Raw genomic sequence first — 55070 nt, 5'->3', positions numbered from 1 at the left:
CCACGCCGTTCGTCGATCTGGAACCCGACGACGTGCGGCACGTCCTCGACGTCGACCTCGTCGGCCCGTTCCTGTGCGGGCAGCGCGCGGCGCGCCGCATGATCCGGCAGGGCGACGGCGGCCGCATCGTCAACGTGACGTCGGTGCACGAGCACCAGCCGCGGGTGGGTGCCGCCCCGTACTGCGCCGCGAAGGGCGGGCTCGGTCTGCTGACGCAGGTGATGGCCCTGGAACTCGCGGAGCACGGCATCACCGTCAACGCGGTCGCCCCCGGCGAGATCGCCACTCCGATGACCGGGCAGGAGGACACGGACGTCCGCGGCGAGCGGCGTCCGGGCATCCCTCTCGGCCGGCCCGGCGACGCCCGGGAGATCGCCGCCGTCATCGCCTTCCTCGCCGGCCCCGACGCCTCGTACGTCACCGGCGCGTCCTGGGTGGCGGACGGCGGCATGGTACGGATGGGGCCCCAGGCGGGATCGCATCTGCACAGCGACGACTGGCGCCGCCCCTGAGCCGTCCGCCCGTCGGCGGCCCGCGACGGGCGGGCCCGCCGGCGGCCGGGCGGCCGTGCCGCTGTCAGACGTCGTGTCCCTGGGACCGGAGCCATCGGTGGACGGCTTCCTTGTCGGCGACGGTGATCGTGGCCGGGCCGTCCCGTGTGGGGCCCTCGTCCTCGTTGAAGGCGGTGTCGGTGACGCGTGCCGTGACCCAGTGGGCGAGTTCCCGGGCGGCGTCCCCGGACAGCTGCCCGTCGCGCCATTCCTGTTCGGTGTCCCGCGCCGTCCGGGGCTCGTGCCGGGCGGCCTCGGCCAGCCATGCGGGTATCAGGCGCTCGGCGGTCCGCCGGTCGGAGTCCGGACCGGACTGCGAGGGGGAGGAATCGGTCATGGGGGACGAGTCACCGGATACGGCGAAGCCATGCGGCCGGCCGGACCGGCCGCATGGCCCGGCGGTGGACCACGGAAGCGGTCACTCGTTCTCGAAGACGGCCTTCTGCACCTCGTTGGGGCCGTCGAACCTGCCGGCGTCGGCGTGCGACAGCTTCTCGACGAGCCGGTTGTCGGCTCCGTTGCCCTTCGCCAGTGCCACGAGGTCGTCGCGGTCGGCCGGGTAGCTGGCGCCCTTGAGCGCCTTCTGTACGTCGACGGGGCTGATGCTCGCCATGGCAGCCTCCCTGCTGGGGGTGGGGGATGAGGCTCGGAGCCGGTCGAGTACCCGGCGCCCCGAAGCCGAACACGCGCGCCGGCCAGGACCCAGGAGCCCTGCCGTGCGTGCGCCGAGCGGCGCCCGTGGGCATCGCGGACACCGTCCGTCAGGCCGGACCCTGTACACGGCGCGCGTAGGAGCGGGCGGCACGGGCGCGGTCGCCGCAGCGCGTGGAGCACCAGTGGCGCCGGCCGTGGGTGCGCAGCAGGAACCGGTCGCAGGGAGCGGAGCCGCAGGCGGCGAGGAGATCGGCGTCGGGCCCGGTGAGCAGGTCGGCGGCGTCGGCGGCGAGTGTCGCGAGCGCGTGGTTGACGGCCTGGTCGGTGGGGTGCGCCTGGGCCCGGCGTAGCCCCTGGGTCTCGTCCCAGGTGAGCAGGGGCGCGGCGGGCACCGCCGTGAGCGCCTCGTTGACGGCCCGCAGAGACTCCTGCGGCGGGGCGGTGCCCTCGACACGGGCGGTGAACAGCGCCCGCGCGTGGCCGCGGAGCGTGCGCATCCGCAGCGCGCACATCTCGTAGAGCCGCACCTCCTCGGCGATCAGGTCGTGGGCCAGGAGCCAGTGCCTGGCGGAAGCGGGGGCGGCGAGCAGGTCGTAGCTCTGGCCGGCGGGCAGCGTCGAGGCCGTGTCGGCGAAGTCCAGCGAGAGGTGCCGGTCGGCACCCGGGGCCGGGGGCAGTGCGGTCCGCGCGTCGTCGGGAGCCACGGTCTCTTCCATTCCCTCATGGTATCGCTTGCGCTTTTCCGTGACACCCGCCTAGCCTGACCTCACGGAAAATACTGTTTCCATCCGTGAGGAACGAGGAACACGCATGTCCCAGCACGGCACCGAGCAGATCCAGGTCCGCACGTTCGGCGGGCCCACCGCCCTCTTCGAGTACGGCGGCCTGCGCTTTCTGACCGACCCGACCTTCGACGGTCCCGGCGACTACGCGAATCCCGGCCGCCCGACCCTCACCAAGACCGCGCCCGCCGGCGCCACGCCCGCCGACCTCGGCCCCGTCGACGTGGTCCTGCTGTCACACGACGAGCACGCGGACAACCTCGACATCTCCGGCAGGGCCCTGCTCGCCGATGTCCCGCTCACCCTCACCACCCCCGGCGGCGCACAGCGTCTCGGGGAGGGGGCCAGGGGGCTGGCCGACTGGGAGTCCGTCGAGCTGGACCGCCCGGGCGGCGGCACGGTCACCGTCACGGGGGTCCCCGCCGTCCACGGTCCCGGCCCGCGCGAGGAGGTCGAGCCCTTCACCGGCCAGGTCGTCGGCTTCGTCCTGACCGGCCAGGGCCTTCCCACCGTCTACGTCAGCGGCGACAACGCCTCCCTCGACGCGGTCGAGGAGACAGCCGGGCGTTACGCGCCGGTCGACACCGCGGTCCTCTTCGCCGGGGCGCCCCGCTTCCCCGTGCTCTTCGACGGCGAGCCGCTCGTCCTGGACAGCGCCCAGGCCGCCGAGGCCACCCGGATCCTCGGCGCACGCCGTGTCGTCCCCGTCCACCACGACAGCTGGTCCCACTTCACGGAGGGCCGCGACGAACTGGAGGCCGCCTTCACCGCGGCCGGTCTCTCCGACCGCCTGGACCGGGACTGGACGCGGCGCGCCTGATCCTCCGGGACCGCGCGCGGCGGACACGGCCGGCGGGCACGTCCCCGGCGAGGGCCGTGGCATCCGGGTCGATCCGGTGCCGCCGTGCGGGTGAAGACCGCGTCGGGGGGCGTAGGCGGGCTCCGGACGGTGGTAGTCGCTGATATCGAGTCAGCCGGTCCGTCCGCGGGGGTGAAGCCCCGTCGATGAGGAGCAGAGAACATGGCTCAGCGCGTTCGCGACGTCATGACCGCCAACCCCTGGGCGGTCGGACCGGACACCCCGGCCCACCAGGTCGCCACCATCATGCGGGACGAGAGCGTCAAGGCGGTGGTGGTGACCGACGACGGGAGGCTGCGCGGCCTGGTCACCGACCGGGACCTGACGGTGCGCATCCTGGCGGACGGCGGGGACGTCTCCGCGCGGACGGTCGTGGAGGCGTGCGGCGCGGAGCTGGCGTCCGTCGCTCCCGAGGACGACGTCGACCGGGCCCTGACGCTGATGTACGCGAAGGAGCTGCGCCATCTGCCCGTCATCGACAACGGGCGGACGGTCGGCATCATCGCCCTGCGCGACCTCGGCGTCGAGGCGGGTCCGGGGTTCGGCCTCGACGCTCCCGGGGTCGCCGACTCGATGGCGTGACGCCGTCCGCCCGGCACCGTGCGGGCGCGGCGCCCGTCAGCTCTGGGGGCCGCTGCCGAGCAGCCGCCCCGGGCGGCCGGCTCCCGGCTCGGAGTGGCCCGTCATCATCGCGACGAGCGCGTCCGCGCCGTCCCGTGCCGTCCCTTCAAGGAACTCGGCGCGGATCTGCCGCGCGGACACCCGGCCCGACGTCAGGCACCAGTCCCACCAGCGCTCCAGCCGCGGCACGTCCAGCTTCTCGGCGGCCACGAGCGCGGGCCAGCCGCAGGCCCGGGCCTGTGCGCTGACCTTCGCACCCCCTTCGACCGGATCGATCACCAGGGCCGGGACACCGGCGCGCAGGGCGAGCACCAGCCCGTGCAGCCGGTCGGTGACCACCAGGTCGAGCCGGGCCAGCACGGAATCCAGCTGGGCGGGGGTGGCGCACAGCCGCCAGTCGTGGATGTCGAGCCGCGTGTCCAGTTCGAGGCGGGCGCAGTCCTTGCCGAGGAGCCAGCGTGTGGTCAGCGCGGCGACCGCGTCGTGCCGGCGCCGCTGCGCGTATTCCTGTTGCCCGTGCGTCAGGATCACCCCGACGACGGGCCGCGCCCCGGCGTCGGGGGCCCGGGCCGACAGGTCCCGTACGGAGTCCAGCGCGGGGCCGTCGCGCGGCAGGAGCCGGTGGAACCCGGTGACCGCCGCACTTTCGGGGTCGATCACGGAGGTGCCGACGGCCGTGCGCAGGCAGTGCGCGAACCGCCGGTGCAGGTCGGCCACCTGGGGGCCGTGCAGAGGGCCGCAGACGAAGACGAGCTCCGTGTACCGGTACGGGCGGACGGCGTCGAGGTGCAGCGCGTCCGGGCGGAAGCCGGGGCTCCATACGGTGTCGTGGTCGATCCCCGCCGCGTCCAGGACCTCCTCGACACGGCGCAGCGCCAGCACGTCACCGGCGGTCGCCTCGCCGTCGGCGAAGCTGAACCAGCCGGTCAGCACGACCCTGCGGCGCACCACGCGCGCGTGCTCCCGCGCGGGGCCGGCGGGTTCCCGCTCCGCCGTGCCGTCGGGCTCGTCACCGGGGTGCGGGGTCACCGCGTGTCCCCGCGCCCGTGCCTGGTCCGTTCGTGGCGGACACGCCGGGACACGACCATCGGGTCCACCGCGGCCACCAGGGCCAGGACCGCGCAGACCGCGGCGAGAACGGTCAGCGGTCCGCTGCCGGGCGTGTCACCGGGGCCGGAGCGCGCCGCCCACACCGCGAGGACGACGGCCGCCGCGGCGAACAGCGGCAGGAAGGTTCCGGACAGCAGCATGCGCAGACGCAGCGGGCTGCGCGCGTCGCGCGGTTCGGTCCCGGCTCTCCTCCCGGTTCCCGGCGAGCCGGGAACCGGCGGCCCGGTGGTGCGGGAGCGCGGCCGGGCCGCGGGCTCCACGGGACGGCGGGCCCGCGCTGAGCGGTTCTCCTGCATCCCGGACCTCCTCCGTACCGTCCCTGCCGTCCCTGCCGTCCGTGCCGCCCGCCGTGTCCCCGCGGTCCGCCCGTCCGGGGCCGCTCCGCGGGACGGGTGCTCCGTGGGACGGGTGCTCCGTGGGACCGGTGCTCCGTGGGACGGCTGCTCCGTGGGCGCCGGGCGGCGGCGCGTCAGCGCTCCTCGTAGTCCTCCGGCCTGACGCCGGCCTCCTCCATCGCCTCGCGCATGGTGCGGCCCGACGAGCCGGCGGCGGCGTCGTGCTCGCCGGCCCCGCTCCGCGACGGCTTGCCGACCACGTCGTCCGTCGTATCCGTCTTCGCCCGGTTCTCCTCGGGGACGGTCATCACGGTCATCCTTCCTCGCACTGTGGTTCGCTGCGCGACGGCGAGTACCCGACGGCTGCGTCGGCGACACCGCGCCAGTCACACCTTCCAGTACCCGCGGCCGTCCCGCGAGCGGGGGCGGCCGCGCACCGGCCGCCGTACGTCACTCCACGCGTGCCCGCGCCCCCTCCCGGGTGCGCCCGGCGGCGACGGCCCGTCGCGGATGCCGGCGCACGTACTCCCCCTCCAGCTCGGCCGTCCGCCGGTTGTGCGCCTCCAGCGCGTCCGGCGACCCGTGCAGGAAGGTGTCGTGGCGGCTGTGGTGCACGCTCTCCAGTTCCCGGAGCAGATTCTGCTCGTCCAGCGCCGAGGCGTCCGTCGCCTTGGCGGCGCCGTGGTCGTTGCCCTGGTCAGACACGCGGTTCTCCGATCTCCGGTGTGGGGGACGCGGTGCGCTCCGGTGCGGCGGGACGCGTCGCGCCATGGTGTGCCGTCCGGGTATCCCGGTGTGCGGGTGCTGAACACGCGACCACCCGGCCGAGGACGCGTCACGCCTGGCGGAGGCATGATTGAGGCGGGTCACGGTGGACACCCGTAGTGCCCCCAGCACCCGTACGGGCGAGTCGTCCGTGTCGCAGCCGGACGACCGGGTACCGGTGCTGCCGAGGACAGCGGGCGGCACCAGCAGGCCCGTACGGACAGCGACGCGGCCGCCGGCCGGGGACGGAGCAACGGTGACGCAGAGCGCGGACGATCCCGTTCGCAACGGGCGCGGCCCGGTATCGGAACTGCGCGTGGCGGGAGAACCGGCATCACGCGAGGCGGGAGGGGCCGCGTCGAGAGCCCGTCGCCCCGACCCCTGCGAGGAACTGCCGCCGGACCGCAACCAGGCCATCCTGGAGGCCACCAAGCAGGTGGCGACCCTCCTCAAGGGGCGGGGGCACGACTTCGCGCTCGCCGGCAGTGTCGCCGTCTACGCCCACGGCGGCACGGGCAACCTCCAGCACGACGCCGACTTCTGCGTCCGGCCCGAGGACGCCGAGGCGGTGGCCGCCACCCTGGAGGAGGCCGGCCTGACCGTGTACGCGCCGCCCGAGGACTGGCTCCTCAAGGCCACGTGCCTGGGGCAGGACATCGACCTGATCTTCCGGCTGGCCCACGAACCGGTCACCGGCGAACTGCTCGACCGCGCCGAGGTGCTGACCGTCGACTCGGTGCTCATGCCCGTGCTCGCCCCGACCGATCTGGTACGGAGCCTGCTCGCCGCCTTCTCCGAGCACCACTGCGACTTCGGCACCGTCCTGCCCATCGCCCGCCAGCTGCGGGAGAAGATCGACTGGGAGGCCGTTCGCGACGAGTGCGGTGCCGCGCCCATGCCGGCCGCCTTCCTCTACCTGCTGGAGCGGCTGGAGGTCATCGCACCCCGAGGAGGAACCCGATGAACGACCATGCCGGACACCCCCCGGCCGGCGCCGCGCCACCGGCCCACGGTGCGCACACCGCGAACACCGCGAACACCGAGTACCGGATCGCGCATCTGCGGGAGCGGCTCGCCGCGGAGGAGCTGGGCGAACTCGGTATGCGCGTCGAGCCGCGCGGTTCGTCGGTGGCGGTCATCGGGACCGTCCCCACGACGCACTGCCGCGAGGAGCTCGTGCGGACCGTGGACGAGGAACTGGCGGGGCTGGCCGTCCACTACGACGTCGTCGTGGCCGACGCGACAGCCCCCGACCACCCCGAGGAGGTGGCGTGATCCGGGTAGCGGCAGTCGGAGACATCCATATGGGCCTGGACAGTCAGGGGGTGCTCAGGCCGGCCCTCGAAACCCTGCCGGACTGTGCCGACCTGCTGCTCCTGGCCGGTGACCTCACGCGGCACGGGACGCCCGAGGAGGCCGGCGTGGTCGCCCGGGAGATGGCGGACCTGCCCGTGCCCGTCGTCGCGGTGCTCGGCAACCACGATCACCACGACGAGAAACCGGACGAGGTCACGGCCGTCCTGAGGGACGCCGGCGTACGCGTGCTGGAGGGCGAGGGCACGGTCGTCGACATCGGCGGCGAGCGGGTCGGCGTCGCCGGTACGAAGGGGTTCGGCGGCGGATTCGTCGGACGCAGCGGCAGCGAGTTCGGTGAGCCCCTGATGAAGGAGTTCATCCGGTACACCCGTCGCTGCGCCGACGGACTGCGGACGTCGCTCGACGAGCTGGCGGCACAGGGGTGCGGGGTGCGGGTCGCCCTCACCCACTTCTCCCCCGTCCCGGACACGCTGGCCGGGGAACCGCTGGAGATCTACCCGTTCCTGGGCAGCTATCTGCTGGCCGAGGCCGTCGACACGGCGGGCGCGGACCTGGCCGTCCACGGCCACGCGCACGCAGGTACGGAGCACGGCATGACCAGCGGCGGCGTCCCGGTCCGCAATGTCGCGCAGCCGGTGATCCGCCGGGCCTTCACCGTGTACCACCTGCAGCGCCGCGAGACGGCGGGTGCCGCGGCCACCGCCTCCGAGGCCGCGGCGGGCTGAGGCCCTGCCCGGAGCCCGGCGGCCTCGCAGGTCAGCCGATGTACCGGCGGGCGGTGGACGTACGCCGGGCCTCCTCCAGGGCGAGCAGCCGCGTCTCGATCACGGCGGGCACGGGATCGCGCTGGGCGAGCACCCAGGGAAGTCCGGCGAGCGCGTGGGCGAAGGCCCGTACGGACGCCGCGTCACGGGGCACGGTGCGGGCCAGGTGGAGGGTGCGGCGCAGGGCCGACGGCCAGGGGCGGCGCAGCCAGGTGAACCACAGGGTGTTGCGGACGCCGAGGACGCGCCGCTCGGTGCTGTCCCGGACCGGCGAGGCGGCGTGGTGGACGGTCAGTTCCGGTACGTACGCCAGCCAGTGGCCCGCGCGCAGCAGGTCGGTGGCGAGCAGTTCCTCCTCCCCGCCGAGCCACAGTCCCGGGTGGAAGCCGCCCGCCGCGCGGAAGGCGTCGGCCCGGATCACGGTCGCCGCCGCGAGGAACGAGCCGAGCGCGGGACCGGGCAGCCAGTCGGGCCCGGCGAGGGGCGAGTCGCGGAGCTCGGCGACGACGGGGTCCTCCTCCCCCGAGGGTTCGACCAGGATGCGGGCCGTCACCGCCGCGAGGGCGGGGTGGGCGTCGAGGAGGTCCGCCGCCCGGGTGAGGGCGCCGGGCTCCCACCAGGTGTCGTCGTCGCAGAAGGCGATGTAGGGGGTGTCCGCGTGGCGCACCGCCAGGTTGCGGCCGACCGCTCCGAGGTTCCGCCCCGGCCGCAGCAGCCGTACCTCGGGGAAGTCGCGGGCGACGGCCTCGGCCGTGCCGTCGCTGGACGCGTTGTCGGTGACGATCACCGGCGGCCGTTCGGGGAGCCGGCGCAGGGTCTCCAGGGTGCGCGTCAGCTCGGGGCGGCGGTCCCGGGTGATGACGACGACGGTGGTGCGCGGGTCGGGGCACCGGGCGGTATCGGTCATGGGGCTCGTCCTGATCCTGCTCGTCGGGGTTCGGCGTGCGGTGCCGCGGAGGCCGGCCGCGGTGTGCGGGCGTTCACGGGGCGGAGCGGTCCAGCAGGCGGGCCGCGTGCTCGACCGGTGCGGGCAGGGGCCGGCGTGCCCTCAGGGCCGCGGGGAGCCTGGCGATCGTGCCTCGCAGGGCGTCCGCGGCACCGGGTTCCCTCCGGGCGGTGGCCGCGGCGAGCCGGGCGGTGCCGCCGAGCGCCACCGGGAGCGGCCGCCTGAGCCACGCGGTGAGCAGGGCGTTGCGCCGCTGCACCGCCGTGCGGCCCGGCCGCCCGCCCGGCTCAGGGTCGTGGCGGGCGGTCACCGACGGTTCGTACGTCACTCCCCAGCCGCGCGCCGCCAGGTCGTAGGCGAGCAGCGTCTCCTCGCCGCCGAAGAACAGCACCCGGTGGTACCCCCCGGCGTCGACGAAGGCGGTGCGGCGGGCCACCGCGGCGCAGGCGAGGAAGCCCAGGACGGGGCGGCCGGGCAGATCCGGGGCGGGCGGCAGCGGGGACGAGGCGAGGACGGAGTTGAGGGGGTCCTCGACGGCGTCGGGGCCGACCAGGGTGCGCGCGGCGAGCATGCCGAGGCGGGGGTGGGCGTCGAAGAGGTCCGCCGCGGTGTCGAGGGAGCCCGGTTCCCACCAGGAGTCGTCGTCGCTGAAGGCGACGTACGGGGTCGTGGCGCGGCTGACCGCGAGGTTGCGTCCCAGGGCCCCGGTGTTGCGTCCGGTGCTCACCAGCACGGCTTTCGCCGAGTGGGCGCGGACCGCGGCGGCGGTGCCGTCCGTGGAACCGTTGTCGACCACGACGACCGGGGGCCGCTCCGGGAGGGCGGCCAGCCGGTCCAGGGTGCGCAGCAGGCTGTCGCGGCGGTCGCGGGTGATGACCGCGACGGTGACGCGCGGGGACGCGGGGCCCGAGCCGGGGCCCTGCCCCTTCACGTGCCTGCCTTCAGGAGCTTGTGGACCGCGCTCGCGGCGTCCTGCGCCGTGACCTCGTTCAGGCAGGGGTGCTCGCGCACGGGGCAGTGGTGGGCGCGGGATTCCGCGCAGGCGCTGTGCTGATCGCCGAGGATCACGCCCGGCACGCCGTACGGGTTCCAGTGGTCCGCCGGAACGACCGGGGAGAACAGGGAGACGACCGGGGTGCCGGTCGCGGCGGCGAGCTGGGCGGGCCCGGTGTTCCCGGCGACCAGGACGTCGGCACCGCGCAGGACACCCGCGAGCATCCGCAGGTCGGTGCGGCCGCCGAGGTCGACGCCCGTGTCCCCGCTGACATGCCGGGTCAGGGCCCTCTCGTCCGGGCCGCCGGTGACGACGACGCGGTGCCCCGCGTCGGCGAGCACACTGACGGTCTCCGCGAATCGGTCGGGGTCCCAGGTCCGGGACGGGGCACCCGCCCCGGGGTGTACGGCGATGTAGGGGCCGTTGCCGGTGAGGGTGGCGGTGTCGGGGGCGGGCAGGACGCGCAGCAGGCCGGTGTCGCCGGGGCCGGGCAGGAAGCCCATGGCCCCGGCCGTGTCGAGCCCCGCCCGCGCCTCGTGCCGGCCGGGCTGGCGCCGGTGGCGTACGTCGAGGAGGCTGCCCGCCGGGGCGTGGCTGTCGCCGCCGATGCGCGGGACGTGGGCCATCCGCAGGACGAGTGCGGCCGGCAGTGGGCTGCTGTGCGCGGCGGTGAGGACGAGTGCGACGTCGTACGCCGCCTGCCGCAGCCGGTCCACCAGGCCGTCGAGGTCCGCCTCGTGGACGGCGGGCGCCCCCGGGCCCTCCCAGGGGGCCCGCCACACCACGACGTCGTCCACATGGGGCAGCATCCGGGCGGCCGGTGCGCCCCGGGGGCCGCAGAGCAGGGTGACGTGGGTGGACCCGGTGGCGACGGCCCGTACGGCGGGTCCGGCCAGCAGGACACCGCCGATGCCGTCGAGGCGTACGACGAGCGCTTTCACGCGGACCACTCCCCCCGCTCGTGGCCGGCCGCCCGCGAGGAGCGGGGCGGGCGGGCGTCCGTGAAGTGGGCGATGGTGCGTTTGAGGCCCTCCTCCCAGGGGACCTTCGGCGCCCATCCGAACAGTTCGCGGGCGAAGGCCGTGTCCGGCAGGGGCGCGCCGCACTCGTCGGGGCCGTCGGCGGGGCGGCTCGCCGGTTCGGGGTCCGAGAACTCGAGGCGTGAGGCCGAGCCGGTCAGCTCGATCACCCGGCGGGCGATGTCGATCTCGGGTACGGCCGTCTCGTCGTCACCGATGTCGACCGGCCGTACCGACCTGCCGGCGGCGACCAGGAGCACGCCGTCGACCATGTCGTCGACGTAGCACAGTGAGTGCACGCGGCCGCCCTCGCCGGTGAGGGTCAGCGGTTCTCCGGCCAGGGCCCGCTCGATGAACGTGGCGACGGGGCCGCCGTCGCCCGCCCGCATCCGGGGGCCGTGGGTGGGGAAGACCCGCACGATCCCGGCGTCGGTGCCCTTGTCGCTCGCGTACGCGGTGGTCAGCGCCTCCGAGAAGCGGACGGACTCGTCGTGGGCGCTGTGCGGATCGGCCGGGTCGGCGGCCGGGAGGTCCGCGGGCCGGGGGCGGGGCGGGCGGGAGCCGTGGGCGCGGCCCGGGGAGGCGAGCAGGAAGCGTGCGCCGTCGCGGTCGGCGACGGTCAGGACGTGCCGGGTGCCCCGGCCGGCGGCGTCCAGTGTCCGCAGGGGGTGCGGCGGGCCGTCGGCGGGCGGCTCGGCGGCGGCGAGGTGGAGGACGAGGTCGTAGGGGCCCGCGAGGGCGTCCGGCGTGCCGGGGTCGGAGAGGTCGAGCAGGAGGAGCCGGAAACCGGGGCGGTCGGCCAGCCGGGCGACGTTGTCCCGGGTCCGGGAGCCCGGGGCGTCCACGCAGTCCACCTCGACGTCCAGATCGAGCAGGCGTTCGCATATGTGGGAGCCGAGGAAGGCGGTGCCCGCGGTGACCAGGGCGCGGTCCCACGGGGGGCGGGGGCGTGGGGGCGGCGACGTGAGGGGCGTCGTCGGTGTCATGGGAAACACCCTTCCTTCCGCCGGTCGGTGCGGTCTCATACTCCGACGGGCGGGGTGAGTGCGCCACGTGGGTGGCGCGGTGGAGGGGACCGGGCGGAGGCCCCGCAGAGGCCGGGACGCGCCGTCTGTGAGGAAGTGCACGCCTGTGAGGAAGTGCACGTCAGGGGTGGCGGGGACTGTGGGGGTTTCTCTGCCACGATGGTCGGCGCCGTCCTCCGGGAGGGGGCCACACCAGCGTGGGCCCGAGCGCGTGAGCGCCCTCACGGCGGCACGGCGTCCTCGAGATCTGGTGGAGTGACCGCGCAGCGCAGCCGGTTTCCGCGCCCGCCGACTCCTTCGCCTCCGTCCCCCGGGACCCGTCTGCGAGTGCGCCTGTGCCTTCCTCACCTGACACCTCCGTGCCCAAGCCCCCGTCCGCCGACGAGGCCCGCTCCCCCTGGCGGTCGCTGAAGTACCGCAGCATGCGCTGGTGGTCCGTCGCCAACTTCATGTCCAACGCCGGGACGTGGATGCAGCTCACCGTGCAGAACCTGCTGGTGCTGCAGATCACCGGGTCCGCCGCCGCGACCGGCCTGTCCATGTCGGTCCAGGCCGCGCCCGCGCTGCTGATGAGCCTCGTGGGCGGTGCGGCCGTCGACCGCTGGCCCCGCAAGCTCACCGCGGCCGTCAGCCAGGCCCTCCTCGGCGGCGTCGCCTTCGTCACGGCCACGCTCGTCGCGCTCGGCAGGCTGGACCTGACCGCGCTGATGGCGCTGGCGGCCGTCACCGGGCTCATCGCCACGGTCGACGGCCCCGCCTGCGCCCTGCTCGGCAACGACCTGGTCCGTACCGAGGACGTCCCGTCGGCCATCGGCGTGGGCTCGCTGGTGCACAGCGCCGGCCGGCTCGTCGGCGCCGGACTGGCCGGTGTGACCGTCGCGTTCCTCGGCACGGCCTCCGCGTACGCGGCCAACGGGCTGTCCTTCCTGTTCGTGGCCTCGGTCATCCCCTTCCTGCGGCCCGCGTACCCGGCGGGGCACGGTGCCGGGTCCGCCGGGGCGGCGGCTCCCGGCCGGCGCGGCGACCGGCCGGCCGCGCCGGACATGACCGTGCGGCAGGGGCTGGCCTTCTTCCTGCGGCGGCCCCGGCTGGTCGCGCTGGCCGGCGTCACCGGGATCAGCGCGGTGTTCGGCCGCAACTACGGCCTCACCCTGGCCGTCCTGGTCACCGGGCCGCTCGCCGGGGGCGCCGGGGCGTTCGGGACGGTGTCGACCGTCCTCGCCGTCGGAGGCATCCTCGGCGCGGTGCTCGGCGCCCGGCTGCGCAGGCCGTCCGTACGGCTGGTGGGCACCCTGGCGGCCGTCGGCGCCCTGCTCCAGGTCGTCGCGGGCCTCTCGCCCTCGCTCGCCGTGCTGCTGGTCCTGGTCCTGCCCATGGCCGTGGTGGAGTCCGTCTCCGACACCGCGGGGACGACGGTGCTGCAGACCGACCCGCCCGCCCATCTGCGCGGCCGTGTCCTCGGTGTCTGGGGCAGCATCAGCACCGCCTGGGGACTCGGCGGGCCGCCGGCCCTCGGCCTGCTCATGGAGACGGCCGGGGCGCGCGGCGCGCTGGTGGCCGGCGGGCTGATCATCGCCGGGTCGATCGGCGCCGGTCACCTGCTGCGGCGACGCCGGACCGCGGTGCCGGTGGTGCTGCGGACGGAGGAGACGGGTATCACGGCGCGCCCCGGTCTCAGCACGGCCGCCTGAGCCTGACAAGGGACGCCTCCTTCCCCGGCCGCGGGTCCCGGCCCGCCGGGAGCGGGAGCGCCCGCACGGCGTCGAGGACCTCGTCCACGGTGATGCGCAGCAGCCGGGCGTCCGGCGTCCGGCCGTGGGCGTCCCCGGGACGCGGCGAGCCGTCGCCCGCCGGATGCCACAGCACGCGGTGCCGCGCGTGGGCGGGCGGCCCCCACAGGCGGGGGGCGACGGGGCCGAACAGGACGACGGACTGTGTGCCCAGGGCGGTCGCCAGATGAGCGAGCCCGGTGTCCCCCACCACCACGCAGCGGGCCCCGGCGACGAGCGCGGCCAGATCGCCGAAGGGGACGTCACCGGCGCCGCCCAGCACCGCCGAAGGCGGCAGACCGGCCCGGCCCGCCACGAACCGGGCGAGGTCCTCCTCCCCGGCCCCCGCGGTGACGACGACGCGGTGGCCCGCGCGGTGCAGCTCCCCGGCCACGGCGGCGTACCGCTCCCGGGGCCAGCACCGTGCGGGGGCGTCGGCGCCGGGGTGCACGACGATCGCGCCGGGCGCCGGGGAGGGGGCACCCGGGGGCGGGATGCGCAGGTCATCCGGGTCCGCGTCGAGGCCGTACCAGACGAGCAGCCGGCACCACCGCTCCCGTTCGTGCTCGTCGTCCCGCCAGATGGGGCCGGGGATGCCGGGCGTGCCCGGGTGGGCGTAGGCGAGGAGCACGCGGGGGCGCAGGCGCTGGAGCAGCAGGTGGCTGGGCGGGCCGTTGCCGTGCAGGTCCACCGCCAGGTCGGGCGCCGGGCCGGTCCAGGGCAGCGCGGCGGGGACGGCCCGTGCGGGAGCGGAGGCCTGGAGCAGCCGGTCCACCAGGCCGGTCGCGGCGGCGGCGCTCGCCAGCCGTGCGGGGGCGGCGAGCACCAGTTCGTGCCCCGGCAGGTGCCGGCGCAGGGCCCGCAGGGCGGGCACGGCGGTCAGCAGGTCGCCCAGCCCGAGCGCGCGCAGCGCCAGGACCCGGGGACGGGTCGCGCGGGGGGCGGCCGCGGGGGCGGGTTCCTCATGGCCGGGGCTCGGATGCGCGTGCACGCGGGTGTCTCCCTTCCGAAGTCCGGTGGGACGGGGTCAGGTGGGAACGTGGGTCCGGTGGGACGGGGACCTGGTCCCGGCGGCCTGGCTCGGTCTCAGGGCCGGCGGCGGCCGACGGGGACGGCGGCGCGTGCGGCCCTGCGGGCCAGCAGGGTGGTGGAACGGCCGTCGAGGTAGGGCAGGACGACGGCCTGGCCGCCCCAGGCGCGCAGCACCTCGGCCTCCGGCAGGTCCTGCACGGAGTAGTCGCCGCCCTTGACCCAGACGTCGGGCCTCAGGCGTTTCAGCAGTTCCTCCGGCGTGTCCTCCTCGAAGGCCACGACGGCGTCCACGCTGCCGAGGGCGGCGAGGACGCGGGCGCGGTCGGCCTCGTGGTTGAGGGGCCGCCCCGGGCCCTTGCGGCGGGTGAGGGACGCGTCGGAGTTGAGGCAGACGATGAGGCAGTCACCGATGCGCCGGGCGCTCTCCAGCAGGCCGACGTGGCCCGCGTGCAGCAGGTCGAAGCAGCCGCCGGTGGCCACGACCGTGCCGCCCCGGGCCCGGACCCGCTCGGCGAGGGCGAACGCGTCGGTGTCGGCGGTGTCCGCGGCGGCGGGTTCGGGGGCCGTGCGCCACAGCGCCTGGTTGCCGGCGCCGCCCGCCGCCACGAAAGCGGCGGCCTCGGCGGCGGCCCGCTGGAGGGCCTCCTCGGGCAGCGCCCCGTCGGCGAGCGCGGCGGCCGTCGTGGCGGCGAAGCAGTCGCCCGCGCCGCACGGATCCCCCTGGGCCCGGTAGGGCGCCGGGACCAGCATCGGCGTTCCCGTGCCGGGTCTGGCGAGCAGCACTCCGCGTTCCCCGAGGGTCACGGCGACGCCCGCGACCCGCCAGCGCTCCACGAGACGGGTGGCCCGTTCGGCGTAGGCGCGCAGGGACTCGCCGTCGCCGGGGCAGAGGGCCCGGGCCTCGGCCGCGTTCGGGGTGACGAGCCGTGCCTCGGGCACGGGGGCGTCGCCCCTGGGGTGGGGGTCCCACACCAGCGGTGTGCGGCGGGCGGCCTCCGTGAGATGGGGGCGCACGGCGTTCGCGGTGTGCCGTCCGTAGTCGGCGACGAGGACGGCGCGTGCCTGCGCCAGGGCCTCGCGAACGGCGTCGTCCGGTTCGCCGGGTTCGCCGCCGCCCCGGTCGATGCGGACGACGGGGCGGCCGCCCGCGAGCACGCGGGTCTTGACGGGGAGGGTGCCGTCGAGGGGGATCTCCACGAGCCGGACCCGGCCGCGCAGGTCCCGGCGCACGGCCTCGCTCGCGGGGTCGTCGCCGAGCGCGGTCACCAGGGTCACGTCGCGGCCGGTCCGTGCGGCGAGCGCGGCGGCGAGTCCCGCCCCGCCGGGGTGCCGCCGGTCGCCCGTGACGTCGACGACGGGCGCGGCGGCGTCCGGCGAGAGCCTGGTCGCGACGCCCTCGATGTCCTCGTCGAGCAGGACGTCCCCGACGACGACGAGGGGGTTCGGCCCGGTCATGACGCCCTCCCGTGGGCGGCGATCGCGCGGGTGGCCGCGGTCGCGCGGACGGGCTCGGCGGGGGCCAGGGCCGCGTCGAAGCACTCGCAGAGGAGGTGGACGGCCACCAGGTGGGTCTCCTGGACGGTCGCGGTGCTGTCGGCGTCGATGCACAGCGCGTCGTCGGCAACCTCGGCCAGCGGGTTGGGTCCCGGCCCGGTCATCGCCCAGACGCGCAGCCCGGCGCGGCGGCCGGTGACGGCGGCGGTGATCAGGTTGGCGCTGCGCCCGGAGGTGGAGAGCAGCACGAGGACGTCGCCGGGGCGGCCGTGCGCGGACACCTGCCGGGCGAAGACGTGGTCGAAGCCGTAGTCGTTGCCGATGGCGGTGACGCTGGAGGTCTCGGCGTGCAGGGAGATGGCGGAGTAGGCGGGCCGTTCCCGGCGGTAGCGTCCGACCAGTTCGGCGGTGAGGTGCTGGGCCTGGGCGGCGCTGCCTCCGTTGCCCGCGGCCAGCAGCCGGCCGCCGGACGGCAGGACCGCGGCGAGGCGGTCGCCCCACTCCGCGATCTGTTCGAGGCCGGCTCGGCGCAGGCGGCCGAGGGCCACTTCCAGTGACCGGCAGTGCAGGTGCGCGGCGTCGAGTGCAGGGGTTGTGGTCATGTGGATCGGGCGTACCGCGTCCGGGGGGACGTCGGCGGGACCCGCACCTCCTTCGGACATCGTTGCTCCCGCGGTCGGTCGGTCGGGCCGTGCGGCCGCCACGCCGCTCGGGCGTTCGTACCGCCGCTCGGCCGGTCGGTCAGGGGGCGCGCCGCGGCCCGTGCGCGCCTGGGCGCGAAGGGGCCGGGGTGCGAGGGGGCCGGCTCAGACCACCCCCGTCACGGCCTGCTGGGCGTCGACGACCTCTTCGTAGACCGCCTCGGTGGCCGCCGCGACCCGCCCCCAGCCGTACCGGCGCAGGACCCGGCGCCGGCCGGCCTCGCCGCACGCCTCACGCGCGGCCGGGTCGGCGAGGAGTTCGCCGACCGCTCGGGCGAGGGCCTCGGGGTCGCGGGGCGGCACCAGCCGTCCGGTGGCCGGGTCGGCGACGGTGTCGAGCTGTCCGCCGACCGCGCTGGCGACGACCGGGCGGCCGCAGGCCATCGCCTCAAGCGGGACGATGCCGAAGGGTTCGTAGTCGGCGGGGCAGACCACCACGTCGGCGCCGCGCAGCAGGGCCGGGACCTCGGTGCTGGGCAGTCCGCCGGTGAAGCGGACCCGGCCGGCGACGCCCGCCTCGCGGGCGACGCCGCGCAGCCTGCGGACCTCCGGGTCGTCGTCGAGCCGGCCGGCCGGGGGGCCGCCGACGATCACGAGTTCCGTGTCGGGCAGCCGGGCCAGTGCGGCGATGGACACCGCGGCGCCCTTGCGCGGGACCACCCGGCCCAGCTGGAGGAGCCGGTACCGGCAGGGCCCCCGTCCGGCGGCCGGTCCCCTGGGCACGAAGAGGTCGGTGTCGACCCCGCACGGCACGACGCTGGTCCTGGCTTCGGGCACGCCCATCCGGCCCAGTTCGGCGATCTCGTCCCGGCAGGTGGCGATGACCCGGTCGCAGCCGAGGCCCACCTCCGTCTCCAGGGCGATGCGCCGGGGCGGACTGGTGTCGGCGAACTGCTGGTGGCGTCGCTTCACGGTGCCGAGCGCGTGGTACGTGTGCAGCAGGGGCAGCCCCAGTTCGCGCACCGCGCGCAGGGAGGCGAGGCCCGACATCCAGAAGTGCGAGTGGACCAGATCGGGGGGCCGGGTCCGCCAGACGCGGGCCAGGTGACGGCCGAACTCGGGCATGTACGGCAGGAGTTCGTCCTTCGGTATCTGTTCGGGCGGTCCCGCGGGCACATGGTGGACCAGCACTCCCTCGCGCAGGAGCACCCGGTCGGGCAGGTCGCTCGCGTCCCGGCGGGTGAAGACGGTCACCTGGTGACCCCGGTCGGCCAGCGCGCCCGCGAGGGCGGCGACGTGGACGTTCTGTCCGCCCGCGTCCACTCCTCCCAGGGTGGCGAGCGGACTCGCGTGCTCCGAGACGAGAGCGACCGACAGCGAGCCGGGGCCGACGGGGCCGGGGGTGAGCGGCCCGCTCAGGAAGGGGCCGGGGGTCGGGTTCATGAGCGCGCCTCCGTCATCACGCGCTCCCAGTCGTCGAGGAAGCGCTTGAGTCCGTACCGTTCGAGAGCCGCCTGGCGGGCGCGGGCGCCGTCCTCGGCGGCCGCGTCCGGTTCCTCCAGATAGCGCCGCGCGGCCCGTGCCAGGACGTCGGGCCGGGTGGACAGGGTGCCCGTGCCCGGGGGGACGGCCTCGACGGCCTCGGTGGTGGCGAGGGCCACGACCGGCATGCCCAGGTGCATGGCCTCCAGCAGCGAGAGCCCGAGGGACGTCCAGCGCACGGGGTGCAGATAGCAGCGCCGGTCCGCCAGGGCGGCGTGCAGTTCGCGCTGCGGGAGGTCCGCGGAGCGGCACCGGTCGTCGGGGATGCCCAGGTGCGCGGCGAGGCCTTCGGTGCGCATGCCGAAGACGTCGAGCGGGGCCGCCTCGGACAGGGCGGGCAGCAGGTCCGTTCCGGTGTGACGGCCGCGCCGCACGGGGTCGTTGACGACGACGGCGGCGCGGGGCAGCCGGCCGGTGTACAGGTGTCCCGGGTCGACGATGCCGTGCTCGATCACCTCGGTGCGGGTGGTGCCGCAGTCCCAGAACAGCCGGTTGAAGTGGGTGACGTGGACGAGCGTCAGGTCGTCGCGGTCGGCGAACGGGTGACGCGTGCCGGGCACGTCGCCGTCCGGTGCGTTGTGTTCGAGGTAGACGGCGGGGACGTCCCTGCCGGGCCTGCGTCCGCCGAGCCAGCGCTCGGCGAGGTCCTGTTCGTGCGGGCGCTGGAGGACCACCAGGTCCACGGGCGTCTCGCGCAGCCCCTCGGGCGTCACCTCCCGCACGGAGGCCGGCCAGGAGAAGGTACGGGCCCGGCCGAGGCCGTCCGGGTCCCTGGACGGTGTCACCGGGACGAGGTAGGTGTGGGGGCCCTGGACGAAGGCCGTGGTCCAGGAGCCGTGCACATGCCACAGCAGGATGTTCATACGGTCGCTCCTCGTTCCGTCTCGCGGCCGCCGCCGCTCCCGTGCGGCGGCCCGGTGCGGTCGCCGGCGAGTGCGGCCACCGCGGCGAGCACCTCGGCGTCGCCCACCCCGTCGAGGCAGGGGTGGCCGGGGACGGGACAGTGGCGGGCCCTGCTCCGCGCGCACGCCTCCCGCTGATCCCCGAGCAGGACGTGCGGGACGCCGTACGGACGCCAGCGTTCGGCCGGTACGACCGGTGCGAACAGGCAGGCGACGGGGGTGCCGACGGCTGCGGCGAGATGGGCGGGGCCGGTGTTGCCGACGACCGCCACCCGCGCCCGGGCCAGCACGCCCGCCAGGCGCGGCAGGTCGGTGGCGCCGCCGAGGTCCAGTGCGTGGGTGCCCGCCACCCGGGCGGTCAGCTCCCGTTCCGCGCGGCCTCCGGTGACGACGACCCGGTGGCCCCCGGCGGCGAGCGCGGCGGCGGCGCGCCGGGCCCGTGCGGGGCTCCAGGCCCGTGCCGGTACGGCGGCTCCGGGGTGGAGCACCACGTACGGCTCGTGGCCGCTGAGGTGGGTGGTGTCGGGCGGGGCGGCGACGCGCAGCGCCCCGTCGTCGGCGGGGGGCAGCGGGAATCCGGCGTCGCGGGCCAGGTCGAGCGCCGCCTCCGCCTCGTGCCGGTGGGGCAGCCGGTGGTGCCGCAGGTCGAGCAGGGCGCCGGGGTAGTCCTCGCTGTCGGCGGCGATCCGGCCGATCCCGGCCAGCTTCAGCAGAAGCGCGGCCGGCAGCGGGCTCTGGTGGTACGAGACGAGGACGAGGGCGCGGTCGAAGCGCCGGGCCGACATCTCCTCGAGCAGGTGCCGTGTCGCGGGCCGCGACACCTCGGCCGGTTCGAGGCCCACCCAGGGGGCGTCGTACTCCAGCACCTCGTCCACGCCGGGCAGCAGCCGTCCCGCCTGCACGCCCTGGGGTCCGCAGAGCAGCGCGGTGTACGAGGAGCCCGCCGCCACCGCGCGCAGGGCGGGGCCGGCCAGCAGGACGTCACCGGCGCTGTCCAGGCGGACGACGAGGGTGCGGGGAAGCGTACGGGGGCCGGTCATCGCGACCACTCCGTCATGGGGCGCGCCCGATGCCCGGGCCCGGGCGGGCGGGCGTCGTCGCCGGGCCGGACGGCCGGGAGCGGGTCCGGGGCAAGCAGGAGGCGTACGGCTTCCAGGAGGCCGTCGGCGACGGCGGGGGCGGCGGCGGTCTCCTCGCGGCGGGTGACGGGGGTCGGTACCAGCACGCCGCGGGCGCCCGCGGCGCGGGCGGCCTCCATGTCGGCGCCGATGTCGCCGATGACGGCGGCGCGTTCGGCGGGGAGGCCGAGCCGTTCGCAGGCGGCGAGGACCAGACCGGGGGCGGGCTTGCGGCACGGGCAGCCGTCGGCGGGGCCGTGCGGGCAGACGGCCCAGACGGCGAACGGGCCGAGCAGTTCCTCCACCCGGTGGCGGACGGCCTCCACCTGGCGGCGGGTCAGCAGGCCGCGGGCGACGCCGGACTGGTTGCTGACCACGCCCACCGGTATCCCGCGGCGGCGTACGGCGTCCACGGCCTCGCGGGCCGTCGGCATGAGCCGGACCCGCCCGGGGTCGCCGTTGTAGGGCACGTCGGTGACCAGCGTGCCGTCACGGTCGAAGAGAACCGCGGCCGGGAGGGCATGACGCGCGGCGGCCGGCGGGCGCGGAGGCGCGGGACCGTCGAGGAGCCAGGGCCCGGACTCCGGCCGTACGGGGGCCTGTCGGGGGTGCGGCTTCGCGTGACCCGTCATGAACCGACCCGTTCCTCGGCGGCGGGCCTCGCCGCTCGCGGCGGTCCCCCGGTCTCCGGCGGCAGGTACCGGGCCGTGCCCCGGTGGACGAACTGCCCGCGCAGCCAGTGCCAGGTGGCGGCCGGCGGGATGAGCACGCTGGTCGCCGCCATGGTGGCGACCTCGTCCGGGGTGCGCGGTCCGGGGCTGATGCGGGCCAGGGCGAACTCGGCGGTGCCGCTCAGCCAGGCGGCGGCGCAGGCCGCCGCGGCCCGGGGCCTGCGCAGCAGCGCGCAGGTCAGGGCGGCCGCGGCCGCGCCGGTCACCGCGAGGTGGCGGGGCAGGCGTCCGCGCGGGGCCGCGGCCCTGCTCCACCAGTCGCGGCCGTGCCGCCGGGTCATCAGGACGTCGTCGGCGTTGCCGGCCTGGAGCCGTACGGAGGTCCAGCGTCCGGCCGGGCGGACCGGGTGGGTCGTGGAGCGGTTGCCGGACACCACCGTCCAGCGGGCGCCGAGGACGCGCAGCGCGAGGTCCGCGTCCTCGCGGAAGGCCCGCCGGAAGCGTTCATCGAAGCCGTCGACGCTCTCGAGGGCCCGGCGGCGGTAGGCCATGTCGGCGGTGATCCACCGGGCGGTGGCGAGCCCTGCGGTGTTGCGCTCCCAGTCGGTGGGGCGCCGGTCCACGGGCAGCGGCACGTCGATCCGGGCGGTGACGGCACCGGTCCGCGCGGTGGCCGCGGCGAGGTCGAGGGCGAGGTCGTCGGCCCAGGTGGGGCCGGGGACCACGTCGTCGTCGAGGAAGACGATCCAGGGCACCCGGCCCACGGCCCGCCATCCGGTGTTGCGCGCGGCGGCCGGGCCGCGGGCGTCCGCGCGCACCACGTCGGTGACGGCGCGCAGCCGCTCCGGGACGGCGGCGTCGAGGGGGGCGCCGGTGCCGTCCGGGCGGTCGTCGACGAGGACGATCCGCAGCGGCATCGGGCCCTCGGCCCGGGAGAGGGCGCGCAGGCAGACGCCCAGGCTGGGGCGGCCGAGTGTCGGGATCACCACCGCGTACGTGCCGTCGGTGTGTCCGGTGTCCCGGGGGTCCGGTCCGGCGGCCTTCGGGTCCGGCGGGTGCGCGGTCATCGGACCTCCCCCTCCCGGCCGGTGCGGAAGAGGTCCTGGCGGCGGATCGCGTACGGTCCGACGGCGAGGAGGTCGACGGGCGAGGAGCCGAAGCACTCCAGCGCGTCGCGCGGGTCGTCCACCATGGGCCTGCCCGCGGTGTTCAGGCTCGTGTTGACCACGACGGGCAGTCCGGTGAGCCGTTCGAACTCGCCGAGCATCCGGGCGACGAGAGGCTCCCGCGCGGGGTCGACGGTCTGGATCCGGGCGGTGCCGTCGACGTGGACGACGGCCGGGATGCGCTCGCGCCAGCCGGGCGCCACGTCGTGGACGAAGAGCATGTACGGGCTCGGCATCGGCCCGTCGAAGATGTCCGGGGCGCGGTCGGCGAGCACCATCGGGGCGACCGGCCGGAACTGTTCGCGGCCCTTGACGTCGTTGAGCCGTTCCAGGTTGCCGGCGTGCCCGGGGTGGGCGAGCAGCGAGCGGTGCCCGAGGGCGCGGGGCCCGTACTCGGAGCGGCCCTGGAACCAGGCGACGATGCCGTTGTCGGCGAGGGTCCGGGCCACGGTCGCGGCGATGTCCGCCGGGCGTTCGAACGGCACGGCGGCCGTCTTCAGCCAGGCTCCCAGTTCCGCGTCCGACCAGTCCCGGCCGAGGTCGGCGCCGGTCAACGGCTCGGGTTCGTCGCCCGCGCCGGCCGCCAGCAGCAGGGCGCTGCCCAGCGCGGTCCCGGCGTCACCGGCGGCCGGCTGCACCCAGACCCGGGAGAAGGGTCCCTCGCGGGCGATGCGGGAGTTGGCGACGCAGTTGAGGGCCACTCCCCCGGCGAGGGTGAGCACCCGGTCGTGGGTGCGGCCGTGCAGCCAGCGGGCCAGGTCGAGCAGCGTCTCCTCCAGGACGGCCTGGGCGCTCGCGGCGGTGTCGGCGTGGTCCTGGGTCCAGGGCTCGTCCGGGCCCCGGGGGGCGCAGAGTTCGTGCCAGGGCACGGCGGTGGCGCGGAACCCTCCGTCACCGGTGGGATACACGTGGCGGCGGAGTTCGGCGAGCATACGCGGGGTGCCGTGGGAGGCGAGGGCCATCACCTTGAACTCGTCGCTGGAGCGCAGGAATCCGAGGTGCTCGGTCAGCTCCTCGTAGACGAGCCCGAGCGAGTGCGGCAACTCCTGTGCGTACAGGGGCTCCAGGCGGTCGCCGACGCGGCGGGCGGCGAGGTGCGAGGCGCGTTCCCCGCGGCCGTCGAGCACGAGCACGGAGGAGTTCCCGGCGTCGGGTGCGGCGAACGCGCTCGACGCGGCATGGGACATGTGGTGCGGCACGAAGCGGACGATGCCGGGGTCGAGACCCGGCAGCGCGGACGCGAGGAAGCCGGGGGCCTCGCGGGCGTACGTCTGCCGCAGGTGGTCCCAGGGGTCGTCGAGCCCCATGGACTCGGCCGGCCTGGCGAGTTCGGGATCGTAGGAGTAGGCGACGGCGTCGAGGTCCTGGGGGCGCAGTCCCGCGTGGGTCAGGCACCAGGCCGCGGCCCGCTCCGGCAGTTCCCAGGCGGAGAACGGCACCGGGCGCTTTCCGTGCTTGCGGCGGGAGAAGCGCTCCTCCTCCGCGGCGGCGACGGTGTGGCCGTCGATCACGAGCGCGGCGGCGGGATCGTGGAAGAGGGCGTTGATTCCGAGAATGCGCATGGGTCGAGGCCTTTCGGCGGTTCGGGCCGACGGGGGTCCGGGGCGGGCAGGGGCGTCACCGGGGAGGCGCGGCCCGTGTGCCCGGCCGGCGGTCCACGGGCGGTGGTTCCCGGCGGGCGGTCAGCGTCAGCGGGTGCTCCCGGTCAGCGGTTCCCGCTCCGGTGGACCGCGGTCAGCGGTGCGTGCTCCGGGTCGGCGTCCGCGTCCGCCCTGAACCAGTCGATGGTGCGGCGCAGCCCCTCCTCGGCGGCCACCTGCGGCTCCCATCCGAGCTTGTCGCGGGCCAGGGAGATGTCCGGGCAGCGCACCGCGGGGTCGTCGGTCGGCCGTTCGATGAAGCGGATCTCGGAACGTGAGCCCGTCAGGCGGATGACGAGGCGGGCCAGCTCCAGCATGGTGATCTCGGTGGGGTTGCCGATGTTGACGGGGCCACGCATGCCGTGCACGGCCGCCGCGAGGATCCCCCGTACGGTGTCGTCGACGTAGCACAGGGACCGTGTCTGGTTTCCGTCGCCGGTGACGGTGAGGGGCTCGCCGTCCAGTGCCTGGCGCACGAACGTCGGAACGGCGCGGCCGTCGTGGCCGCGCATCCCCGGCCCGTACGTGTTGAACAGCCGCACGATGCCGGTGTCGGTGCCCTGCGCCTCGGCGTGGGCGGTGGTCAGCGCCTCGCCGAACCGCTTGGCCTCGTCGTAGACGCTGCGCGGGCCGACCGGGTTGACGTTGCCCCAGTATCGCTCGTCCTGGGGGTTCTGCTGCGGGTCGCCGTAGACCTCGGAGGTGGAGGCGAGCAGGAAGCGGGCTCCGCAGGCGTGGGCGAGTTCGAGGGCGTTGCGGGTGCCGAGGCTGCCGGTCTCCATCGTATGCAGGGGCATCCGCAGATAGTCGGCGGGCGACGCGGGGGACGCGAAGTGCAGGACGAGGTCGGGAGGCCGTTCGACGGGCAGTTCCTCGGAGACGTCCGCCTCGACCAGGGTGAAGCCGGGGCGGCCCCGCAGGGTGGAGACGTTGCTGTGCCGGCCGGTGCTGAAGTCGTCGACACAGGTGACGGCCGTGCCCGACTCGAGCAGCGCGGCGCACAGATGCGAACCGACGAAACCCGCTCCGCCGGTGACGACGGCGTGTTCCCAGTTCTGGCGGTTCTGCGGAGAAACGGTGCTCATGATCGGTCTCCTCTGTGCGCGGCGGCGCCTCGAGCCCGCGTCCTCGGCTGTGGACTCCGACGGGACCGGTGATGGCCCGGTCCCGGTCAGCGTCCGCCGTTCGGGCGTCCACGGCTCGGTGGTGTAGGGCATCCGGGTGACTCACGCTGAGCGATGGCCATATCGCCCCATTTGTTGCTGTGTGTCCCTGGTTTCCCAGCTGCCCGCACCTCATGCACAGAGAAGCGAACGACTACTTTGTGTAGCTATGTGCACCAATGCCTGATTCACCCCTGCCAGGAGAGGGTGGGCTGATACGAGCGCGGGGTGGAGCCGCGCGGGAGACGTGGGCGCGGTGCGCGAGGGCGCACCGGGCGGTGCGCAGTCAGCCGAGGAGGGGGTCCGGCGCGTTCTCCGCCTTCAGGCGGTCGAGGAGCCCCCCGTGGTGGAGTGCCGAGACGGGGGCGAGCAGGTCGGGGTGGCGCAGCAGCGCCGCCGCACGCCGGTCGTGCTCGTCGGGGGTGAGCAGGCGCCGGAAGTCGAAGGGCGCGCCCGCCGTGTGCTCGCAGTCGGCGAGCGCCGCCACCGCCGCGCCGGCCAGCGCGGGATCGGTGAGCAGACAGGCCGCCCAGCTGACGACGACCTCGTCGACCCAGGTGCGCCACGCCTGGACATCCCAGTCGTCACCGTCCGTGCCGGGCGGCGGCCCGTCGGTACCCGTGATCCAGTACAGCCGGGCCGATCCGCCGGGTCCCACCAGGCCGACGAGCGAGGCGTCGACGACCGTGGGGTAGCGCAGCCACGCCGCGACCGTCACGGCCTGCCGGGCCTGGACCTCGCAGAGGGTCGCGTCGAGCACGCCGCCGCCCGCCGGGTAGGCGCGGGTCAGCCACTGTGCGGTCGCCGCTATGAGCGGGGAGAGGTCTGCGAGCACTGGACCGTCCGGGGATGGATTGCTGGGGGCTCGGACGGGCACCGTAGCCCGCGCCTTTCCCCGGGCGACATGACGCAGGCCACTGAAGGGCAGTGGCATCGGCCACACCCGCGCCACCGCCACCCGCGACGCCACCCGCCGCGCCCGCCGTCCGGGCGCCTGGCCGCCCGCGCCCCGCGTCCCCTCGCCCTCGGCCTCGGCCGCCACCCTTCCGCCGCCACCCGCGTCCACTGTCGGCGGACCCCGGCGACGGGGTCCGCCGCGGACCGGGTCAGGCGGGCTCGTCGGTGGCGGCGCGCGCCTTCGGGACACGGGGCGTGGCCGGGGAGGCGGCGAGCCACTGGGCGACCGTACGGGCGATGGGCTGGCCCGTCTCGATCTCCACGAAGCCGAACTGGCCGGACTGGTTGCACTCGAGGAACCACCAGACGCCCTCGGCGTCCTCCGCGAAGTCGAAGGCGCCGTAGGTGAGTTCGGCGAGCCGGAGGTAGGCGTGCACCCCCTCGGCGACCCGGGGCGGGGTGTCGACGGGGCGCCAGGGCTCGGCGGACGTGGCGAAGCGGACGTCCACCTCGTCGGGGTCCGCGTCCGGGGCGACGACCTTGCGGGCGGCGAAGAGGCGGTCGCCGACGACGGTCAGGCGGATGTCGGCGCGCTTGGCGACGCGGCGCTGCAGCAGGGTGGGGCCGAAGGCGACGTCGGCGAAGTCGGTGCCCGGTGCGACCCGGCTGGTCGGCACCACCCGTGCGTACTCGTGCGGATGCGAGCCGGAGACGGGCTTGACCACCAGGTCTGTGAAGCGCCTGGCGAAGTCGCGGGCGGCCTGGGGGAAGGTCGTGATGAGCGTGGCCGGCACGGGCAGCCCGGCGCGCTGGGCGAGGTGAAGCTGCCAGGGCTTGTGGCGGGCCGGACGCGCGGCGTCCGGGTGGTTCATCCAGCGCGCGCCCGTGCCGCGCAGCATGCCGTAGAACGCCTGCGAGGCCTCCTCGGTCAGCCAGGCGGACGGCTCCGGGACCCGCGTGGCGGGCATGCCCGGCCTGCGCACCCAGACGGACCGCAGTCCGCTGATGCTGACGAGCCGGCCTCCGGCGGACAGATGGCCCCGGAAGACGTCGTGCACGTACTCGCCGGAGAGGGCGACCCCGCCGGGCAGGTCGGCGGGGTCGAGCCGGACCATCGGAACACCGGCATCGTTCAGGTGCGCCACGACCATGTCCGTCGTCACGTCCTGTTCGCAAGTGAGGATCAGAACCGTCATCGTCACGGATCCGCGTTCAGTCGTCGAAGTGGGTCTTCGAGCCCGCGGTGGAGGTCGTGGCCCCCAACTCCCGCAACAGGGCGTAGTCATGGGCGGCGAGGCGACCACCCGGGAGGACGTTCAACTGCAGACCGGAGTCATAGGCGTACGGAGCGCTGACCTCCAACTGCTCCATGGGGCGAGCATAGTTGAGCGCGAACAGTCGCATCGGTTCTCCTCGTTCGGGGCCGCCCGGACGGGCGGGCGGTGACGCTCCGGCATCACCATCCCCCATCGGACGACTTGGCTTCCACGGAGTTATACGAATCGAACGACTGGATGGTTGCCTCACGCTGCGTGATCACGGGAAGTTCGGCCATTCGCCCTTTCCGACGCCTGCCGGAGGGTGTCCGGGCGGTGACGGACAGGTGGCCGAAACGCCGGGGACGGCGTCTCGGCCGACACCCTGTCCCGCCTGTGACGTCACGTCAGGCGTGACGCGGCTGTCCGGATCCCGCCGGGTCGGCGGTGCGCCGGCGGGCGGGTCCCTCATGGCGCACGGCAGCTCCGGCGAGTGACGGGGCCGGCGGCCCGTCCCCCGGGACCCTCATCCCCCGGAGTTCTCCCGCACGATCAGCCGGTGGCCGACGACGTGCTCCGCCGACGAGGTGCCCACGTCCGGGCGCTCGATGCGGTCGAGCAGCAGATCGACGGCGGCACGGGCCGCCGTCGCGATCTTCGTCTTCATCGGCGCCTGGAACAACTACCTGTGGCCGTTCGTCTCCACCTCCGACCCGGCCCTGATGACGCTGCCCGTCGGCATCACCTCCGTGAAGAACGCCTACGGCCTCCAGTACGCGCAGACCATGGCCTCCGCCGTCCTGGCCGCACTGCCCCTGGTCGTCGTCTTCCTGTTCTTCCAGCGGCAGATCGTCAAGTCCGTGGCCACCACGGGGCTGGGAGGCCAGTAGCGGGGGCGGGTTGTCAGTGGCTCCGGGCATGATCGGGGCCGCGGGCCGGCCGGGCACCGCACGACGAAAGAGGTTCGGATGGCCGAGGTACTGCTCTTCCACCACGTTCAGGGGCGCACCCGGGGGATCGTGGAGTTCGCCGACGCGCTCGGCCGGGCCAGCCACACGGTGCACACCCCCGACCTCTACGAGGGGCATGTCTTCGACAGTCTGGAGGAGGGAGCGGCGTACGCGGGCAGGACCGGGTTCGGGACGATCACCGAGCGCGGTGAGGCCGCCGCGCGGGAGCTGGACGGCGGGCTCGTCCTCGTCGGGTTCTCGCTCGGTGTCCTGCCGGCGCAGAAACTCGCCCAGACCCGGCCGGGCGTGCGGGGCGCCGTGCTGATCTCGGGGTGCCTGCCGGTGACGGAGTTCGGCGTGACCTGGCCCGCTTCGGTCCCGGCGCAGATCCACGGCATGGACGGCGACGAGGTCTTCGTCGGCGACGGCGATCTCGAAGCGGCCCGTGCGCTCGTCGCCTCCGCTCCCGCCGCCGAGCTGTTCCTCTACCCGGGCAGGGGTCATCTGTTCGCCGATGCCGCGCTGCCCGGCCACGACCCGGACGCCACCGCGCTCCTCACCCGGCGCGTCCTCGGCTTCCTCGACGGACTGGGCTGAGCGCCGCCGGACCGGGCCCGCCCCCGCGGACGTGCGGGGCGGGCCCGGACGGGTGCCGGTGCGTCAGGCCCGGCGCAGGGTGATGTCCCCGCTCGACGTCTTGACGTCCAGGCTCACTTCCACGCCCGAGGCTCCCGCGCGGGCACCCTCGACGAGCTCGCCCCGGCGGTCGCCGCTGTTGGTGCTCAGGCTCGGGCGGACGCCGACACCCTCCTCGACGCCGATGGTGACGTCCCCTGACGACGTGGTGGCACTGACCGTGCCGCCGCAGGCCGTGGCGATGCGCACGTCCCCGGAGTTCGTCTTCACCAGGACGTCGCCCTCCGCGACGCCGAACCGCAGATCGCCGCTGGACGACGTCCCGGCGACCCTCCCCGCGACATGGTCCACCCGCACGGCCCCGGAGCTGGTGACGAACGTGACGCATCCGCCGACCTTGCCCAGCACGGCGTCCCCGGAAGAGAGGTCGAGCCGTACGTCACCGGTGACCTGGTCGGCCTTCACGCCGCCGGACTCGCTGTCGGCGGTCAGCGCGGCGACGGGACCGTGCACCTCCAGGTCGGCGGCGTCGGAGTCGAACTCCACCGCCGAGCCCGGCGGGAGCACGACCTCCACCCGGACCCTCGGCTTCGACAGAACGCTGCCCCGGTCGGTCGTCACGGTGAGCACCCCGCCCTCGAACGCCACCGCCGTGTTCTCGGCGGCCTTGCGGTCACCGGAGCGCCACGACGCCGCGGGCGCCACCCGGACCCCGACGCCCGGGCCCTGACCGGCCCGGACGGAGCAGTGACCGCCGGGGACACGGACCTGGGCGGTGGCCGGGCCGTTCGCCGTGAATTCGTACATCACACCATTACCTCACGTGAGAGCGGGGGAACGGATCCGCGTCGGTGGGAAGTGCGGCACCGTCCGTTCCCGGTCCTGCGCGCACCACGGTGTCGTAGAGGCCGATCATGGTTCCGACCAGCGGGAGCCAGGTCCGGCTGACGCTTTCCTTGGCGCTGCCCACGAGGTCGTTCCACTGCTCGTCGGGCCGGTGCGCGCCGGCCGGTGAGGCAGCGGCTGCGGCCGTGCCCGGCCCGCCGGGACCGGGGGGCGGGGCGGGGAGGTGGTACATCCACAAGCGGGCCAGCGCGGTCCTCGCGCAGGACCGTACGGCGTCGAACCTGGCGCTCGGCAGCGGCAGTCGGGCGGCCGGAGGGTGTACCGCGCCGGACGGGCCCGCGGGTGACGGACACTCACCCGGGCCCTTCACCGCCGCCGGGGGCAGCGGCGGACGTCCGGTCACCATGGCACCTCGTCGCCGACCACCGTCGGGGATGTCATCGACATCGCCCCAGGCTAGGGCGGCGGTGAGGGAGCCGGACACCCCGACGCACCCCTGCCCGACCCGGGCCGGACGGCTGTGGCCCCCGGCGGCGTAGGGGTGCCCTCGTAATCCTCGGGCTCCCGGCGGACGTACGGCACCGTGCACGGTCAGCTCTCGCGCGACGCGCAACGGAATCTCCCTCGTCGCCGAAGCGGCTGCGGACGTGAGGACGTGACGTCCGGTACGCCGATGAATGTACCCGGTACGCGATCACGGAACGTCGGTTACCGGCCGCGGGCGGAACACCGCCGCGAGGGCTCGCGCATGGGTGCGCCGCGCCCCTCCCGGGGGCGGCTCGTCGAAGTGCCGTAGGGGGCCCGGGGTGGGGTCATGCGGGCTGCCCACAGGCGTCAAAGACGGTCAAAGGCGCAGGTCCAAGGCGTAGGGGTGGTGCCAGCCCCCCCGGGGCCGCGAGGGTCAGCACCAGGGCGGACCGGGTAGCCAGCAGGCTGCCACGCGGGCACCCGGATCCGCAGACTCGGCAGTATGACGATCCATACGATCCCCACGGACACCCGTCCCGTGACCGAGGCCGCCCCCGTACGGCCGCGCACCGTCGAGAGCGGCGCTGCCCGCACCGGTGGCGCGGGCAGCGACTTCGCCCGGCTCGCCCAACGCGTCAACGGCGCGGGCCTGCTGCGCCGCCGGCCCGGCTACTACACGTTGCGCTTCGGTCTGGTGACGGCACTCCTGGCCGCGGGCGGGGTCGCGTTCTTCATGGTCGGTGACAGCTGGTGGCAGCTGGCGGTCGCCGCGTTCCTCGCCGTGGTCTTCGGCCAGATCGCGCTCGCGACCCACGACATCGCCCACCGCCAGGTCTTCCGGCGCCGCCGGCCGAGCGACATCGTCGGCCGGCTGGTCGGCAACCTGGGCATCGGCATGAGCTACGGCTGGTGGATGAACAAGCACACCCGCCACCACGCCAACCCCAACCATGAGGAGCTGGACCCCGACGTCGCCCCCGACCTCCTGGTCTGGTCGAGCGAGCAGGCCCGCAACGCCCGCGGCGTGGCACGGTTCCTGGGCCGTCGCCAGGCCTACCTGTTCTTCCCGCTGCTGACGCTGGAGGGCTTCAACCTCCATGTCTCCAGCGTGCGGGCGCTGCGTTCCCCGTCGACGAAGAACCGGGTCCTCGAGGGCACGCTCCTGTTCACCCACATCGCGGTCTACCTCGCCGCGCTCTTCCTGGTGCTCTCCCCCGGCAAGGCGGTGGCGTTCCTCTTCCTGCACCAGGCGCTGTTCGGCGTGTACCTCGGTTCGACGTTCGCCCCGAACCACAAGGGCATGCCCACGCTCACCGGGGACGAGCGCCCCGACTTCCTGCGGCGTCAGGTCCTCACCTCCCGCAACGTGCGCGGCGGTCCGCTGACCGACATCATGCTCGGCGGCCTCAACTACCAGATCGAGCATCATCTGTTCCCCAGCATGCCCACCGCCCATCTGCGGCGCGCCCAGGTCGTCGTCCGTGGCTACTGCGCCGAGATCGGCGTCCCGTACCACGAGACCGGCCTGATCCAGTCCTACCGGGAGGCGCTCACCCACATGCACCGGGTCGGGGCGCCCCTCCGGCAGCGGCGGCCGTAGGCACACCCCTACCTCGGACGGGACCGGGAACATAGGGGTCGGCGCGCCTTCTGCGGTCACGGGAACGCGATTAGCGTGGTCGGCGGTTCAGCAACCCCGCCGTCCGTCGTCCGAGTCAGGGAGTTCCCGTGTCCGAGGCCGAGCAGACCCACGAGATGGCCACCGGCGCCACGCAGGCCGTGGCGGCCACCGGCGCCGGGGTGGTGGAGGTCGAGGAGGAACTGCTGGTCGAGGAGGTCTCCATCGACGGCATGTGCGGGGTCTACTGACCGGGGCTCACCCCGATCGGCAGGCCCCTTCGGCCTGTCCGCCGCGCGCGACACGTGCCGACGGCCGTTCACCCGCCGAGGTCTCGCCCGGTGCGCACCCGTCGAGGGCCGTCCGTGTCCCGGCCGTCCGTCACGGGTCTGTCCTTGGCCGGGTCCGTCACCGGGCCGTCCGTGTCCGGGCCGTCCGTCTCCGGTCCGACCGTCCGTCCGTCCGTCTCCGAGAGGAACCGTCGTGTTCGACCCCGGGCGGCCCTACCGCTGTTCGCCCCAGGTGGCGTTGCGCCCCGAGCCCTTCGGCGCGCTGGTCTACCACTTCGGCACGCGGCAGCTGTCCTTCCTGAAGACCACCGAACTCTTCCACGTCGTACGCACGCTGGAGCAGCACGAGGACGTGCATGCCGCGGTGGCGGGCGCGGGTGTGCCGCCGGGCCGGCGCGAGACGTACCTCCGGGCCCTGGCCGGGCTGGCCGGCGCAGGGACCATCGAACCCCGTTGAGCCGGCTCCCGGCGCACTCGGAGAGGACCGCATGAAACTCGTCGAGCACATGTCGCGAGGACTGGACGCGCCGATCTGCCTGACGTGGGAACTCACCTACGCCTGCAACCTCTCCTGCGTGCACTGCCTGTCCTCCTCGGGCCGGCGCGACCCCCGTGAGCTGGACACGGCCGAATGCCGGGCGGTCATCGACGAGTTGCGGCGCATGCAGGTGTTCTACGTGAACATCGGCGGCGGTGAGCCCACCGTCCGTCCGGATTTCTGGGAACTCGTCGACTACGCGACGGACCACCAGGTCGGCGTGAAGTTCTCCACGAACGGCGTCCGGATCACCGAGGACCGGGCCCGCCGGCTCGCCGCGAGCGACTACGTCGACGTGCAGATCTCCCTGGACGGCGCCACCGCCGAGGTCAACGACGCGGTGCGCGGCGCGGGTTCGTACGTCACGGCGACCACGGCGATGCGGCGGCTGGCCGACGCCGGGTTCTCCGGCTTCAAGATCAGCGTGGTGGTGACCCGGCAGAACGCCGGTCAGCTCGACGACTTCGCGGCCCTGGCCGACGAGTTCGGGGCGCAGCTGCGGCTGACGCGGCTGCGCCCCTCGGGACGCGGCGCCGACGTGTGGGACAGCCTGCATCCCGGCGCCGACCAGCAACGGGCGCTCTACGACTGGCTCGTGGCGCACGGCGACTCCGTACTGACCGGCGACTCCTTCTTCCACCTCAACGCGCTGGGTCCGGCCGCGCTGCCGGGACTGAACCTGTGCGGGGCGGGCCGGGTGGTGTGCCTGATCGACCCGGTGGGCGACGTGTACGCCTGTCCCTTCGCGATCCACGAGGAGTTCCTGGCGGGCAACGTCCGTTCCCCGGGCGGGTTCTCCGAGGTGTGGCGCTCGTCACCGCTCTTCGCCGAGCTGCGCGGGCCGCAGAGCGCCGGGGCGTGCGCCTCGTGCTCGGCGTACGACGCGTGCCGGGGCGGGTGCATGGCGGCGAAGTTCTTCACCGGGCTCCCGCTGGACGGCCCGGACCCCGAATGCGTGCGCGGGCAGGGCGAGTTCGCGCTGGCCGCGGTGGCGCCCGGTGCGGTGCCCCGGCCCGGTGCGGACCACTCGCACCGCTCCCGGCCGGTGTCCGCGCCGGTGCCGGTGGCGATCGGCTGGGGCCCGCCCGCCGAGGTACCCGTGGACCGGGCGTGCGACGCGAACCCGCTCAGCGGTTTCCGGCCGCCGCGCCCGGCGGGCGGCCTGTCATGACGCTCGCCGGGCCCCCGGCCCTCACCGAGCCTCTGGCCCTCGCGGGCCGCACCGCCGCGAGCCGGGTGATGTTCGGGCCGCACGAGACCAACCTGGGTGCCGGGCGCGCGCTGTCGCCCCGGCACGTCGCCTACTACGAGCGCCGCGCGGCCGGCGGCGCCGGACTGATCGTCACGGAGACGGCGAGCGTCGACGACTCGGACTGGCCCTACGAGCGCGCGCCGCTGGCGGCGGCGTGCCCGGCGGGCTGGCGGGCCGTCGTCGAGGCGTGCAGGCCGCACGGCGCGCTCGTGGTGGCCGGGCTGGGGCACTCGGGGTCGCAGGGGTCGTCGGCGTACGCCCGGTCCGCGCTGTGGGCGCCGTCCCGGGTCGCGGACGTGGTGACCCGGGAGATGCCGATGGAGATGGAGTCCCCGGAGATCGAGCGGCTGGTGGACGGCTTCGCGGCGGCGGCCGGGGCGGCCACGGCGGCGGACCTGGACGGGGTCGAGGTCGACGCGGGCCAGTTCAGCCTGCTCCGGCAGTTCCTGTCCGGGCTGACGAACCTGCGGGACGACGCCTTCGGCGAGGACCGGGTACGGCTGCTGCGCACGGTGCTGGACGCGGTGCGCGGCGCGCTCGGCGACGGCCGGGTGCTCGGTCTGCGGCTGTGCTGCGACGAGTTGGCGCCCTGGGCGGGGATCACCCCCGAGCGGGCCCTGGAGGTGGCGGCCGGTCTCGCGGGGCGCGTGGACTACCTGGTGGTGGTGCGCGGTTCGGCGATGAACACCTCGGCCACCAGGCCGGACCTGCACACCGAACCCGGTTTCAACATCGGCCTGTGCCGGTCGGTCCGTACGGCTGTGGCCGGTGCCACGCGTGTGGTGCTGCAGGGTTCGGTGGTGGACCCGGGGCAGGCGGAGTGGGCGCTGGACGACGGTGTCGCGGACCTGGTGGAGATGACGCGGGCGCAGATCGCCGATCCCCGGCTGGTCGCGCTGTGGCGGGCCGGCGAGGGGGCGCGCGTCCGCCCGTGCGTGCTGTGCAACCAGAAGTGCCGGGTGCGGGACAGCCGCAACCCGGTCGTGAGCTGCGTCGCTGAGCCGCGCAGTGGCCATGAGACACAGGACCCGCCGGTCGAGGGCACCGACCCGGTCCCGCTGGACGCGCTGGTCGTCGGCGGCGGTCCCGCCGGGATGGAGGCCGCCCGGGTGCTGGCCGGGCGTGGCCACCGGGTCGAGGTGGCGGAGCGCGCCGGCCGGCTCGGCGGCATGCTGCGGACGGCCTCGGCGGTGGGCGGCAGGTCGGCTCTGGCCGGGCTGGCCGACTGGTGGGAGGCGGAGCTGCTGCGCCTCGGAGTGACGGTGACGACGGGCAGCGAGATCACGGCGCGGGATTTGGACTCCGCCCGGGCGGCCGGCCGTACGGTCCTGCTGGCCACCGGGTCCGTCCCCGGCCCGCGCCGCTACTCGGCCGCCGCGGCGAAGGAGGCGGCGCCGGTCGTCGACGTGACGGATCTGCTGGTCCGCGGGGCGGACGAGGTACTGCCGGCGGGGCCGGTGGCCGTCCTCGACCCGGTGGGCGACGCGGTCGGTGCGGGGGTCGCCGAGCAGCTGGCGGCGAGTGGCCGGAAGACCAGCATCGTGACGCAGGACCAGGTGGTCGGCACCCAGCTGGCGCTGACCGGCGACCTCGCGGACGCCAACGCCCGGCTGCAGCGCGCCGGGGTGACGGCGGTGAAGCGTGCCGTGCCGCGCGCGGTCGGGCCCGGTGAACTGGTCGTGGAGGACGTGATGACCGGCCGGCGGCACGGCATCGCGTGCGCGGCCGTCGTCCACTGCGGTCACCGGCTCGCCGACGAGACGCTGTTCCTGGCCCGTCCCGGCACCGCGCGGGCCGGGGACTGCGTGGCGCCCCGGACGGTGCACGAGGCCGTGCTGGAGGGGCGGCGGGCCGCCCTGGTGCTCGCCGCCGAGGCCAAGCGGGCGGAGTGGAACACGTCATGACGTACCGTCACCTCTTCTCGCCGCTGCGCGTCGGCCCCCTTGTGCTCGCCAACCGCGTGGTGTTCTCCGCCCATCTGACGAATTACGCCGAGGACGGTCTGCCCACCGGACGGCACGCGGCCTACTACGCGGCACGCGCGGCCGGTGGCGCCGGCCTGGTCATCACCGAGGAGCACTCGACGCACCCCACGGACTGGCCGTACGAGAAGCTGATCCACGGCTTCCGTCCCGCCGTGGTGCCCGGGTACCGGCGCATCACCGAGGCGGTGCACGCGCACGGGGTGCCGGTGCTGGCCCAGCTGAACCACAACGGCGGCCAGGCGTCGGGCATGTACTCGCGCCGGCCGGTGTGGGCCCCCTCGCCGGTTCCGGACCCGCTGTTCCGGGAGGTCCCGAAGGCGGTCGACCTCGCGGAGATCGCCGAGATCGTCGCCGGGTACGCCACCGTCGCCGGGCACTGCGCCGAGGGCGGCTTCGACGGCGTGGAGCTGCAGTGCTCGCACTCGTCCCTGGTCCGGGGCTTCCTCTCCCCCGCCACCAATCTGCGCACCGACGCCTACGGAGGTTCGCTGGAGAACCGGGCGCGCCTGCTGCGGGAGATCATCGACGCGGTCCGCGAGACCCTCGGACCCGGCCGGGCGCTGGGTGTGCGGCTGTGCGGCGACGAGCTGATCGAGGACGGCACCACCATCGACGAGGCCGTCGAGGTGGCCCGGATGGTGGAGGCGACCGGGAAGGTCGACTACATCAACACCTCGATCGGCGTGGCCACCTCGACCCTGTACATGATCGAGGCGTCGATGGCGGTGCGCCCCGGGTACGCGCTGTTCATCTCCAACGCGATCCGCCGGGCGGTGCGGCTGCCGGTGGTCGGCGTGGGACGGATCAAGGACCCGGTCCAGGCCGAGCGGGCGCTGGCCGAGGGCCACTGCGACCTGGTGGGTGTGGTGCGCGGGCAGATCGCCGACCCCGACTTCCTCGCCAAGGCCCGGGCCGGGCGGACGTCGGACATCCGCACCTGCCTGTCGTGCAACCAGGAGTGCGTCGGCCGGATGGGCCTGGGGCACCGGCTGGGCTGCGTCGAGAACCCGCGCGCCGGTCACGAGTCGGTGCCGCTGCCGCCACCCCGTCTCGGCACCCGCCGGGTGCTGGTGGCAGGTGGCGGGCCGGCCGGTCTGCAGGCCGCCGCGACGGCGGCTCGGCGCGGTCACCGCGTGACGCTGTACGAGCGTGCCGGGGCGACCGGGGGCCAGGTGACGGCGGCGGCGAGCGCGCCCGGACGCGCCGAGTTCTCGGACCTGGTGCGCAATCTGCTGGCGGAGTGCCGGCGCCTCGGCGTCGAGGTCCGCACCGGTGTCGAGGCGACCGGTGAGCTGCTGCGGGCCGAGCGCCCGGACGCGGTGGTCCTGGCGACGGGGGCGCGCCCCCAGCCGCCGCACTGGGCCGGTGGTCTCGCGCGCGTGGTGGACGTACGCGACGTGCTCGAGGGCCGGGCCCGTCCCACCGGTGACGTCCTGGTCGTGGACGAGCTGGGGTTCCACCAGGCCACCTCGGTGGCGGAGTTGCTGGCCGACCGGGGCTGCCGGGTGCGGATCTGCACGCCCGGCATGGTCGTCGGCCAGGACCTGGGGATCACCCTCGACATGGAGACGTTCCTCGCCCGGGCGGCCGCGAAGGGCATCACGTTCGCCACGGACCAGGTCGTCGTCGGCGCCGGAACCGAGGAGGACGGTGAGGTCGTGGTCGTGGAACTGCTCACGCACACCACGGGCGTCATGACCGGTGCCCGCCACGACTGGGTGGTGTGCGCCGTGCACCAGACGCCCGAGGACGGCCTGTGGCAGGCGCTGAAGGGAGCGCCCTTCGAGGTGCACCGGGTCGGTGACTGCCTGGCTCCGCGCCGCGCGCACGCCGCGGTCATCGAGGGCGACCGTGTGGCGGCGGCCCTGTGAGCGGCCCGACGCCGTCCACGCGGGACGCGGTCGCGGTGGTGGTGGTGCGCGGCGGAGAACTGCCCCTGGGCGCCGACGAGGCCGTCGCCGAGGCGGGGGCCGCCGCGCTCCTGGTCGGCGAGGGCGTCGAGGAGGCCTGCGCGCGGCTCAGCACGGCCCGTACGGTGTGGGCCGCCGAGTCGACGCTCCCGGACCCGGGAGTGCTGGCCGAGGCGCTCGCGCCCGTACTGGCCGACGTGCGCTCGGTGCTCCTGCCGGCCTCGCCGGACGGCAGGGACCTCGCGCCCCGGCTCGCCGCGGCGCTGGACCGGCCGCTGCTGGACGGAGCCGTCACGGTGACCCGGTGCGGCGCGGAGGTGCTGCGCCAGGACGGCCGCCTGCTGGTCGAACTGGCCGTCGACGGGCCCTTCGTGGCGACCCTGCTGCCCGGCGTACGCGGGGTGGAGCCGCTGGACGGTGTGCCGGAGATCCGGGAACTCGGTCCCGGCTGGCGGCCCCCGCCTGCCAGGGCGCGGACGTCGGAGGTGGCGGATCCCGCGCCGGGAGCCGCCGAGCTGGCGGAGGCGTCCCGGGTGCTCGGAGCCGGTGCCGGTCTCGGCGGCGCCGGCGGTGTCGCCCTGCTGGCCCGCGTCGGCCGGGCCCTGGGGGCCGCGGTCGGCGCGACGCGGGTCGTCACCGACCAGGGATGGCTGGGCCACGACCGGCAGATCGGGACCACCGGCGTGGCCGTCGATCCCGACCTCTACGTCGCGTTCGGTGTCTCCGGCGCGGCCCAGCACACCGGAGGCCTGGGCAGGCCCCGGCACGTGGTGAGCGTGAACACGGACCCGCACTGCCCGATGACCGCGATGGCCGACCTGGGCATCGTGGCCGACGCCCCGGCCGTCCTGGCCGAACTCGCCCGGCGGCTGGAGGCCGACGATGACTGAACCGATGTTCGACGTGGTCGTCGTCGGGGCGGGGCCCGCCGGGTCGGCCGCCGCCCTGGCCGCCGCGCGGGCCGGACGGTCCGTGGCCCTGCTGGAGCGCGGACCCCACCCCGGGTCGAAGAACGTGTACGGCGGTGTCGTGTACGGCAGGGTCCTGGACGAACTGGTGCCGGGATGGTGGGAGGACATGCCCGTGCAGCGGTGGGTCACCCGCCGCTCGACGATGGTGATGACCGAGGAGCAGGCGGTCACCGTGGACGTCCGCTCCCAGGCCTGGGGCCGCCCCCCGTACAACGGTGCCACCGCCCTGCGGGCCGATCTGGACGCGTGGCTGGCCGGGCTCGCCGAGGAGGCGGGCGCCGTCCTCGTCACGTCCACCGTCGCCACGGGCCTGCTGCGGGACGCGCGGGGCGCGGTGACCGGGGTCCGCACGGACCGCCCCGACGGGGACCTCACCGCCCGTGTGGTGATCGCCTGCGACGGCGTCAACTCCTTCCTCGCCAAGGAGGCCGGGCTGTTCTCGGGCCGGGACACGGCACGGCACACCTCGCTCGGGGTGAAGGAGACGCTGGCGCTGCCCCGCGAGGTGATCGAGGAGCGGTTCGCGCTGCGCGGCCGGGACGGCCTGGACCTGGAGATCCTCGGCTGCACCCGCGGCATCCCCGGCGGCGGCTTCCTGTACACCAACCTCGACTCGCTCAGTGTCGGCGTGGTCGTCGGCCTGAAGGGACTCGCGGACTCCGGTGTCCGCCCCGAGGAACTGCTCGCCGGTCTCAAGGCGCACCCGGCGGTCGAACCCCTGGTGCGCGGCGCGGAGCTGAAGGAGTACTCGGCGCACCTGCTGCCCGAGGGCGGTCACGACACCATGCCGGAACTCGTCGGCGACGGGATCCTGGTGGCCGGGGACGCGGCGGCGATGTGCCTGGCGGCCGGGGTGTGGCTGGAGGGCGTCAACTTCGCGCTGGGCGCCGGGATGTACGCGGGCCGGGCCGCCGCCGCCGCGGTCGGCCGCGGTGACACCTCCCGCAAGGGGCTGGCCCCGTACCGGCGGATGCTGGAGGACTCGTTCGTCCTCGCGGACCACCGCAAGCTGCGCCGGGTCCCCGGCCTGGTGTTCTCCGAGCGGACGCAGCGCCGTTACCCGGGACTGCTGTGCGATCTGGCCGAGGGCTTCTTCCAGGTGGACAACCCCAGGCCCAAACCGGGGCTCGGCCGCCTGCTGCGCCGTACCGCCTCCGCGCACGGGGTGCGGCTGCGCCACCTGATGTCCGACGCGCTGACGGGATGGAGATCGTTCGGATGAGTGCCGAGTACCGCGACATCGCCTTCGAGGACCGGATGGCCACGGTGGACTTCCGGCTCTCCGAACGGGCCCACATCAGCGTGGACACGGCGGTGTGCCGTTCCTGCACCACCCGTGCGTGCGTCCACGCCTGCCCGGCGAAGCTGTTCGTGCCGACGTCGGACGGCGGCATCCTGTTCAACTACGAGCAGTGCTTCGAGTGCGGCACCTGCTACCAGGTGTGCGACGCCGAGGGCGCGATCACCTGGACCTACCCCGACGGCGGGCACGGCGTCGTCTTCCGTCGCGGGTGAGCGGCGTGCTGGTGGCGGCGGCGCTGCGCCGCACCGATCCCCGGGCGGCGGTGGACCCGCTGACGGGCGCCGTGACGCGCGACGGCCGCGCGGCCACGGCGAGCGCGGCCGATCTGTGCGCGCTGGAACACGCGCTGAGGCTGGCCGGGGCGCTGGGCGGGTGCTGTGTCGCCGTCACGGTCGGCCCGGCGGACTGCGACGTCCTGCTGCGCGAGGCGCTGGCAGCGGGCGCGCACGAGGTGGTGCGCGCCGAGGGCCCCGACCACGACGCCGCGGCCACCGCCCGCACCCTGCACGAGGCGCTGACGCGGCGTCACGGGCCGCCGGACCTGGTGGTGTGCGGGGACCGTTCGGCCGACCGCGGGACCGGGTCCACGCCCGCCTTCCTGGCGGCCCGGCTCGGCGCGTCGCAGGCCCTGGGACTGCTGGAGCTGGAGGCCGCAGACGGCGGTGTGCGGGCGCTGCGCAGGCTCGACGGGGGACGGCGCGAGCGGCTGTGCGTCCCGCTGCCCGCCGTCTGCTCCGTCGAGGCGACGGACGTACGGCTGCGACGGGCGGCGCTGCCCGCCGTGCTCGCCGCGCGCACCGCCGCCGTCCCGGTGGTGACGGTGGATCCGCCCACCTCCTCCGAGCGGGTCCGCACGGTCTCCGTACGGCCCTACCGTCCGCGCCCCAAGGCTCTGCCCGGGCCGGGCCCCGGCACGCCGCGCGAGCGGATGCTCGCGCTGAGCGGGGCGTTCGTGCCGCGGACGCCGCCGCGGGTGGTGACCTCGGCGGACCCGGCCGAGGCCGTCGATGAACTCCTCGCCTTCCTGCGCTCGGGCGGCTATCTGCCGAAAGAGGCTCCGTGAGCCCTCGTGTGGCGGTGGTGACCGGTGCGGCCCGCGGCATCGGGGCGGCGGTCGTCGGCCGGCTGGCGCACGAGGGCTGGCGGGTGGTCGCGGTCGACGTCTGCGCGGATCTGCCCGAGGCGGGCTATCCGCTGGGCACCCGGGAGCAGTTGGCGGCGCTCGCCGCCGCGTGGCCCGGCGCGGTCCTGGACGTCGTGGCCGACGTACGGGACGCCGGCGCGCTGTCGGCCGCCGTCGCCCTCGCGGAACGGGAGTTCGGCGGCCTGGACGCGGCGGTTGCCGCCGCCGCGGTGATCGCCGGAGGGCGCCCCCTGTGGGAGAGCGGCGACGACGAGTGGGAGGCGCTGTTCGGCATCGGCGTACGTGGCGTGGCGAACCTCGCCCGCGCCGGGGTCCCCGCGCTGCTGCGCCGGCCGCGGCCCCGGTCCGGCCGGTTCGTCGCGCTGGCGTCGGCCGCGGCCCACCGGGGACTGTGGCGGCTGGCCGGGTACGGCGCCGCCAAACACGCCGTGGTGGGCCTGGTCCGGGGGCTGGCCGCCGATCTGCGGGACACCGGGATCACGGCGACCGCCGTCTCGCCGGGCTCGACCCGCACCGGCATGCTCGACGCGAGCGCGGCGCTCTACGGGCTCACGGACGTCGAGGAGTTCGCCCGGCACCAGCCGGTGGGGCGGCTGCTGCGCCCCGAGGAGGTCGCCGCCGCGGTGTGCTGGCTGTGCGGCGAGGAGTCGTCCGCGCTGACCGGGACGGTGGTGCACGCGGACGGGGGGTTCACCGCGTGACAAGCGTGAACGGGGTCAACGGCGTGAGCGGCATGAGCGCCTGCGCGCGGGGACAGGAGGGCGCGCGTCCCGTGCCGGGACGGACGGAGGCGCGCGCCGAGGCGACGCGACAGAGAGAAGGCCACGCCCAATGAACGTGCTCCGAGTGACCGCCGACCCCGGCCTGCACCGTCTCGAGGGCGGACGGCTGCTGCTCGGCGGCTCGCCGTTCCGGGTGCTGCGGCTGTCCGAGGCGGGGGCCCGGCTGCTCGACGACTGGCTGGCGGGCAAGCCCGTCGACGGGCAGCCGGCCCACCGGCGGCTCGCCGCCCGGCTCGTCCACGCGGGCGTCGTGCACCCCGTCCACGACACCTGCCGGTTCACCGCCCGGGACGTCACGGTGGTGGTACCGGTCCGCGACCACGAGGACGCCCTCGCCCGGCTGCTGCCCGCCCTGGACGGGGTCGCCGAGGTCGTCGTCGTCGACGACGGTTCGGCGCGCCCGCTGCCGGGGGCCACCGTCCGGCACGCCGTGTCCGCGGGACCGGCGGCAGCCCGCAACACCGGGTGGCGGCGCGCCGGGACCGAGCTGGTCGCCTTCCTCGACGCGGACGTCGTCCCCGACGGCGACTGGCTGGTGCCCCTCCTTCGTCACTTCGAGGACCCCGACGTCGCCGCCGTGGCCCCCCGCGTGCTCAGCACGCCCGGACCCTCGCTGCTGGAGCGCTACGAACAGGTGAGGTCGCCGCTCGACCTCGGCGACGCGGCGACGCCGGTCCGGCCGGGCGGCCGCGTCGCCTACGTACCGTCGGCCGCCCTGGTGATCCGCGCCTCGGCGCTGCGCGCGTTCGACGGCTTCTACGAGGACATGCGGTTCGGTGAGGACGTCGACCTGGTGTGGCGGCTGGCGGCCGCCGGCTCCCTCGTACGCTACGAACCGGCGTCCACCGTCCGTCACACCCCGCGTGCGAACTGGCGGGCGTGGGCGCGCCAGCGCTTCGCCTACGGGACGTCCGCGGCGCCCCTGGCCCTGCGGCACGGCCGCGCCGTCACCCCGCTGAAGGTGTCCGTGTGGAGCGCCGTGTCCTGGGCGGCTCCGGCCGTGGGCCGCCCCCTGACGGGGGCCGCGGTGGCGGGCGTCACGGCGGCGCTGCTGCCGCGCAGGCTCAGGCCCGTGGGCGTGCCGGCGGCCGAGTCGCTGCGGCTCGCGCTGCGCGGGCACCTGGGCGCCGGACGCCTGATCGCCGACGCGGTGACCCGTTCCTGGTGGCCCGTCGCGGTGCCCGCGCTGGCCGCCGGACGGCGCGGCCGGTGGCTGCTGGCCGCCGCGTACGGGCAGCACGCGCTGGAGTGGCACCGCAGGCGCCCTCCGGTCGACCCGCTGCGCTGGACCGCCCTGCGGGCCCTGGACGACCTCTGCTACGGCTCCGGCGTCTGGTGGGGCGCCGTGCGCCACCGGACCCTCGCCCCGCTCCTGCCGGACCTGGCCGACTGGCCGGGCCGGGACGGCGTCCGCGACGAGAGGGGCCCCGACGCCCGGGAGACGCCCGCGGAGGGCACCCGCGACGAGGACGGCCGGGCCAGGTGAGCCCGGTGCGCCGGCTGGACTCGATGACCTGGCCCGAGGCCGACGCGATCGCACCGCGCGCCCTGCTCGTCGTGCCCGTGGGCTCGACCGAACAGCACGGCCCGCATCTGCCGTTCACGGTGGACACGGAGATCGCCCGCGCGCTGGCGGAGGCGCTCGCGGGCGGCCGCCCGGACACGGTACTGGCCCCGTCCGTGGCGTACGGGTCGAGCGGCGAGCACGCGGCCTTCCCCGGCACGCTCTCCGTCGGCCAGGAGGCGGTGGAGGGGCTGCTGGTCGAACTCGTACGGTCCGCGGACGCGTTCGCGGGAACCGTGCTCGTCTCCGGGCACGGTGGGAACGCGGCTCCGCTGGCACGGGCGGTGGCCCTGCTGCGGCGGGAGGGACGGAGGGTCCTCGGCTGGTCGCCGAGCGGCTCCCCCACGGACAGCCACGCCGGCCGCACGGAGACGTCGGTCATGCTCGCCCTGCGACCCGCGGCCGTACGGACGGACCGTGCGGAACCGGGCGACGCCCGGCCCCTCGCCGAGATCCTGCCGGTGCTGCGCGCCTCGGGCGTACGGGCCGTCAGTGCCAACGGCGTCCTCGGCGACCCCGCGCGGGCCTGCGCCGAGGAGGGCCGCGCGATCCTCGCGGCGTGGACCGCGGACCTCCTGGCCGCCGTGGAGCGGTGGTCCGTCTCCGGCTGAGAGGGACTCACCACTGGACGGCCTTGGCAGGAGCAGGATCCCCATGCCGTGAACGGGGCTCGGCGTCGCACCGGCCCGGCCTGAACGTCGCACCGCGTCCAGCCCGGCCGAGGGCCGCCCCGCCGGGTCCGGCCGCATCCGGCCGGGTGCCGCACGGCGCCGTGAAGGTCGAGCCGTGCGCTGCGTCTCTCCTCGTCGGCCGGGCGCGCGCGGCACTCCCCCGCCGCCCTCGGCCACGCCACCGGGCCGTCCCGGTGGCCTCCGTGAACGGGCGCCGGAGTGCGCCGAGTTCGCCATGCCCGTCCTGTCGGGAACTGACTGTTGTCAACCCGGGAACCCTCATGTACGTTTGTCACAGACGTAAGTACGTATAGATCAGTCGGCACAATCGCGGCCCGCCGGGGCCGCCCACCGACCGCCGCTCGCCGTTGCCACCCCCGTCGTCGGCGCGCGGCCGGCCGGGGCTCCCCTTGATTCCGCATGGGGAGCCCCGGCCCCTCATCACGCCCGCGCGACGGGCGTGTTCACCATGACCCGGGACGGGCATGGAGCGCCTCCCCCGCGACACCTCTCCGTGGTCGCCCGCACACACAGAGCGAGTCGGGCTCAAACCAGGTACCGACCAACCGGGTTGGGCTATATTCGGCCGTACGTTTTAGTCATACGTCATCGCCACACGCTCGTATAGCGGGGAGGTCCGACGACATGACCCTCGTCGAACGCGATCGGCCCATCGACCTTCTTGAGCGACTCCTCGCGGAAAGCACCGCGGGCAGGGGCCAGGTCGTGCTCATCAACGGCGGTCTGGCCAGCGGCAAGACCGCCCTGCTCGACGCCTTCACCGATCGCGCCGCAGCGTCGGGGGCCCTGGTCCTCAGCGCCACCGGCTCACGGGCCGAGCGCACCCTGCAGATGGGGGTGCTCGACCAGCTGTTCCGCAGCCCGGCCCTGCCCCGGGAGGTCGCCGACGACGCCGGGCGGATGATAACGGTGTCAGCACCCGCCGCCGGGGAGACGGACCCCGACCCCGTGACCATCCGTCAGTCGCACGTGACGCGGGTGCACGGCATCTGTTCGGTGCTGCTGGACCTCGCCCGGGACCGCCCGCTGGTGATAGCAGTCGACGATCTGCAGTTCGTGGACGGCGTCTCCTTGCAGGTGCTGCTCTACCTCCAGCGCCGCATCCGCGCGGCGCGGGTGCTGATGGTCTTCAACGAATGGGACCGCCGGCACACCTCGCTGCCCCGCTCCCGCGCCGAACTCACGCGCCGGCCCCACCACTTGGTGAATCTGTCCATGCTCAGCGAGGACGGTGTCGCCCGGCTCGCGGGGCAGTACCTGGAGGCGGACGCGGCCCGGCGGATCGCCCCCTCGCTGCACGCCCTCGGCGGAGGCAACCCCCTGCTGACCCGCGCCCTGCTCCGGGACCGGCTCACCGGCGCCCCGGCGTCCGGCTCCGGCGAACCGGCGCCCGGCGCCGCCTTCGAGAAGGCGGTCCTCGCCTGCCTGCACCGCTGGGAGCCCCTCCTGCTGGAGGTGGGCCGCGCGCTGGCGGTCCTCGGCGACTACGCCGGCCCCGCGCTGGTGCGCCGCCTCATCGGAGTCAGTACGCAGTCGGCGAGTCAGGTCATCGACGTACTGCAGGAGTCCGGACTGCTCGACGGTCACCGCTTCCGTCACCCCGGCGCCCGGTCGGCCGTGCTGAACAGCTCCAAGCCCGGGGACCGGGCGCTGCTGCACCTGCGGGCGGCGTCCCTGCTGCACGAGCACGGGGTCGCCGCGTATGAGGTGGCGCACCACCTGGTCGCGGCCGACCGGGCCCAGGGGCAGTGGGCCGCCGACGTACTGCGCGAGGCGGCTCAGGAGGCGCTCGCCACGAACCGGCAGGAGTTCGCGGTCCAGTGCCTGACCCTGGCGCTGAGCGCGTGCACGGACGAGCAGTCCCGGACGGCCGTACGCAAGATCCTCATGAGCGTGCAGTGGCGGGCCAACCCGAGTGTCGCCGCCCGGCATATGGGCCCGCTGCACACGGCGTTGCGCTCCGGCACGCTGCCGGGCCGGGACGCGGTTCCCCTCGTGCGGCACTTGCTGTGGCAGGGCAGTCCGGACGTGGACACGGTCACCAGCGAGGTGCTCAGCGGCCCCTCCGGGCCGGTGGACAGCGAGGCCGGCGCCGAACTCCGCCTCGCCCACGAGTGGATCTACGGTTCGCCCAGGCGGCTGCCCGCGGACGGCCGGGCGGCCACCGACCCGGCCCAGCCCCGGAAGGCCGGCAAGGGCGGCGGCAACCTGTGGGCCCAGGCGGGTGCGACGCTCACCACGGCGCTGTCGGCGCGCGGCAACAGCCGCCGGGTCGCGGACAGCGCGGAGGACATCCTGCGCAGCTGCCGCCTCGACGACCGCACCCTGGAGGCCGTCGCCTGCGCACTGTCCTCCCTGGTCTACGCGGGCAGACCGGACCTCGCGGCCACCTGGTGCGACTCCCTCTCCCGGGAGGCCGAGACGCGTGGCGCCACCACCTGGGAGGCGGTGCTCACCGCGATACGCGCGGAGATCCATCTGCGCCAGGGCAATGTGACGGAGGCCTCCGCCGAGGCCCGCAGCGCACTCGGCCGGCTGCCCGCGCAGAGCTGGGGCGTGGTCGTCGGCCTGCCGCTGTCGACGCTGATGCTGGCGGACAACGCGAGGGGCCGGGCCGCCGCGGCGCCGGACCACACGGTACCGCCCGCCATGTTCGACACCGTCTTCGGACTGCGCTACCTGCACGCCCGCGGTCACCACCATCTGGCCGGCGACCGGGTGCTGGCCGCGGTCGACGACTTCCAGCGGTGCGGCGACCTGATGCAGGAGTGGGGCGTCGATCTGCCCACCGTGGTGCCCTGGCGCAGCGATCTGGCCCAGGCTCATCTGCGGACGGGGCAGGAGCGGGCGGCGAGAGAGCTGGCCGAGGAGGAGCTGCGGCGGCCCGGATCCGACAACGCCCGGGTGCGCGGTCACGCCCTGCGGGTGCTCGCCGCCGCCAGTGACGTCAAGCACCGGGCGGGGCTGCTCAGGAAGGCCGTGGGAGCGCTCCAGGAGTCCGGTGACCAGCTGGAACTCGCGGGCGCGCTGGACGAGTTGAGCCGGGTCCATCACGAGCAGGGGCAGTACCGGCGGGCCCGGGTGGTGGCCCGGCAGGCGGTGCAGGAGGCCCGGGTCTGCCACTCGGAGGAGTTCCTGCGGGGCGTGTCGCCGCTGGCCGGCGGCGACGCGGGTGGGGAACCGGCCGTTTCCGTCTCCGAGTCGGCACTGAGTGACGCCGAGCGCAGGGTGGCGACACTGGCGGCGCTGGGCCACACCAACCGGGAGATCAGCCGCCGGCTCTTCATCACGATCAGCACCGTCGAGCAGCATCTGACGCGCGTGTACCGCAAGCTCAATGTCAACGGCCGGGCCGATCTTCCGGCCGGACTGACGCTCCACCGCGACCATCCGGTCGCCGGCACCGGACACCAGAACCCTCAGGCATGCTGACCCCGGCGGCGTCCGGGGGGCCGTCCCGGCTCCGGTCGCCCGCCCTCGTCGCCGCGGCGACGAGAGGGAACCGCGGGTTCCTCTTCGCCGGCCTCCCGCTGTCGAGATCCGGCCAGAAGCGTCGGCCGGGTGCTCGCACCACCCCACTAGTGGGTCCAGACCCCTCACCCTCGCCCTTCTGGCCTGTCACCATGGACACATGCCGTCTGACGAGCCGTGGCGGATGGGCGCCGGAGCGGCCGACCGTCAGACCTGTGGAGTGGCGGGCAGTGCGGGGTCCGCGGGGAGGCGAGCGTGCCCATTCGACCCGAGCCGGGGGTGACGGCCGTCGTCCTGGAGAACGGGGACCTGGAACTGCACTCGCTCCACTCCGGAGTGCGGATCTCCTGCGGCCCCGTCAACACGGCGATGTGGCTGGCGCTGCGCCAGCACGACGGGCATCTGGAGGCGGCGGCCGATCTGCTGGCGGCGCTCTGGGACCTGGATCCCCTGTACATGCGCTCCGACCTCGACGTCTGGGTGGGCGAACTGGGCGACGCGGGGCTGGTGCGCAACGAGCCGTGAGAGGCACGGCCGGGACAAGTCCGCGCCGGTCGCCCGTCGTGTGCGGCGGCCCGGTGGGGGGCGACCGCCGTGTTCAGGGGCCGCCGGCTCGCAGGCGGCGGGTTCAGGAGGCGGGCGGCGCCGGCTCAGGGGGTGCGGCGCACGAGGCCCGCGGCACGCAACTCGTCTGCCCATATCTCCAGTTCGGCACGGATGATCACACGTTCCGAGTCCCACAGGCCGGCCAGCGTGTCGGCCGTCGCGTCCAGGTCTCCGTCGTGCCGGCGCAGCGCGATCCACATGGCCGTGGCGACCGGGCCGCAGGTGTATTCGTCACCGCGGTCCGCCGCGAAGAGGAGGAGTTCCCCGCTCTCCAGAACGGTCGCCGTCACACCGGGCGCCGGCCGCACTCGCACGAATGGCCCTCCTTGCGATTCTCCGCACCGGATTCCAGCAGCAGTGGGCAATCGCAAGAGGCCGAAAGACCGTCCCCGTAAGTACCGCGGCGGACAGCTCCGTTCACCAGACCGTGCCCGGGAGTCTCGGTGATCCGTGGGTCGCTCCGCGCCCCGTACGCGCACGGAACGGCCCCATCTGCAGGACAGCAACCGGGGCCGCGACGCAACGGCTTGGATCTCCGCGTTTTACTTTAGATGTGATTTACAGGAACGTAAAGCAGTTTTCTCCTGTACACCTGTCGACGGACATCACGTCCCCCTTTCCCCGGCCCGCTCCGGGGGCCTGTCACGGCTATCGGGAATCGGCCACCAGGGTGTCCGCTATGTGCGCGGAGATGGCCGACATGACGGCCGGAGCGTGCGAGTTGAGGAAGAAGTGGCCACCGGTGAACGTCCGCAGCGTGAAGCCTCCGGTGGTGTGTTCCGCCCAGGCGCGCGCCTCGTCGTCGGTGACCTGGGGGTCGTCGTCCCCGACCAGGGCGACGACGGGGCAGCTCAGCGGGGGGCCCGGCCGGTGACGGTAGGTCTCCGCGGCGCGGTAGTCGTTGCGGACGGCCGGGAGGATCATGCGCAGCACCTCGGGGTCGCCGAGCATCTGGGTGTCGGTGCCGCTGAGCTTCTTCAGCTCGGCGATGAGGGTGTCGTCGTCGGCCAGGTGCACCGTCTCGTTCCGGTGCCGGGAGGGGGCGCGCCGGCCGGAGGCGAACAGCCCGAGCGGCACGATGCCCTCCGCTTCCAGCCGGAGGGCGACCTCGAAGGCGAGGGAGGCGCCCATGCTGTGCCCGAACAGGGTCAGCGGCCGGTCCGCCCAGGGGCGCAGCTCGCGCACCACCGTGTCGGCCAGTGCGCGGATGTCGTCGACGCAGGGTTCGGTGCGCCGGTCCTGCCGGCCCGGGTACTGCACGGACAGGACGTCCACACCGGGCGAGAGGGCGTTCGACACGGGGAAGTAGTACGTGGCCGATCCGCCCGCGTGCGGGAAGCAGACCAGCCGCGTGGGCGCCTCGGGCGCCGGGTGGAATCGGCGGATCCAGGCGCCGGTGTCCGCGGACGCTCCAGTCATGACCTCTCGACTTCCCTTCGCTGCTGTGCGGCCCGCCGTCCGTCCTCGCGCGATGCGCCGGCGGCCGGAGGTGTTCCGGAGTTCGTCCGGGATTTCGTTGAGCCGTCAATCGGTGGAAATCCGTATGGCGTCACGCCGTACAGCGACCGAACACCGCGGCCGGGTGCGGCACTTCCATTCAATCCGGGCGCGCGCGAGGTGCGCCAGAGGGGCCACCCCCTACGCTGCCCGGCATTCCCCCTACACGGGTCGCGCCACCGGGTGTAACCCGCCGCGCCGAGGGTTCAACCACTCCGCGGCTTCCCCGTGTTCGAGCGGTTCCGGCAACCCGGAGAATGGCGCAATTACTTCGCGGCACTTCATGCCGTGCAACTTCTGGCCACTTCTGGAGACATGGTGTCGATCTAGGCTCATAGCGTTCACATGTACACACCATTTTTGGTCCGCCGGTCGCCACCACTGACACGGCCGGCGGGCCGGCGGGTAGTTCGGACTTCGACGACATCGGGGGCACGAGTGACGCTGGTCGGCCGCGAAAGAGTAGTGCGCACATTGGACTGGGCCCTCGCGCGGTGCGCGTCGGGAGAGGCGTACACCGTCCTCGTGGAGGCGGCCGCCGGGTGCGGCAAGAGCGAGCTCATCGACACCTTCGCCGAGCGGGCGTCGCAGGGCGGTGCGCTCGTCCTCCAGGCGGTCGGATCACCCGCCGAGCGCGCGCTCCCGCTCGGTGTCATGCGGCAGCTCGTCAACTCCGCCCGCCCCGGGACGCTCCCACAGCCCGCGGTGGCCGAGGACGGCCTGCCGGCGACGGAGGCCATGCACGAGTTCTGCGCGGCGCTGCGCGCCCTGACCGCCGAGACACCGGTGGTCGCCTGCGTCGACGATCTGCACCACGTCGACGACGCCTCCCTGCGCCACCTGGCGCACCTTCTGCGCCACGCACGGTCCGCCGCCTTCCTCCTGGTGATCACCTCTCCGATGCACGACGGATCGCAGGACCCCGACTTCCGTACGGAACTCCTGCGCCGTCTCAACTTCACCCGGGTCCGCCTGGAACCGCTCACCGAGGCACAGACGGCCCTGGCGCTCGCGGACCGGCAGGGGCCGGACCAGGGCGTGGAACCCGCCGGCGAGTTCCACGCCCGCAGCGGCGGCAATCCGCTGCTGCTGCGGGCCCTGGTCGAGGAGTACCGCTCGGCAGCGCCTCAGGGGACCGCCGGGCACCCGCCGAATCCGGCCGCGGGCGGACTGTTCGCCCAGGCCGCCCTGACCTGCCTGCGCCGCAGCGGGCCCGGCGCCCTCGCCGTCGCGCAGGCGCTCGCCGTGCTCGGCGACGACGGCACGCCCGGGGACGTCGGACGGCTGCTCGGGACCGCGGAGCCGGACGTCGCCCAGCGCCTGACCTCGATCGGCGCCTCGGGCATCGTGCGGGAGGGACGGTTCTGCCACCCCGCCGTCGCGGCCGCCGTCCTGGACCGGATGGACGCCGCCGACCGTGCCGCACTGCACCGCCGCGCGGCCGAGGTCCTGCACGACAGCGGCCGCCCGTGCACCGCGGTGGCCCGGCACCTCGTCACCGCCCACCGGGCGGACCTCCCGCTCCCCGACGCGCCCTGGGTCGCCGACGTGCTGCGCGAGGCCGCCGAGCACCTGATCTCGGCCGACGACGTCAGACAGGCCGCCACGGTCCTCGAACTCGCCCACGAGGCCGACCGCGACCCGCAGCAACGCGCCGAGATCAAGACCCGGCTCGCCGCCATCACCTGGCGCTTCAACCCCTCCGCCGCCGAACAGCACCTGTCCGCGCCCCTGGGGATGCTCCGCGACGACCTGCTGGCGACCGAGCGCATGGAACCGCTCGCGGCGCTGCTCGCCACGCAGGGCCGCATCGCCGAGGCGGGCGAGGTGCGCGCCCTGATAGCCGAGACGCTGGGCGAGGAGTACGACACGCCCGCCGGCGGCACCGACTGGCCGCTGCCGCACCTCGCCAGGGACGGCGAGGCGGCGGAGTGCGAGCGCTTCCTGCAGACCACGGCGCTCGGGGACGCGACGCTGCAGCCCGTCGCCCGCGCCATCCGTACGCTGATCCACTCCGAGCAGCCGGAGCGCGCGGCGTCCTGGTGCCAGCAGCGGCTCGACGAGGCGGCCCGACGGGGCGCCCCCACCTGGCGGGCCACCTTCGCCACCCTCCAGGCGGAGGTCATGCTGCGGCTCGGGGACCTGCCCGGCGCCGAGGAACACGCCCTGCGGGCCCTCGACTTCCTGCCCCAGCGCAGCGGCAACGCCTTCGCCGGCAGCCCGACCGCCTTCCTGATCCGCGCCCGTACGGCGATGGGCCGGCACGCCGCCGTCGCCGGCCAGCTCGAACAGCCCATGCCCGACACGCTCTTCCGCAGCGTGCACGGCCTGTCCTATCTGCGCGCACGCGGCCTGCACTACCTCGCCACCGGCCAACTCCGGGCGGCGCTCAGCGACTTCCTGGAGGTCGGCAGGCTGATGCAGCGCTGGGGCGTGGACCGGCCGGTCGTCCTTCCCTGGCGCGGTGACGCCGCCGAGGCGCTGCTGCGGCTCGGCGAACCGCAGCGCGCGGAGAAACTCATCCTCCAGCAGCTCGCCACTCCCGACGCCCGGCACTCCTGGGTGCGCGGTACGTCGCTGCGCCTGCGGGCGGCCATCCATCCCTCCGAACAGCGCCCGTCACTGCTGAACCAGGCGGTGGAGGAGCTGCGCAAGTCGGGCGACCGGGTGGAGCTGGCCCGGGCCATGGCCGATCTCGGACAGGCGCTGCAGGAGATCGGCGAACCCGCGAAGGCCGGTGCCCTGACCCGTCAGGCCTGGAGCCTGGCCGAGAACTGCGGCGCCGAGCCGCTGCGCGAGCAGATCCTTCCGGGCACCTTCCCCGACCCGCGGCCGGCCGGGGTCCGCGTACCGCACCAGGGAGGAGCCCAGCCCGACGCCGAGTACAAGCTCAGCGAGTCGGAGCGGCGGGTCGCCACGCTCGCGGCGCGCGGCTACACCAACCGGCAGATCTCCCGGGAGCTCTACATCACCGTGAGCACGGTGGAACAGCATCTGACCCGCGTCTACCGCAAGCTCAGCATCACCCGGCGCCAGGATCTGCCGGCCGACCTCCAGCTCGCCTCCCGGGAGATCGCGTAACCGTCCGGGGTACCCCTACGCCACCTCCAGGGGTGTGCTGGGTACACCCCGCGATCCGGGTGCTGAACCCATCGTGACGGCGCCGTCCCGTCCGTAGCGTCGTTGTCGAAGGCGCACCGGGCGCCACCGTTGGAGGAGACAGCGCATGGCCAGGACGACCCACCAGACCGCCGCCAGGAGCGGCGACGCCCTGCGGCTCGAGTCCGTCAGCAAGGTCTACGGCGGCGCCGGCTCCGTCACGGCCCTGGACGACGTGTCGCTGACCCTGCCGGCCGGTACCTTCACCGCGGTGATGGGGCCGTCCGGTTCCGGCAAGAGCACGCTGCTGCAGTGCGCGGCGGGCCTGGACCGGCCGACCAGCGGCCGGGTGTTCGTGGACGGCACCGAGATGGCCGGCGGCAGCGAGGCGAAGCTGACGAAGTTCCGCCGGCAGCGGATCGGCTTCGTCTTCCAGCACTTCAACCTGCTGCCGACGCTGACGGTGATGCAGAACGTCACCCTGCCGCTGCGGCTGGCCGGGCGGAAGATCGACCGGGACCGCTGCCGCAGCGTGCTGGAGCGCGTCGGCCTCGGCGAGCGGCTCGACCACCGGCCCTCGCAGCTGTCCGGCGGCCAGCAGCAGCGGGTGGCGATCGCCCGCGCCCTGGTGACGAGCCCCAGTGTCGTCTTCGCGGACGAGCCGACCGGCGCCCTGGACACCCGCAGCGCGCGTGACGTGCTCGCGCTGCTGCAGGAGGCCGTCCGGGTGTACGACCAGGCCGTGGTGATGGTCACGCACGACCCGGTGGCCGCCTCGTACGCGGACTCCGTCCTCTTCCTCGCGGACGGTCAGCTGGTGGGCCGGCTGGAGCGGCCGACGGCCGAGGCCGTCGCCGAGCGGATGACGCACCTGGGCGACGAGGTCGCCCGCCGACACGTGACGGCGGGTGCGTGACCATGTTCCCACTGGCCCTTCGGTCGCTGCGCCACCGCGCCGGCGGCTTCCTCGCGAGTTTCGTCGTCATGTTCCTGGGCGCGACGATGCTGATGTCGTTCGCCTCGATGCTGGACACCGCCGGCGGCGACGGCGTCACCGACGCCAGTGAGGAGACCCTGACCACCCTGGCGAGCGTCGTCGGCGGGTGGGGTCTCATCCTCGTCGTCTTCGCCGTCACCTCGACACTCACCCTGTCGGTGCAGCAGCGCAGCTCCGAGATGGCCCTGCTGAAGAGCGTCGGGGCGACGCCCGCGCAGGTGGGGCGGATGATCGTCGGCGAGGCCGCGGTACTGTCCGTCCTCGCGGCGCTGCTCGCCGTGCCGTGGGCGGTGTTCGGCGGCCGGGCGCTGCTGGACGTGCTGATCGACACCGACCAGGTGGCTCCCGCCGTGTCGCACCGCTTCGGTCCGATCGCGCTCGGCATGGGCCTCGGCATCACCTTCCTCGCGGCCACGCTGGCCGCGCTGCTGGCGGCTCGCCGGGCGACGCGCATGGGCGCGGCGGAGTCCCTGGCGGCGGCCGCGACCGGCTCGCAGCGTCTCGGCAAGGTCAGGATCGTCGCGGCGCTGCTGTTCCTCGCCGGCGGGGTGAACCTGGGCGTCCTCACCGTGGTCCTGGAGCACGAGAAGAGCGCGGAGATCATGCAGACGGCCGGATCGGCGTCGATCCTCGTCGCGATCGGTCTGGCGCTGCTGTCCCCGCTGCTCATCCGCGGTGTGACCGCTCTCCTCGGCGGCCCGCTGCAGCGGCTCACCGGGGTCAGCGGCTATCTGACGGTGCGCAACGTGCGCAGCCGCTCGGGCGGCCTGGCCACGGCGCTCATGCCGGTCATCCTGTTCACGGGCATCGGTTCGGGCACGTTCTACATGCAGAGCATCGAGAACACGGCGTCGGCCGCGGAGGGCATCGCCAAGACGACGGAGCAACGCAACATCGAGACGCTGAACTTCGTGGTCATCGGCACGGTCGTGCTCTTCGCCTGCATCATGCTCGTGAACATCCTGATCGCCGCCACCACCCACCGCAGCCGGGAGTTCGGCCAGCAGCGGCTCGTCGGCGCGACCCCGCGCCAGGTGCTGCGGATGGTGACCGCCGAGAGCGTCCTGCTGGCCGTGACGGGGGTGCTGTTCGGCTCGATCGCCGCGCTCGCCACCATCGTGCCGTTCGCCGTCGCGAGGACGGACGACATCGTGCCCGACGCCCCCCTCGCCATCCATCTGACGATCGTCGGCATCGCTGCGGGCGTGACCCTGCTCGCCAGCGTCGGCACCGCGCGGCGCCGGCTGCGCACCCCGGCGGTCGAGGCGGTGGCCGTCTGACCGGCCCTCCCCACAGTCCCTCTCCCCTCCCCCGGGGGGGGGGGGGGGGGGGGGGGGGGGGGGGGGGGGGGGGGGGCCGCCGCGCCCCCGCGCCCCCCCCCCCCGGGGGCCCCCCCCCCCCCCCGCCCGCCGGAGCCC

The 55070-nt window shown here is 74.9% G+C and carries 53 protein-coding genes and 2 pseudogenes (1 of these 55 running past the window's edge); 27 read left to right on the top strand and 28 right to left on the bottom strand.

Annotation, left to right across the window (positions count from 1 at the left end; genetic code table 11):
* A protein-coding gene (locus ACFY93_RS10070; RefSeq protein WP_391355650.1) for an SDR family oxidoreductase crosses the window boundary here: on the top strand, positions 1–512 show its 3' portion. The gene continues 298 nt to the left of window position 1, outside the view; 512 of the gene's 810 nt are visible here — the last part of the coding sequence; the start codon falls outside the window, past its left edge; it ends in the stop codon at positions 510–512.
* A 64-nt stretch (positions 513–576) separates the two neighbouring features.
* On the opposite strand, the gene ACFY93_RS10065 is transcribed toward ACFY93_RS10070, so the two are convergent.
* The 3 genes from ACFY93_RS10065 to ACFY93_RS10055 form a co-directional block, all read right to left on the bottom strand.
* Positions 577–888 carry a hypothetical protein gene (locus ACFY93_RS10065; RefSeq protein ID WP_391355648.1) on the bottom strand — a complete coding sequence of 104 codons (312 nt, stop codon included), beginning with the start codon at positions 886–888 and terminating at the stop codon, positions 577–579.
* Positions 889–969: 81 nt separating this feature from the next.
* Positions 970–1164, bottom strand: a complete 195-nt coding sequence (locus ACFY93_RS10060; RefSeq protein ID WP_391355646.1) for a DUF2795 domain-containing protein — start codon at positions 1162–1164, stop codon at positions 970–972.
* A gap of 148 nt (positions 1165–1312) precedes the next feature.
* Complete coding sequence (locus ACFY93_RS10055; protein WP_391355645.1) at positions 1313–1921, bottom strand: ABATE domain-containing protein; 609 nt, start codon at positions 1919–1921, stop codon at positions 1313–1315.
* 94 nt (positions 1922–2015) lie between these two features.
* On the opposite strand from ACFY93_RS10055, the gene ACFY93_RS10050 reads away from it, so the two are divergent.
* Positions 2016–2807 (top strand): MBL fold metallo-hydrolase, encoded by a 792-nt coding sequence (locus tag ACFY93_RS10050; RefSeq protein ID WP_391355642.1) that lies wholly within the window; start codon positions 2016–2018, stop codon positions 2805–2807.
* Positions 2808–3008: 201 nt separating this feature from the next.
* Entirely contained in the window at positions 3009–3428 is a 420-nt protein-coding gene (locus ACFY93_RS10045) for a CBS domain-containing protein (RefSeq protein ID WP_391355639.1), read from the top strand.
* A 36-nt stretch (positions 3429–3464) separates the two neighbouring features.
* Here the strand turns inward: ACFY93_RS10045 and ACFY93_RS10040 are convergent, their stop codons facing one another.
* The 4 genes from ACFY93_RS10040 to ACFY93_RS10025 all read right to left on the bottom strand — a co-directional run bounded on the left by ACFY93_RS10040 (position 3465) and on the right by ACFY93_RS10025 (position 5617).
* A complete protein-coding gene (locus tag ACFY93_RS10040) occupies positions 3465–4415 on the bottom strand; it encodes a polysaccharide pyruvyl transferase family protein (protein ID WP_391356223.1) in 951 nt (316 codons plus the stop codon).
* A 77-nt stretch (positions 4416–4492) separates the two neighbouring features.
* Entirely contained in the window at positions 4493–4873 is a 381-nt protein-coding gene (locus ACFY93_RS10035; RefSeq protein ID WP_391355637.1) for a DUF6343 family protein, read from the bottom strand.
* A gap of 173 nt (positions 4874–5046) precedes the next feature.
* A complete protein-coding gene (locus ACFY93_RS10030) occupies positions 5047–5220 on the bottom strand; it encodes a hypothetical protein (protein WP_391355634.1) in 174 nt (57 codons plus the stop codon).
* 142 nt (positions 5221–5362) lie between these two features.
* Positions 5363–5617, bottom strand: coding sequence for a DUF6158 family protein (locus tag ACFY93_RS10025; protein WP_391355632.1), 255 nt, complete (start codon positions 5615–5617; stop codon positions 5363–5365).
* Positions 5618–5933: 316 nt separating this feature from the next.
* Here ACFY93_RS10025 and ACFY93_RS10020 point away from each other — a divergent pair, with 316 nt between their 5' ends.
* Genes ACFY93_RS10020 through ACFY93_RS10010 form a run of 3 tightly spaced genes read left to right on the top strand, consistent with a single transcriptional unit; the run spans position 5934 to position 7719 of the window.
* Positions 5934–6641, top strand: a complete 708-nt coding sequence (locus ACFY93_RS10020; protein ID WP_391356220.1) for a nucleotidyltransferase family protein — start codon at positions 5934–5936, stop codon at positions 6639–6641.
* Positions 6638–6952, top strand: a complete 315-nt coding sequence (locus ACFY93_RS10015) for a BON domain-containing protein (protein ID WP_391355630.1) — start codon at positions 6638–6640, stop codon at positions 6950–6952. The genes ACFY93_RS10020 and ACFY93_RS10015 overlap by 4 nt, the downstream gene beginning before the upstream one ends.
* Entirely contained in the window at positions 6949–7719 is a 771-nt protein-coding gene (locus ACFY93_RS10010) for a metallophosphoesterase (RefSeq protein WP_391355627.1), read from the top strand. The genes ACFY93_RS10015 and ACFY93_RS10010 overlap by 4 nt, the downstream gene beginning before the upstream one ends.
* Positions 7720–7750: 31 nt before the next feature.
* On the opposite strand, the gene ACFY93_RS10005 is transcribed toward ACFY93_RS10010, so the two are convergent.
* The 4 genes from ACFY93_RS10005 to ACFY93_RS09990 form a co-directional block, all read right to left on the bottom strand.
* A complete protein-coding gene (locus ACFY93_RS10005) occupies positions 7751–8665 on the bottom strand; it encodes a glycosyltransferase (protein WP_391355624.1) in 915 nt (304 codons plus the stop codon).
* 73 nt (positions 8666–8738) lie between these two features.
* Entirely contained in the window at positions 8739–9635 is an 897-nt protein-coding gene (locus tag ACFY93_RS10000) for a glycosyltransferase (RefSeq protein WP_391355621.1), read from the bottom strand.
* Entirely contained in the window at positions 9632–10639 is a 1008-nt protein-coding gene (locus ACFY93_RS09995) for a glycosyltransferase family 9 protein (protein ID WP_391355619.1), read from the bottom strand. Before ACFY93_RS09995 ends, ACFY93_RS10000 begins: the two co-directional genes overlap by 4 nt.
* Positions 10636–11703: an NAD-dependent epimerase/dehydratase family protein gene (locus ACFY93_RS09990; RefSeq protein ID WP_391355616.1), complete on the bottom strand. Its 1068-nt coding sequence runs from the start codon at positions 11701–11703 to the stop codon at positions 10636–10638. The genes ACFY93_RS09995 and ACFY93_RS09990 overlap by 4 nt, the downstream gene beginning before the upstream one ends.
* A gap of 461 nt (positions 11704–12164) precedes the next feature.
* Between ACFY93_RS09990 and ACFY93_RS09985 the strand changes: the two genes are divergently transcribed.
* Complete coding sequence (locus tag ACFY93_RS09985) at positions 12165–13433, top strand: MFS transporter (protein WP_391356217.1); 1269 nt, start codon at positions 12165–12167, stop codon at positions 13431–13433.
* Here the strand turns inward: ACFY93_RS09985 and ACFY93_RS09980 are convergent.
* From ACFY93_RS09980 to ACFY93_RS09915, 14 genes are all read right to left on the bottom strand, one after another.
* Positions 13417–14502, bottom strand: a complete 1086-nt coding sequence (locus ACFY93_RS09980) for a glycosyltransferase family 9 protein (RefSeq protein ID WP_391355614.1) — start codon at positions 14500–14502, stop codon at positions 13417–13419. The genes ACFY93_RS09985 and ACFY93_RS09980 overlap by 17 nt on opposite strands.
* Before the next feature lie 95 nt (positions 14503–14597).
* Positions 14598–15998 (bottom strand): D-glycero-beta-D-manno-heptose 1-phosphate adenylyltransferase, encoded by a 1401-nt coding sequence (rfaE2, locus tag ACFY93_RS09975; protein ID WP_391355611.1) that lies wholly within the window; start codon positions 15996–15998, stop codon positions 14598–14600.
* Entirely contained in the window at positions 15995–16639 is a 645-nt protein-coding gene (locus ACFY93_RS09970; RefSeq protein WP_391355609.1) for an SIS domain-containing protein, read from the bottom strand. Before ACFY93_RS09970 ends, rfaE2 begins: the two co-directional genes overlap by 4 nt.
* Before the next feature lie 204 nt (positions 16640–16843).
* Positions 16844–18121: a glycosyltransferase gene (locus ACFY93_RS09965; RefSeq protein ID WP_391355607.1), complete on the bottom strand. Its 1278-nt coding sequence runs from the start codon at positions 18119–18121 to the stop codon at positions 16844–16846.
* Positions 18118–19083, bottom strand: coding sequence for a glycosyltransferase (locus ACFY93_RS09960; protein ID WP_391355604.1), 966 nt, complete (start codon positions 19081–19083; stop codon positions 18118–18120). Before ACFY93_RS09960 ends, ACFY93_RS09965 begins: the two co-directional genes overlap by 4 nt.
* Positions 19080–20162 (bottom strand): glycosyltransferase family 9 protein, encoded by a 1083-nt coding sequence (locus ACFY93_RS09955; RefSeq protein WP_391355602.1) that lies wholly within the window; start codon positions 20160–20162, stop codon positions 19080–19082. The genes ACFY93_RS09960 and ACFY93_RS09955 overlap by 4 nt, the downstream gene beginning before the upstream one ends.
* Positions 20159–20872, bottom strand: coding sequence for an HAD-IIIA family hydrolase (locus tag ACFY93_RS09950; protein ID WP_391355599.1), 714 nt, complete (start codon positions 20870–20872; stop codon positions 20159–20161). Before ACFY93_RS09950 ends, ACFY93_RS09955 begins: the two co-directional genes overlap by 4 nt.
* Positions 20869–21978, bottom strand: coding sequence for a glycosyltransferase (locus ACFY93_RS09945; protein WP_391355596.1), 1110 nt, complete (start codon positions 21976–21978; stop codon positions 20869–20871). Before ACFY93_RS09945 ends, ACFY93_RS09950 begins: the two co-directional genes overlap by 4 nt.
* Positions 21975–23639, bottom strand: a complete 1665-nt coding sequence (locus tag ACFY93_RS09940; protein ID WP_391355593.1) for a carbamoyltransferase C-terminal domain-containing protein — start codon at positions 23637–23639, stop codon at positions 21975–21977. Before ACFY93_RS09940 ends, ACFY93_RS09945 begins: the two co-directional genes overlap by 4 nt.
* A gap of 143 nt (positions 23640–23782) precedes the next feature.
* Positions 23783–24802: an NAD-dependent epimerase/dehydratase family protein gene (locus tag ACFY93_RS09935; protein ID WP_391355590.1), complete on the bottom strand. Its 1020-nt coding sequence runs from the start codon at positions 24800–24802 to the stop codon at positions 23783–23785.
* Positions 24803–25166: 364 nt separating this feature from the next.
* Positions 25167–25715, bottom strand: a complete 549-nt coding sequence (locus tag ACFY93_RS09930) for a hypothetical protein (protein WP_391355587.1) — start codon at positions 25713–25715, stop codon at positions 25167–25169.
* A 271-nt stretch (positions 25716–25986) separates the two neighbouring features.
* Positions 25987–26973, bottom strand: a complete 987-nt coding sequence (gene tgmB / locus ACFY93_RS09925) for an ATP-grasp ribosomal peptide maturase (RefSeq protein WP_391355585.1) — start codon at positions 26971–26973, stop codon at positions 25987–25989.
* A gap of 16 nt (positions 26974–26989) precedes the next feature.
* Complete coding sequence (gene tgmA / locus ACFY93_RS09920; protein WP_391355583.1) at positions 26990–27181, bottom strand: putative ATP-grasp-modified RiPP; 192 nt, start codon at positions 27179–27181, stop codon at positions 26990–26992.
* Positions 27182–27559: 378 nt separating this feature from the next.
* Complete coding sequence (locus ACFY93_RS09915; protein ID WP_391356250.1) at positions 27560–27700, bottom strand: hypothetical protein; 141 nt, start codon at positions 27698–27700, stop codon at positions 27560–27562.
* Between ACFY93_RS09915 and ACFY93_RS09910 the strand changes: the two are divergent.
* Positions 27675–27923 (top strand): annotated as a pseudogene (locus ACFY93_RS09910) (carbohydrate ABC transporter permease); the annotation flags it as partial. The gene ACFY93_RS09915 and the pseudogene ACFY93_RS09910 overlap by 26 nt on opposite strands.
* A 72-nt stretch (positions 27924–27995) precedes the next feature.
* A pseudogene (locus ACFY93_RS09905) lies at positions 27996–28580 on the top strand (dienelactone hydrolase family protein); the annotation flags it as partial.
* Positions 28581–28643: 63 nt separating this feature from the next.
* Here the strand turns inward: ACFY93_RS09905 and ACFY93_RS09900 are convergent.
* Positions 28644–29426, bottom strand: a complete 783-nt coding sequence (locus tag ACFY93_RS09900) for a DUF4097 family beta strand repeat-containing protein (protein WP_391355581.1) — start codon at positions 29424–29426, stop codon at positions 28644–28646.
* A 1009-nt stretch (positions 29427–30435) separates the two neighbouring features.
* Between ACFY93_RS09900 and ACFY93_RS09895 the strand changes: the two genes are divergently transcribed.
* From ACFY93_RS09895 to ACFY93_RS09825, 15 genes are all read left to right on the top strand, one after another.
* A complete protein-coding gene (locus ACFY93_RS09895) occupies positions 30436–31533 on the top strand; it encodes a fatty acid desaturase (protein WP_391355578.1) in 1098 nt (365 codons plus the stop codon).
* Between the two features lie 128 nt (positions 31534–31661).
* The gene (gene mftA / locus ACFY93_RS09890) at positions 31662–31802 is read left to right on the top strand and encodes a mycofactocin precursor MftA (protein WP_391355575.1); all 141 of its coding nucleotides are present in this window, start codon (positions 31662–31664) and stop codon (positions 31800–31802) included.
* Positions 31803–32034: 232 nt separating this feature from the next.
* The gene (gene mftB, locus ACFY93_RS09885) at positions 32035–32298 is read left to right on the top strand and encodes a mycofactocin biosynthesis chaperone MftB (RefSeq protein WP_391355573.1); all 264 of its coding nucleotides are present in this window, start codon (positions 32035–32037) and stop codon (positions 32296–32298) included.
* A 31-nt stretch (positions 32299–32329) separates the two neighbouring features.
* A complete protein-coding gene (mftC, locus tag ACFY93_RS09880; protein ID WP_391355569.1) occupies positions 32330–33550 on the top strand; it encodes a mycofactocin radical SAM maturase in 1221 nt (406 codons plus the stop codon).
* Positions 33547–35535 (top strand): mycofactocin system FadH/OYE family oxidoreductase 1, encoded by a 1989-nt coding sequence (locus tag ACFY93_RS09875; RefSeq protein ID WP_391355567.1) that lies wholly within the window; start codon positions 33547–33549, stop codon positions 35533–35535. Before mftC ends, ACFY93_RS09875 begins: the two co-directional genes overlap by 4 nt.
* Positions 35532–37487 (top strand): mycofactocin system FadH/OYE family oxidoreductase 2, encoded by a 1956-nt coding sequence (locus ACFY93_RS09870; RefSeq protein ID WP_391355565.1) that lies wholly within the window; start codon positions 35532–35534, stop codon positions 37485–37487. Before ACFY93_RS09875 ends, ACFY93_RS09870 begins: the two co-directional genes overlap by 4 nt.
* Entirely contained in the window at positions 37484–38416 is a 933-nt protein-coding gene (locus ACFY93_RS09865) for a mycofactocin-associated electron transfer flavoprotein alpha subunit (protein ID WP_391355562.1), read from the top strand. The genes ACFY93_RS09870 and ACFY93_RS09865 overlap by 4 nt, the downstream gene beginning before the upstream one ends.
* Positions 38409–39719 carry an FAD-dependent oxidoreductase gene (locus tag ACFY93_RS09860; protein ID WP_391355560.1) on the top strand — a complete coding sequence of 437 codons (1311 nt, stop codon included), beginning with the start codon at positions 38409–38411 and terminating at the stop codon, positions 39717–39719. Before ACFY93_RS09865 ends, ACFY93_RS09860 begins: the two co-directional genes overlap by 8 nt.
* Positions 39716–40012 carry a 4Fe-4S dicluster domain-containing protein gene (locus ACFY93_RS09855; RefSeq protein ID WP_391355558.1) on the top strand — a complete coding sequence of 99 codons (297 nt, stop codon included), beginning with the start codon at positions 39716–39718 and terminating at the stop codon, positions 40010–40012. The genes ACFY93_RS09860 and ACFY93_RS09855 overlap by 4 nt, the downstream gene beginning before the upstream one ends.
* Complete coding sequence (locus ACFY93_RS09850) at positions 40009–40863, top strand: mycofactocin-associated electron transfer flavoprotein beta subunit (RefSeq protein WP_391355555.1); 855 nt, start codon at positions 40009–40011, stop codon at positions 40861–40863. The genes ACFY93_RS09855 and ACFY93_RS09850 overlap by 4 nt, the downstream gene beginning before the upstream one ends.
* On the top strand, positions 40860–41645 hold the full coding sequence (locus ACFY93_RS09845) for a mycofactocin-coupled SDR family oxidoreductase (protein ID WP_391355553.1): 786 nt from the start codon (positions 40860–40862) through the stop codon (positions 41643–41645). The genes ACFY93_RS09850 and ACFY93_RS09845 overlap by 4 nt, the downstream gene beginning before the upstream one ends.
* 130 nt (positions 41646–41775) lie before the next feature.
* Entirely contained in the window at positions 41776–43212 is a 1437-nt protein-coding gene (gene mftF, locus ACFY93_RS09840; RefSeq protein ID WP_391355550.1) for a mycofactocin biosynthesis glycosyltransferase MftF, read from the top strand.
* A complete protein-coding gene (gene mftE / locus ACFY93_RS09835) occupies positions 43209–43901 on the top strand; it encodes a mycofactocin biosynthesis peptidyl-dipeptidase MftE (RefSeq protein ID WP_391355548.1) in 693 nt (230 codons plus the stop codon). The genes mftF and mftE overlap by 4 nt, the downstream gene beginning before the upstream one ends.
* 705 nt (positions 43902–44606) lie before the next feature.
* Complete coding sequence (locus tag ACFY93_RS09830; protein WP_391355546.1) at positions 44607–47414, top strand: AAA family ATPase; 2808 nt, start codon at positions 44607–44609, stop codon at positions 47412–47414.
* A gap of 294 nt (positions 47415–47708) precedes the next feature.
* Positions 47709–47978, top strand: coding sequence for a PqqD family protein (locus ACFY93_RS09825; RefSeq protein ID WP_391355544.1), 270 nt, complete (start codon positions 47709–47711; stop codon positions 47976–47978).
* A gap of 125 nt (positions 47979–48103) precedes the next feature.
* On the opposite strand, the gene ACFY93_RS09820 is transcribed toward ACFY93_RS09825, so the two are convergent.
* Together ACFY93_RS09820 and ACFY93_RS09815 are read right to left on the bottom strand one after the other, a co-directional pair.
* On the bottom strand, positions 48104–48373 hold the full coding sequence (locus tag ACFY93_RS09820) for a PqqD family protein (RefSeq protein WP_391355543.1): 270 nt from the start codon (positions 48371–48373) through the stop codon (positions 48104–48106).
* A 334-nt stretch (positions 48374–48707) separates the two neighbouring features.
* A complete protein-coding gene (locus ACFY93_RS09815; RefSeq protein ID WP_391355540.1) occupies positions 48708–49478 on the bottom strand; it encodes an alpha/beta fold hydrolase in 771 nt (256 codons plus the stop codon).
* A 423-nt stretch (positions 49479–49901) separates the two neighbouring features.
* Here ACFY93_RS09815 and ACFY93_RS09810 point away from each other — a divergent pair, with 423 nt between their 5' ends.
* The 3 genes from ACFY93_RS09810 (at position 49902) to ACFY93_RS09800 (ending at position 54932) form a co-directional block, all read left to right on the top strand.
* On the top strand, positions 49902–52637 hold the full coding sequence (locus tag ACFY93_RS09810; RefSeq protein ID WP_391355538.1) for an AAA family ATPase: 2736 nt from the start codon (positions 49902–49904) through the stop codon (positions 52635–52637).
* Between the two features lie 145 nt (positions 52638–52782).
* On the top strand, positions 52783–53571 hold the full coding sequence (locus ACFY93_RS09805; protein ID WP_391355536.1) for an ATP-binding cassette domain-containing protein: 789 nt from the start codon (positions 52783–52785) through the stop codon (positions 53569–53571).
* Between the two features lie 2 nt (positions 53572–53573).
* Positions 53574–54932, top strand: coding sequence for an FtsX-like permease family protein (locus ACFY93_RS09800; RefSeq protein WP_391356212.1), 1359 nt, complete (start codon positions 53574–53576; stop codon positions 54930–54932).
* The last annotated feature ends 138 nt before the right edge of the window (positions 54933–55070 follow it).

It is taken from the genome of Streptomyces sp. NPDC008313, from assembly GCF_042956125.1.
In the GTDB taxonomy this organism is placed as follows: domain Bacteria; phylum Actinomycetota; class Actinomycetes; order Streptomycetales; family Streptomycetaceae; genus Streptomyces.
This window is presented reverse-complemented; position numbering and strand designations above follow the sequence as displayed.

What these genes read in the sequence shown, in the direction of transcription:
- ACFY93_RS09800 (WP_391356212.1), top strand. Translation starts at nt 53,574, where the DNA reads ATGTTCCCACTGGCCCTTCGGTCGCTGCGCCACCGCGCCGGCGGCTTC.
- ACFY93_RS09990 (WP_391355616.1), bottom strand. Translation starts at nt 11,703, where the DNA reads ATGACACCGACGACGCCCCTCACGTCGCCGCCCCCACGCCCCCGCCCC.
- ACFY93_RS09915 (WP_391356250.1), bottom strand. Translation starts at nt 27,700, where the DNA reads ATGAAGACGAAGATCGCGACGGCGGCCCGTGCCGCCGTCGATCTGCTG.
- mftC (WP_391355569.1), top strand. Translation starts at nt 32,330, where the DNA reads ATGAAACTCGTCGAGCACATGTCGCGAGGACTGGACGCGCCGATCTGC.
- ACFY93_RS09855 (WP_391355558.1), top strand. Translation starts at nt 39,716, where the DNA reads ATGAGTGCCGAGTACCGCGACATCGCCTTCGAGGACCGGATGGCCACG.
- ACFY93_RS10065 (WP_391355648.1), bottom strand. Translation starts at nt 888, where the DNA reads ATGACCGATTCCTCCCCCTCGCAGTCCGGTCCGGACTCCGACCGGCGG.
- ACFY93_RS09965 (WP_391355607.1), bottom strand. Translation starts at nt 18,121, where the DNA reads ATGAACCCGACCCCCGGCCCCTTCCTGAGCGGGCCGCTCACCCCCGGC.
- ACFY93_RS09805 (WP_391355536.1), top strand. Translation starts at nt 52,783, where the DNA reads ATGGCCAGGACGACCCACCAGACCGCCGCCAGGAGCGGCGACGCCCTG.
- ACFY93_RS09955 (WP_391355602.1), bottom strand. Translation starts at nt 20,162, where the DNA reads ATGACCGGCCCCCGTACGCTTCCCCGCACCCTCGTCGTCCGCCTGGAC.
- ACFY93_RS09945 (WP_391355596.1), bottom strand. Translation starts at nt 21,978, where the DNA reads ATGACCGCGCACCCGCCGGACCCGAAGGCCGCCGGACCGGACCCCCGG.
- ACFY93_RS09985 (WP_391356217.1), top strand. Translation starts at nt 12,165, where the DNA reads ATGCGCTGGTGGTCCGTCGCCAACTTCATGTCCAACGCCGGGACGTGG.
- ACFY93_RS09960 (WP_391355604.1), bottom strand. Translation starts at nt 19,083, where the DNA reads ATGAACATCCTGCTGTGGCATGTGCACGGCTCCTGGACCACGGCCTTC.
- ACFY93_RS09875 (WP_391355567.1), top strand. Translation starts at nt 33,547, where the DNA reads ATGACGCTCGCCGGGCCCCCGGCCCTCACCGAGCCTCTGGCCCTCGCG.
- mftF (WP_391355550.1), top strand. Translation starts at nt 41,776, where the DNA reads ATGAACGTGCTCCGAGTGACCGCCGACCCCGGCCTGCACCGTCTCGAG.
- ACFY93_RS10060 (WP_391355646.1), bottom strand. Translation starts at nt 1,164, where the DNA reads ATGGCGAGCATCAGCCCCGTCGACGTACAGAAGGCGCTCAAGGGCGCC.
- rfaE2 (WP_391355611.1), bottom strand. Translation starts at nt 15,998, where the DNA reads ATGACCGGGCCGAACCCCCTCGTCGTCGTCGGGGACGTCCTGCTCGAC.
- ACFY93_RS09900 (WP_391355581.1), bottom strand. Translation starts at nt 29,426, where the DNA reads ATGTACGAATTCACGGCGAACGGCCCGGCCACCGCCCAGGTCCGTGTC.
- ACFY93_RS10045 (WP_391355639.1), top strand. Translation starts at nt 3,009, where the DNA reads ATGGCTCAGCGCGTTCGCGACGTCATGACCGCCAACCCCTGGGCGGTC.
- ACFY93_RS09810 (WP_391355538.1), top strand. Translation starts at nt 49,902, where the DNA reads ATGTACACACCATTTTTGGTCCGCCGGTCGCCACCACTGACACGGCCG.
- ACFY93_RS10035 (WP_391355637.1), bottom strand. Translation starts at nt 4,873, where the DNA reads ATGCAGGAGAACCGCTCAGCGCGGGCCCGCCGTCCCGTGGAGCCCGCG.
- ACFY93_RS09940 (WP_391355593.1), bottom strand. Translation starts at nt 23,639, where the DNA reads ATGCGCATTCTCGGAATCAACGCCCTCTTCCACGATCCCGCCGCCGCG.
- ACFY93_RS09950 (WP_391355599.1), bottom strand. Translation starts at nt 20,872, where the DNA reads ATGACGGGTCACGCGAAGCCGCACCCCCGACAGGCCCCCGTACGGCCG.
- tgmB (WP_391355585.1), bottom strand. Translation starts at nt 26,973, where the DNA reads ATGACGGTTCTGATCCTCACTTGCGAACAGGACGTGACGACGGACATG.
- ACFY93_RS10055 (WP_391355645.1), bottom strand. Translation starts at nt 1,921, where the DNA reads ATGGAAGAGACCGTGGCTCCCGACGACGCGCGGACCGCACTGCCCCCG.
- ACFY93_RS09860 (WP_391355560.1), top strand. Translation starts at nt 38,409, where the DNA reads ATGACTGAACCGATGTTCGACGTGGTCGTCGTCGGGGCGGGGCCCGCC.
- ACFY93_RS10005 (WP_391355624.1), bottom strand. Translation starts at nt 8,665, where the DNA reads ATGACCGATACCGCCCGGTGCCCCGACCCGCGCACCACCGTCGTCGTC.
- ACFY93_RS09895 (WP_391355578.1), top strand. Translation starts at nt 30,436, where the DNA reads ATGACGATCCATACGATCCCCACGGACACCCGTCCCGTGACCGAGGCC.
- tgmA (WP_391355583.1), bottom strand. Translation starts at nt 27,181, where the DNA reads ATGCGACTGTTCGCGCTCAACTATGCTCGCCCCATGGAGCAGTTGGAG.
- ACFY93_RS10015 (WP_391355630.1), top strand. Translation starts at nt 6,638, where the DNA reads ATGAACGACCATGCCGGACACCCCCCGGCCGGCGCCGCGCCACCGGCC.
- ACFY93_RS10050 (WP_391355642.1), top strand. Translation starts at nt 2,016, where the DNA reads ATGTCCCAGCACGGCACCGAGCAGATCCAGGTCCGCACGTTCGGCGGG.
- ACFY93_RS09935 (WP_391355590.1), bottom strand. Translation starts at nt 24,802, where the DNA reads ATGAGCACCGTTTCTCCGCAGAACCGCCAGAACTGGGAACACGCCGTC.
- ACFY93_RS09970 (WP_391355609.1), bottom strand. Translation starts at nt 16,639, where the DNA reads ATGACCACAACCCCTGCACTCGACGCCGCGCACCTGCACTGCCGGTCA.
- ACFY93_RS09870 (WP_391355565.1), top strand. Translation starts at nt 35,532, where the DNA reads ATGACGTACCGTCACCTCTTCTCGCCGCTGCGCGTCGGCCCCCTTGTG.
- ACFY93_RS09815 (WP_391355540.1), bottom strand. Translation starts at nt 49,478, where the DNA reads ATGACTGGAGCGTCCGCGGACACCGGCGCCTGGATCCGCCGATTCCAC.
- ACFY93_RS10030 (WP_391355634.1), bottom strand. Translation starts at nt 5,220, where the DNA reads ATGACCGTCCCCGAGGAGAACCGGGCGAAGACGGATACGACGGACGAC.
- ACFY93_RS09830 (WP_391355546.1), top strand. Translation starts at nt 44,607, where the DNA reads ATGACCCTCGTCGAACGCGATCGGCCCATCGACCTTCTTGAGCGACTC.